We start from the raw sequence: 57,671 nt of genomic DNA on the forward strand, positions 1-57,671 counted from the left end.
CATTGATTCGATTCTTAATCTTCTGCCATTGATCATCTATATTCGGAATCTCAATCTCGGAAGCTAACTCTTTTGACAAATGAATTATTATTATTTCGTCAAGCTCTCTTTCAGATAAGCTCACTTAAGTTCAACCTCCCAAATTTTGATTGAGATCCTTATCTATCAAGTTTCTAAATTTTTCTTTTGCTCTATGTAGTCTAACTTTAGCATTTGAGAGATTAATATCTAATAACATAGCAATCTGATGCAAGGATAAATCGGCATAATACTTGAGTACTAAAATCTCATGTTCTTTTTTATTTAATTTTTTAAGGACATTATTGATGTCCTCTTTCAGTTCTATATCATTTTCAAGACTACTATCTGACAGCATGCCTAGGTGCAAATCAGTTAATAAAGTAATCTTATCATTGTTTTTATTATTTAACATTCGTTTAGCTTCATTTAGAGCTATAGAAATAACCCATGAAGCAAATTTATCTTTAAATTCTAGCTGATTAAGTTTATTATACGCTATTACAAAGGCCTGTTGGACGGCATCCTCTGATATATATTTATCTTTAGTATAAAAATACACTGTTTGATAGACTCTTTCATAAGTCTGCTTGGCTAGAATTTTAAAGATTTCTAAGTCCTTACTTGACAATTTATCCGCCTCCTGAAACTATTAATTCTAGTAATTTATATTAAAACCTCCTAAATTTTTATATTTTATAAAATTAATGTAACCTTATGGCATATTTAATCCCTCTATATAGAGAGGGGGATACCAAAACAATTTTATAAGAGCTACGGTGCATTTAAGGAAGTAATGGAAGTGAAGTGATTTTCTCCCCTGGAATTTAAAAGAGGTGATTTAGATATTGTCAAACTATAAAATTTTATTTTTCCTAGTGTTGTTAAGTCTAATGGTAACCGGCTGTTCAACAACTGAAGCTAATCAAACAAGAGAGAAACTCAATCTTCTTGACTCTACCATAAGGACCCACCTTTCTAAAGAGCATTCAACCCTAAAGGTCAGTCAGTTAAAGATAATATCAATGATCGAAACTCCAGAAGGAGACTTGATTCAGATTTTGTTTCAGGGTAACGGTGATGAATATATCGGCTTTTTACAAATATCAAAAAACATCGAATTCAGTGACGTAGTTTTTAGCAATATAAGACCAAGTAATAAAGATACACCCTTCGATGTTCACTTTATGACTTCATTCATGAAAAAATCAAACGAAGAAATACCTTACATATTCTTGGGAGGAGTTATAAATGATAAGAAAATTAAGGAGATGCAGATAATTTTTGATGATACTGCCATCGTCTATTTAGTATTTAATGAACATCAGGAATCTTATAATTATGTAAGAATAGGATCTAAGGCTGGAGTTAAACAAATTATTGCCAAAGACAACTCAGGTAAAGGTCTATATAGCTATCCACCTTAGCGTCCTCGTAACACGTATAAAAGCCGGTTTCTCAGATGGAGAAACCGGCTTTCACTATTAAAGCTTAATCATCTGTTCAAATTCCTCTTCGGTCAAGATAGGTACTCCCAGTCCCTGGGCTTTCACTAACTTTGAGCCAGCTTTCTCTCCTGCAACGACGAAGGCAGTCTTTTTGCTAACACTACTTGCCGCTTTTCCACCATACTCCTCGATGATTGTTTCGATCTCCCGCCGCTCCCAGCGCTCTAACGAACCAGTTACGACGATGCTTTTACCCGCAAATATCTGTGGTTTGGTCGAGGTTCCTGCGGTCATGTTCACACCGGCTGCATGCAATTTAACCAAAAAATCTCCCGTACTCTCCAGACTGAAAAACTGCACCACACTTTCCGCCATTGCTGGTCCAACGTCCGGAATCCCTTGTAACTCCTCTAGGGTGGCCTCCTGCAATTTTTCCATGGAACCAAACGTCTGCGCTAAAATCTTCCCTGCTTTTTCCCCAGTGTGGCGGATACCTAAGGCGAAAATCAACGGTGCCAGTCCTCGCCCTTTGCTGTCTTCTATGGCCCTTAGCAAATTCTCTGCCGATTTTTTCCCCATCCGTTCCACAGGGGTTAAATCATCGAAGGTCAATGAATAAAGATCGGCAGCATCTTTGATCAACCCCGCATCTAGGAGTTGTTGAACAACTGCGGGTCCTAGTCCATCAATCGCCATGGCATCCCGAGAGACGTAATGAATAATCCCCTCACGTTGTTGGGCAGGGCAGATAATACTTTGACAACGGTATGCCGCTTCCCCTTCCTCACGCAAAACCGGGCTCTGACATTCTGGACAGAGCTCTGGCATTTCAAAAAGCCTTTCCTCACCGGTGCGTTTTTCGGGTAACCCTCGGACAACCTCTGGAATTACATCTCCAGCTTTATGTAAGAGTACATAATCTCCGATACGGATATCCTTATCCCGAATGTTATCTAAATTATGGAGTGTGGCACGACTCACAGTGGATCCTGCCACGGAAACTGCTTTCAGTACGGCGGTGGGCGTCAAAACTCCGGTACGCCCTACTCGGATGATAATATCCTCAACGACCGTTTCAACCTGTTCCGCCGGAAATTTATATGAAATCGCCCAGCGCGGACTTTTGGTGGTAAAGCCAAGTTCCTGTTGAAGGTCAAACTCATTCACTTTAATGACCAGACCGTCGATATCATATGGGAAGCGGTGACGCTCTGACGCCATTTCTTCACAATAGGTAATAACCTCTTCGATATCGCTAAATACTTTATACTCAGGGTTTACCACAAACCCCTGTTCTTTTAAATAGGTAAGCACATCTATTTGATTATGTAATCCCAACTCTCTGCCTGATAAAACTTGATAGGCAAAGTAGTCGAGTTTACGCTCGGCAGTGATTCGAGAGTTCAGTTGGCGCAATGACCCTGCTGCAGCATTACGAGGATTGGCAAAGGTGGATTGCCCTTCCTCTTCACGTTCTTGATTCAAACGAGCAAAGGAAGCTTTAGGCATATACCCTTCTCCCCGCACACTTAACCTTGGAACTGCCTTATTTAAACGCAGAGGAATTGAACCCATGGTTTTAACATTAGCCGTGATATCTTCTCCTATAGAACCGTCTCCCCGAGTTGCTCCACGCACCATAAGCCCTTCCTCATAGGTTAGGGCGACTGTTAAACCATCGATTTTAAGTTCAACTACATAGTCCACTGAGGCGGCCACTTGGCGTACGCGTCGATCAAACTCTCGTAAATCTCCCGGAGCAAAGGCATTGTCTAAACTGAGGAGAGGTTCCAAATGCCGCACTTTCGTGTATTCTTTGGCGACCTCTCCCCCAACCCGTTGAGTCGGAGAATCCGGAGTTACCCAGTCTGGATGCTTGGCTTCTAAGTTCAGGAGCTCTTGCATTAAAGCATCGTATTCTGCATCTGTGATGTGTGGCTGGTCAAGCCCATAATACTGCTTATTAGCCTCTTCAAGTTCCCGGCGAAGCGTGGCTAAGCGCTCCAATTCATCCTGCACTGAAATCCCTCCGATCCTCGTCTCTCTTTGACGCATATAAAACAATAGCACAAGGCTTCGAATTAATGACTTAGCAAGCTTATTATTAGTTTTCCCATAATACTGCTCATTAACTCATTGCCTAGGTACAAATAATTAAGCTTGGAAATATGTTGTCATTTGTGGTACAACTTGCTTCTTACGAGAAAGAACTCCTGGAAGATCAACACTGCCATTGACAATTTCTTTGCCGAAGGCTTTAGCTACTTCTTCTGGGTTGTCCCCTTTTACGATCAGCTCTGTGGTATCTGTTAAAATATCGGTGATCATCAAACAGAGATAACGCATATCTTGTGCTACACGGTGTGCTTCAATGGCTGCAGTTAAGTTTGCCCGAACCTCTTCAAATCCATCCAAACCCATCAGACTTACTTGTCCAACTCCAACTTTGTGAGGACCCATGGTGAAAGCCTTAAGATCTTCTTCAATCATGCTTTGAGGGGTACGCTCAGCAATGTTGGAAGATGCTTTGAACATGTCGATACCAAAGGTCTTGGGATCAACTCCGGCAATAGCAGCCAGTTCAGCAGCAATCGTCTTATCCAATTCAGTGCAGGTTGGAGATTTGAAGATGACAGTATCGGAAAGAATGGCTGCGAGTAAAATGCCAGCAATCGCTTTTTCAGGAACTAAGCCTTTTTCCTTGTACTCTTGAGCTACAATCGTGCATGTGGAACCTACGGGCTCAATACGAACATAAAGGGGTTCCGAGGTTTGGAAGCCGCCCACTTTGTGATGATCAACAATTTGCACGAGCTGAGCTTGATCTGCACCAGCAACCGCTTGACCATACTCATTGTGGTCGACGAGAATCAATTTTTGTTTAGCTTCTACGGACTCTAATACCTCAGGAATAGCTACTCCATAATAATTGAGCACATACTCAGTCTCTTTATTGAGTTTTCCGGCTGAGCAGGGAACAACATTGTCAGCTCCCATGAGTTCTTTTAAACGAGCCAAAGCGATTGCTGAGCAAACTGAATCTGTATCTGGGCTTTTGTGTCCAACAATATAAATTTTATCTGACATATTTAACACCTAAACCTTTCTTCTCCTCAATTTTGGGAAATGCACCATGGTAAAAAAAATGTCACAGTTTCGTTAACTTGGCATACTCCGCAATTAATTTCTTGATTCCACCGTCAAAAACAATTGTCAGTTCCGCTTGATTTCCCTCTCCCTTAATGGAGACAATAATCCCTCGACCAAACGTCGCGTGTTCCACTTTTTCTCCTACCTGATGCGCCTCACCCCCTTTAATAACTAGAGTACTTCCAAAATCCTTTTCCCACGACCCTGAACCCAAAGGAATGGTTCGATCCGACATAGAATCCCGTCTCCTCGCTGATTTCGCTGGAGTAGCGAGACGACGTTTTGGTGGATCAAGTGGGTCAATTTCCGTCATTAAATCCGACGGAATCTCCATCAAAAAGCGAGAGGGCTGATTGTATTGCGTCTTGCCATAGAGCATCCGCATTTCCGTATTACACAGGTATAGCTTCTCCCTCGCCCGAGTGATAGCTACATAACAAAGTCGGCGTTCTTCCTCTAAAAGAATTGGCTCTATGAGTGAACGGCTACTGGGGAAAATCCCGTCTTCCATACCCACCACTAAAACAACCGGGAATTCTAACCCCTTCGCACTATGCATCGTCATTAAGGCTACTGCAGCCTCTGCTTGATCTAAATCATCGATATCAGCAACCAACGATACTTGTTCTAAGAAACCGCTTAATCCTCGGACAGCTTCCTCAGCTTCAACTCCATCATTTAAGGCATTTTGCTCAGCTAGAGCTGCTTTAGCATCATACTCAGCGGTTACGGACAGAAACTCCATCAGATTTTCTAAACGAGTCTCCGCTTCAGGTGTGTCTTCAGCCTTAAGGATCGCTTTGTACCCCGTCTTGTTCAGAATCTCTTCTACTAAGTCTGATACACTTGCCTCTCGTGCCAAGTTTAGTAAGCCCTGCATCATTTGGGCAAAGCCTAACAACGGCTTCTTAGCTCGTGTCGACAAATCCGGAATATACTCTGCCTCCAAAATGGCGTCCAGCACAGGCATTCCTTGTTCATCGGAGTATTCTAAAATCTTTTGCAAGGTGCTATCTCCAAGGCCGCGCTTGGGCACATTAAGCACACGAGCAAAACTCACTTGATCAGCTGGATTATATAAGACTTTTAAATACGCTAGGATATCTTTGATTTCCATACGTTGATAGAATTTCAGCCCAGAGAAAACGCGATAAGGCGTAGCCGCCTTCATCAGACGCTCCTCTAGAGCCCGCGATTGAGCATTCGTCCGATAAAGAATCGCAAAATCATTAAACGGACGCCCTTCTAGCTCATGTAAGCGTTGAATCCGATTAACGACATAGTCCGCTTCATCTCGCTCATCAGATCCCACATAACACACGACCGACTGCCCCTCAGAGTTTTCCGTCCAGAGCGACTTCTCTTTACGCGATTCGTTATTCCTCACCACTGCATTAGCAGCATTAAGGATCTTTTGCGTCGATCGATAATTTTGTTCAAGTTTGATGACTTTGGCTTCCGGATAATCCCGCTCAAAGTCGAGGATATTTTGGATATCCGCCCCGCGCCAGCCATAGACGGATTGGTCATCATCTCCCACCACGCAGAGATTCCGATATTCACTCGCCAAAAGTTTGATCAGCATATACTGGGCGTGGTTCGTATCTTGGTACTCATCAACCATAATATAGCGGAATTTATCCTGATAATACCGATAGACATGATTACTTTGCTGAAAGAGCTGAACCGTGAGCATGATAATATCATCAAAATCAAGCGCATTATTACTCTTGAGTCGTTTCTGATAAGAACGATAAATATCCACGACTTTTTGTTCAAAATAACTAGCAGCCTTATAGGAAAACGCTTCGGGATCTTGAAGTTTGTTTTTGGCATCACTAATGACTGCCGCCACACTGCGCACTGGGAATTTCTTTTCATCATAGTTTTTTTCTTTTAAGCACGCTTTGAGTATCGACTGTTGATCCCCTGTATCATAAATAACGAAATTCTTCGTATATCCTGGCAAATTATCAATTTCACGTCTCAGAATACGGACACATGCCGAGTGAAATGTCGTGACCCATAATCCATACCCCTCACTGCCCAGCAAGGTGGCCACTCGTTCCCTCATCTCTTTGGCCGCTTTATTGGTAAAAGTAATCGCTAATATCTCACCGGGTTCTACCCCTTGAGCAATCAAATGGGCAATTCTATAGGTGAGCACTCGAGTTTTTCCCGATCCTGCTCCCGCTAGAATTAGAAGCGGCCCCGCTCTATGCTCTGCAGCTTCCCGCTGCACTGGATTTAAATCATCTAACCGGTACATGACCACTTCACCTCACTTCTTGTACTTATTATAACATACTGTACGTCCTACTGTTGCTTGAATTGCTAACAGTCTCTTGCCCTTTAAGATATCACAATAATTATTAGCTATACCTAAAGGTAATGGACATCATAGGACAAACTTTATTACTGGGTTGATTAACGGAATATTACTGGAATCTCCTTAGATAGCTCCCTCCGTAGCACGTAAAGACCTGTAGTTTTGCACATCAAGAGAAAAATTGGCACGGAAATTGGTGAGAAGTACTGAAATAAAGACTTATAGGGCTTAAGACAGGTGTCTAATACCAGGATCTTCCTCAAAAAATATCTATCGTGGCATAAGTAAAGTTAATGGAGACTTAAAAAATAATACAGATGTACCAAATTAGCACACCTGTCCAGAAGAATCACAAAAAACCTCATACTTAACTGACAATGCACCTACGAACAGCCTCATAGAAGACCGCTAAAACTCACAAGAATTCGCCGTTCTCGGGAAAGAGATCACATCGCGGATATTGGACATTCCAGTCAAGTACATGATAACTCGTTCAAAACCCAGGCCGTACCCTGCATGCTTTACGCCACCATATCGTCTAATGTCAAGATACCACCCGTAATCCTCAGGATTCAATCCAGATTCTTGCATTCGACTTTGTAAGATCTCAAGACGTTCTTCGCGCTGACTTCCCCCGATGATCTCACCAACTCCTGGAACGAGCAAATCCATGGCTGCCACGGTTTTGTTATCGTCATTTAATCGCATATAGAACGCTTTAATTCCTTTAGGGTAATCTGAAACAAAGACTGGTTTCTTAAAGATCTTTTCTGTCAAGTAACGTTCATGCTCTGTTTGAAGATCCATACCCCAATGAACGGGATACTCAAAGTCCACATCTTCCTTCTCCAACAGTTCTACTGCCTCAGTATAGGTAATATGACCAAACTCGGAGCTTAAGATATTTCCTAACCGATCAAATAAGGTCTTATCGACAAAGTTATTGAAAAATGCCATTTCTTCAGGAGCATTATCCGAAGCATACTGAATGATAAATTTCATCATCTCTTCAGCCAAATTCATATTATCGGCAAGATCTGCAAAAGCGATCTCTGGTTCAATCATCCAAAATTCCGCAGCATGTCTCGCGGTATTGGAATTTTCCGCTCGAAACGTGGGGCCAAACGTATAGACATTGCGAAAAGCCATACAATACGTCTCTACATTGAGCTGACCACTGACCGTTAGACTGGCAACACGTCCAAAAAAGTCTTTGGAAAAATCAAGGTTACCCGCCTCGTCCTTAGGTGGTTGAGCCATATCTAGTGCTGTTACCCGGAACATCTCTCCAGCACCCTCAGCATCACTGCCGGTAATAATCGGGGTATGCACATAGACATAACCCTTTTCCTGAAAGAATTTGTGAATGGCATAGGCAACCACAGACCGCACCCGAAAGACTGCGGCAAACGTATTCGTTCTGGGGCGCAGATGGGCAATCGTCCGTAGATATTCAAACGTATGCCGTTTCTTCTGGAGAGGATAATCCGCCGCAGACAAGGCCAGAATCTCGATTTTCTCCGCTTTTAATTCAAAGGGTTGCTTTGCTCCCGGTGAAGGGACAAGGGTTCCTTGGATACGCAGGGCAGAACTAATCGTAAGCTTCCCAATCTCCATAAAATTTTCCAGACTTTCTTCAAAAACCACCTGAATGTTTTCGAAAAAACTTCCATCATTAATTTCTATGAAGCCAAACGCCTTGGAAGTGCGCACGGTGCGAACCCACCCAGATAGCTCCACCTTTTGATTGAGAAACTGGTCAGTCCCTCTGTAAATTTCCTTAACGGTTGCCAATTGCATAGTTTTCCTCCTCAAGCTACCCAAGAGAGTGTTAAACTCTAAATCAGCTGAATTTGAACTTCAATAAGTATTCTTGTAATTATACCTGATTGGAATCCGAACTTCAAATTACAAACCGCTTACTTTGGGCTTTCAATTCCTCCATCAAGACAATCAACTGTCTCGCACTATCCCGAATCGTACTGATCGTTGCGCTCATTTCTTCCGTTGAAGCGGCTATCTCCTCTGTAGCAGCAGCATCTTCTTGACACATTTCTGAAACCATATGAACAGACTTAGCTACTGCCTGCTCCATTAGTACGACTTGCCGAACCTCACCCTCCATGACCGCCAGCAGTTGACCGACAGTTTGGGTCCCCTGTGAAATTTCTGTGAATTGTCCCAGTGCTCGATCCCCAATTCCCGATTGTTCTTCGATTAAGCTGACTGCCTCTTCTGTAGCTCGAGCTGAAGCTTCAACATTCAGAGTTACTTCATCGATCAGCTTTGCAATTTGAGAGGCACTTTGCCTTGATCCTTCGGCCAGCTTGCGGACTTCTTCGGCTACAACAGCAAATCCCCGTCCTGCTTCCCCAGCGCGAGCCGCCTCAATCGCTGCATTAAGAGCAAGGAGATTCGTCTGGTCAGAAATCTCGGTAATAATTTGGGTAATTCCACGAATTTCTCTCGTCTGCTCTCTCAGAATATGACTTCCCTTTTGGATTTCCTCCACTTTAGCCGTAAAGATATGCATCTTTGCCGCCAAATCCTTTAGTATTTCTTCACCACATAATGTTTGTGCAGTAACTTTAGAGGTACTTCCAGCGACGCGCTCCATATGCCCAGCTAAAATTCGGACACTCTGATTGATACCTTTACTTTGCACCCCGATCTCACTCGTACTCTCTGCAATTTTCTGAGCACTACTAGCTACCTGACTGACACTTAAAGCAACTTGATCTGCTCCTTGTGAGGTTTGATCGGTTGCAACCGAAATTCCTCTCGTTGATTCCTCTACATGCCACACAGCTTGATTAATCGAAAGGCAAACTTCTTTTGTATTGACAAGCATCTTTTTCATGGCCTTAGCCAAGGTCTCTAACTCTCCATACGAGTTCGTTTTAATATCAATGTTCAAATTACCTGTGGCCAGAACCTCCGCATCTTCCGCCAACTGAATCAATGGTCTGGTAAAGGCTAAAGAGACAAAATATCCAGAAACCACACCAAAAATAAGTACCAGTAATCCCACCATAAATATCCAACGTTTTAAAGTGTTTAACTCTTGCACTACCCCTTCCCGAGAAAGCACGGTCTTAATATAGCCCTTTACTTCACCTTGATAGTTTTTAAAAGGAATGAGTAAAACATTAGACTGGCCATCCCCACTGATCGTAAATTGAGCTTGTCCATTAACGAGTGCTTTTACCAATCCTTCCGAGACTGGAAAATTATCTTGTCCTGTACCAGACAGTAACCCTCCATTCTCCTTCACATTTTTGACCATTGAGGTCGATGGATCGAGTAAATAGATAAAATAATCTCCGGGGTTCTTCTTCTGTAAAGCTCTTAAAAAATCATCACCGAAATCCATTCCATATTCTACAGTTCCTACCCACTGATCTTGATACTTGACTGGTACCACCACTCGAAATCCATATCCTTCGACCCCCTCTTCTAGCCCTTGCACTATTTTATGTTCTTGATTGGGCGTCACCACCGTAGGCCGAATTTTTGAAAGATCATCCCCGAATTTTTTTGGCGAATGTGCCCGGTAAAAGGAAGTGGCAGGTGCAACATGAAACTGAAGTTGGCTGAAGCCTTCTTTCTTGATCTCTTCAAAGACAGGCTGGACAAGACGTACGATCGTAGCTCTGTCACGTTCTGCTAAGGCCTTTGCCACGTCTGGATTGAGGGTCATCGATAGCACCGAAGACTTCGCGCGATCTAGGCGATTATCGAATTCATCCTGTATTCCCTGTTCCACAAGTTTTTCCGTTTGAAGCTCGCTAGTTTTAAGCAGCTTCTCGGCATTCCAAAGGCTTGCTCCAGATAACGCTGCCACAACGACAATAACCACCAGACCAGCTAAAAGGGTAATCCGGGTTTTAATTGACATTGAACGTTTGGTTAGTTTAGACATAATAATAAAACTCCCCCAGCTCTAAATTTGTGACATCTGACTATTACTATTTTTATCAAGTTGCAAGACCCCCACTTCAGAAAGTGGGGGCTTCGTAAAACTTCAGGGGGGTAGAGCCCCTTCGCTGGTATGTATGAGAAAATAATTAATAAATTATAGCCTCAAAGAGAAGTCATCTCTTCGAGGCTTATATCAAACCTATTTCTAAGCCAGCCCAATAATCTACAACCCCTTTCAAAAAATTCATTGTATATAGTTTATCTTCTGAACCCTAATAATTTCCTTAATCTTTAACATTTTACACTGGATGATATAAAAGTAATGAAATCTAAATGACACAATTTATGTCTGTTAAGTGACATAGTCTGAGAAATAAATAAAAAGCACCCAAAAACGAACACTTTGGGTGCTTTTTGAGCTAGACTATGATTGAAATCACAACTGTATTTTGTTTTTTCCTTTACATTTAGCTTAATCCGTATTAACCGTCATAAATCTCTAATAATCTGTAACTCCTCAAATATTATCGTAGAAATCTTGACACACTATTCTAAAGATGTGACTTACAGATTAAGGAGGAAATCAAAATGACTTCATTTGCAGCCCAAATAGATGTTCGTCAATATGCTCCTAAGGATAAGCAACCAAACATTTTCAGCACTTGGAATAGTCTGAAATCGGGCGAAACAATGGAACTCACCAACGACCATGACCCCAAACCACTTTACTATCTGTTTTCTGCAGAACATGCTGGACTGTTTACTTGGGACTATCTTCAAGAAGGGCCGGAGGTTTGGCGAGTCGCTATTACAAAAAAGTGAACTCGTTCAACTAAAGTTGAACATCGAGTCTTCGGTGGGGGACTCTACCCCCACCGAAGCGAAGCCGGGGGTACCACTCCCACTTATAGAAGTGGGAGTCTTACGATTGGATAAAGGTTAAACTCTTTCTAATAACTCAACTAACCTCTCCTCAGTCAGTTCCTCTTCCGAATAGATCGGGATATTATGCTCTTTCAACAAAGCCGCTGTCACTCCCTGACCTGATATGATCCTGTGTGAAAAGCTTCCATCATAAATACAATTCACGCCACAGGAAGGACTACGCTCCTTGAGAATCGCGGCAGTGACCGGAACTAGCTCGACGATTTTAAGCACTTCTTTGGCCCCCAGGATAAATTCCGAGGTGACTACTTCTCCCTGCTCCCCTTGGGCCACACAATCTCCACTAAGCACACCTTGACCTGTTCCACCGATAATCTCTACGGGTACTCTTGGAGTTGGTAAACCACCTAGTTGCTCTGGGCAAACTGGAATAAACTTTCCCTTGGTACTGTATTTCTGAAGCATAGCATGGGTATGGGCTTTGCCGTCATACTTTGTATTCAGCCCAAGCAAACACGCGCTTACAATAATCATAGTCCTTCTGCTCCTCTCTCTACTTAACATACTCTCTCTAGGAAAAAGATCATCTAATCAAAACCTGTTAAATAAATCAACAAATTGAGCAATACGCCCTCTCCACAAGCCTGGAGAGGGCGTATTGCCTAATCCACCCCATCCACATCAATGCCCGCCATTTTGATTAAATACATGGCATTTCGCGTCGTGGAAATTCCAGGCCTTAGTTTATAGTCAAACTTAATTTCATCGTTTTTATAATACTCTCGGAAATGATAGTTTCGAATTTTGCGGTCGTTTTCTCGCTCGAGGTCTCCGAGTTCCAAATCGTGGGTTGAAACCATTCCCATCGAACCAACCTTGCTTAGTTGCCGAATTAACACCTTAGCTCCTGCATGACGGTCCTGGGAATTGGTCCCTTTAAAAATCTCATCTAACAAAAAGAAAACTTTCTTATCCGTCTTCGATGCACTGACAATCTGCTTGATTCGCAATAATTCCGCATAGAACGAAGAGATATTTTCCCCAAGGTTATCACTCACTCGCATACATGTATAAATTTCCAGCATCGAACAGCTAAAGGACTGAGCATATACGGGTGCCCCTGCATAGGCCAAGACAAGGTTGATACCTACCGTCCGAAGTAACGTGCTCTTGCCAGACATGTTGGAGCCTGTTATTAGCAATATCCCGGACCGCTTCTCGATCGCTACATCATTACATACGGATTCTTTCAAGAGCGGGTGTCCCATTTTGACTGCCACAATACCAGGTTTTTGTGGGCTGATCTCTGGGAATCCCCAGTCTTGATGATCGAAGTGAATGATTGATAGACTGGATAGAGCCTCCAATTCAGCGATCGTCTCCACCCAGCGAGCTAAAGAACGACCTGATTTTTCTTTCCAAGATTCTAAAGCGATCATGCATTGGATATCCCACAGCGTTAGAATATTAATGATTAAGAACATGGCATTATTACGGTTTGCTATTAGATCGGCCAAGCGTGCAAGTTTTTTAATCTGTTCAGAAGCAGATTTACCGTCACGATCGCGTAAGCCTTTTTTCAGAGACTGAAGGTACTTCGATTGAAAGGATCGTTTTTCGAACCGCTCTAACATCTTTTCATATATCTTAAGACTTTCCCGATAAGAGTAAACCGCATTGAGTACCTTACCCCTTTGCTTTCCCAGCAAGAGTATGAGCGACTGAATTATAATACCCGCCAGCGGGTACCAAAAGGAAACTCTGGAGGTCAAAAGATAAAGCAGCAGAAATAGGATCGTAATGATCGGAAGCGCCCGGCCTAGAATTAGTACTCTAACCCTCAGATAGCTAGAATCGAAGGCCTTTGCCCATTCGATAATGGCTTGTGGAGAGCTCAGCGTACCCTTTGACATACCGGCATCCGCTAAAAACCGCTGTCGCCAAGCCAGATTTCTCGCCACTTCTTTAATGGCTTCTTGTTTTTCCAGGATCGAATCAATCTCCACTGGGGGCTTGGACAACCACTCTTTCAGCGTTTCCCTTCCCCTAAAAGTCTTTGCTGTATTAATCCATTGAAACAAGGAACCAAAGCCAAAAAGATCGAGATCATCCGCATAGGGGTGAGCAGGGTCTTTAAAGTCTTCTCCTACATCTAAAAAGGATTTCCATTCGCCGGATAAGCGCTTCAAAGCTTGCTCATAGTTTTCATAAAGAACGCGTATATAACTTTGGCGCTTTCTTAAAGTTTGGTGCCAAATAACCAAGGCGGCGAATGACACTACTGTAAAAGCCACCATACCCATCCCCAAAGAAGCACTACGCTTCCAATAAAAAAATACAGCCAGCCCACTGCCAGCCAAGAACGTCAAAAGTCTAATATTGCTTAAACGGTTAATCTTCTGGGTTAGGTTTTCCAACCGTCGTGCATAATACATCTTTCGTTTTTCATACTGTTCTTTTGGTTCTCTCAAATCTTAGCTACCCCCAATTTTTCCTCAATGAAACACTCAAATCTTCAACGATTCCTTCTTGATTACTTCATCTATTGATCGACTTCAGGCCATGCAAAATTAATGTTTACACGAAAACTCTTCAATTGATATCTCATTCCTTGATTCCTTTATGTACCAATAATCGTTGCATTTAAGTGTATATTATTATTATACACCACCCGAATAATCATTGCCACATCTTGGAATTCATTAATTCCACGCTACTTAATCGGTTTCCATATCAATTTTATCTGATCAAAGATCTTAAACTTTTCGCTTTAGACTCATAACAAGATCTAGAATAACCTTAATTTTTCCCTTCTTTCTTTCTTAATACTCGAATGCTATACTTGTTTACTGGAGGGATTATTATGCAACACAGCAAATTATCGTCGATTTTACTAGCAATGGATTCTCTTTCAATTTACAGAGGACTCTTAGAGAATAGGGTATTAAGTAAGTTGAAAACACTGCTTATTTCCTTACACAAAGCCGACGTTGAGCTTCGAGAGCTTATTAACTCCTATTACGAATTTTACTTTGAACTTGCTCGAGAAAACAGTACTACTATGTCACTTAAAGATTATCTTCTCGATCAAATAATCTTCGATGAAAATCCATTCACCTTTCAACAGCAAGCTAGCCAGATTAGCAACTCTAATCAGGTACTTGAAAAAGCTGCGGCCCAAGACTTAAAGGGTCTTCAACTTATAGCTCAACTTAATCCCGCTTTAGTTAAAGCCCACTTAGCAGAGCTATTCAAAAATGACCCCAATAATACTCTCATTCAGGAACTACCCGAGTGGGTTCTTGAAAGCTCAACTAATACTCTTTCTAACCATCTTAATCACATAAAAACACACCTAAATTCCTGCCAGCACTGGCAAGACAGTCTAGATGAGCTCAAAACGTTCCATAAAGATTACGGTTGTGGATTATTCGCGCGCTATTTTGCCTTTGTGTGGGAAAGAATTGATGGCTCAGGTTACATCAGGGGAATCGATAGCCCCGATCCTATCACTTTAGACGAATTAGTGGAGTATCAAAATGAACGTTCCAGAGTCATTGAAAATACTCTTCAATTTCTGAAGGACTTTCCAGCGAACAATGTGCTGCTCTATGGAGATCGCGGTACCGGAAAATCCTCAACAGTTAAGGCCATACTTAATGAATATCATACCCAAGGCCTTCGCATGTTAGAGGTCCCCAAGGCCTATCTTGCAGACTTCCCCCTCATTATTAGACAGTTAAAAAATCGAACTCAAAAATTTATCATCTTCGTAGATGATCTGGTATTTGGGGATAATGAGGAAAACTATACTTCGCTGAAGGCCGTACTTGAAGGTGGCCTAGAAAGCAAAACCTCCAACATTCTCATTTATGCCACCTCTAACCGCAGACATTTAGTTAAAGAATATTTCAAGGAAAGAGCGGGCTTGCAATCAAACAACCATGATGAAGAAGTACACGCAGGTGACACCATGCAGGAAAAACTCTCCTTAGCAGATCGATTTGGCATCAATGTTGTTTTCTCTTCACCGAATCAAACCAAATATCTGGAAATAGTCGATGGAATTGCTGCCAGGAGAAATCTGACCCTTGACCGGGATTGGCTTCACAAAGAGGCCTTACAATGGGCACTCTGGTATAATGGTCGCTCTGCAAGGACGGCTAAACAATTTGTCGATTGGCTTGAGGGACATGAAGCAATCAAGATTTTGAATAATTGATTAGGAATTAGTTCGTAATAACCTAAAGTAATTTTTTTGATATAAATACTCTTTTAATATTAGAGCTAACGAATGATATTACTCCTAATAATAGATATATTATTACTACTGGAATCATATCGCCCACATTATACCATATTGAAATAGGTAGCATAACTGCTAATGATGATAATGAAAATCCAACTATCATACTATTCTTTGAATTTGAACAAACAATCCCTTGAATAATAAAAATTATAGGGAATAATAAAAATATTCCTAATAAAAGATGTAAACTATCTTCTCCAAGCATAAAATGGTCTATGCTTATGAATGTAAAGATCAATAAACTTGGTAATATTGCTGAGAATATTTTCTTCATAAACATCACTCCTTCAGTAATTTTTTTTGGTTACTAGTTCTTATTGATATCCCCGATGATACTCCATTCCCTCAGCTTCTCTTCATACCTCTTAGTATTCGATTCCACCCCTGGCATGGACCCTAGGATTAGGACACGCGATTGCTCATCCACAATAGGTTGAAATGAACGCAACAGACTCAACTAAATCTCCCCCTTCACCAGACTAGCTTCCCTTGCTAATTCAGTCATTCCCCACCACTTCGCTCCTGCGTTCCACCAACACAACATCGCGCCAAGTACCGTTGTTCATTTTCCCCTGCTTCTTACGCAGGCCAACTTGACGAAATCCACATTTTCTATGCAAGGCTAAACTTGCTACATTTTCCGGGAAGATGCCTGACTGCAACGTCCAGAAACCGCTATCCTCAGAACACCCAATCAATTCTTTCAAAAGCCTAAATCCGATCCCTTGTCCACAGTAGTCTTGGGCCAGATAAATACTTACTTCCGCAACACCAGTATAAACACAACGACTGGAAACTAGACTCAGAGCAGCCCATCCCAAAACCCTACCCTCGCCTACAACGACTAATCGACAGCTCTTAACATGAGCAACATCCCACACTTCCCAACTTGGCGCTTCAGTCTCGAAGGTAGAGTTACCCGAATTAATCCCTTCGATGTAAATATCTCTTACTTGTTCCCAATCAGCTTCAGACATTTCCCTAATTTGATAGCTCATTAAAATCCCTCTCCATCTCGTCCAGTATTATTTCCAATCGGGATACTCCACTTCTACAACTGGGAGTGTTGCCCTTTACCCTTTTTTAGATGTTCAACTGTATATAACGAGTTGATTATCTAGGCCGTTTCTCAAGACCGAGTAAATCCTCGATTCGTTCATTCATATAAGTGTACGAATCCTCGATCCCTCTGTTATATATGTAAGGTCCAATTTCATTGATAATAAAGTCAAGTAGCAATTCAGCTCCTAAATGGTTGATTTCTTCATTCCTCTCATTCCAGAAATACCTCCTAATAGTCTCCACAAGCACCGTTCTGACTTCTTTTTTAAGTTCTATTTCCATTTTCGGCATTTGACTCTCTCCTTTTAATCGACTTAATCCATTCTAACTTATCTGAGATTAGATACACAAAACAATCATAACCTATCTTCAGGTATGCATAAAGCTTCAGGTACTAGAGAATAATGTTAAAAACAGGAAGGGGAACCTCGTATGGATGACTTTTTTGATAACATAGACAGTACAGAGCTTAATTTAAAGTATTTTACGGAACATCACGAGAGTATTTATAAGGCCTACGAAACGTATGGTCGATTAATACACGAAGAAGGTGGTCCGTTAGATGAAAAAACTTGCTGGTTAATTAAAGTTGCCTTGTCCACAGAGTGCCAGTATCCCAGGGCCCTAAGAACTCATATTTATAAAGCCTTAAGCAGTGGTTGCACAAAGGAAGAAATTGAACATGCCATTCTCTTAGTGGCTCCCAGTGCTGGATTTCCAAGAACAATGTCAGGCATACTAGCCCTGAGAAGTCTCTTGAATGAAGCTGAAACAAGTTCAATTCACTAAAATTCAACCAAGCACCAGCCTAATAACCGGAAAACTTTAGGTTCGATTAGATTAAATTCGACTAAAATATGTTAGAATTCTCAGCCCTCTACCATTGATTAAGGTATGAGGGCTTGCTTAATTCTTCCATTCCCACTTTTATCAATCTATATCTTCTTGTAAAAAAATGATATACTATATTCTTGGTATATGTAAATCTATAATAAAGGAACGATTAAGAATGATTAGTACCAGTGGGTTAACTTTAAGATTTGGAAAACGAGCTTTATTTGAAGATGTTAATGTGAAATTTCTTCCCGGAAATTGTTACGGCTTAATTGGGGCCAATGGCGCAGGAAAATCAACCTTTTTAAAAATATTATCGGGTGAAATAGACTCTTCGAGCGGAGATGTCATCTTAACACCTGGTGAACGAATCGGCGTCCTAAAACAAGATCACTTCGAATTTGAAGAATCTGAAGCCCTGACAACTGTCATAATGGGACACGCTAGGTTATTCGAAATAATGGAAGAAAAAGACGCGCTCTATGCCAAACCGGACTTTTCAGAAGAAGATGGCATTAGGGCATCCATACTTGAGGGAGACTTTGCAGAACTTAATGGTTGGCAAGCAGAGGCTGAGGCCTCAGAACTCTTAATGGGACTAGGAATCGGCAAAGATCTCCAGAGTTCCAAAATGAAAGAACTGAGCGGCAACGAAAAGGTTCGCGTTTTGCTTGCTCAAGCACTCTTTGGCAACCCGAATATTCTTTTACTCGACGAGCCAACCAACCATCTTGACCTTAATTCGATTGCTTGGCTGGAAAACTTCCTCTACAATTACGAAAATACCGTCATTGTCGTTTCCCACGACCGCCATTTTTTAAACAAAGTATGCACGCACATCGCCGACATCGACTTTGGGAAGGTCCAACTGTACGTGGGTAACTATGACTTCTGGTATGAATCAAGTCAACTGGCCCTCAGACTAATGAGAGAAGCAAATCGTAAAAAAGAAGATAAAATTGAAGAGCTCCAAAAATTTATTCAACGCTTTAGCTCCAATGCCTCCAAAGCAAAGCAAGCAACCTCCCGTAAAAAACAACTCGATAAACTGACCCTCGATGATATTAAACCGTCCTCCCGTAAATATCCCTATATCGCTTTCACTCCAGACCGAGAAGCGGGCAATAACATTTTGACCGTCAAGAACTTGAGCGTGAGCATTGATGGCCAGAAAGTACTTGATAACCTCTCGTTTATGATGAATAAAGGGGATAAAATTGCCTTTGTTGGTCCGGACGGCAATGCCAAGACTACCTTATTTAAAGTTTTAATGGGTGAAATCGAACCTGATGAAGGGGAAATCAATTGGGGAATTACAACGACCCAAGCCTATTTCCCTCAAGATAACTCCGCTTATTTTGATACTGATCTTAATCTTGTCGATTGGCTTAGACAATTTTCTAAAGACCCAGATGAATCTTTCGTGCGAGGATTTCTTGGCAGAATGCTTTTCTCCGGAGATGAATCCCAAAAATCGGCCCGCGTGCTTTCTGGGGGAGAAAAGGTACGCTGTATGGTATCCAGAATGATGCTAAGTGGCGCGAATGTTCTCTTATTAGACGAGCCTACCAACCACCTTGATATGGAATCCATTACAGCTCTCAATAATTCCCTAACCAACCTTGATGGAAATATCCTCTTCGTATCCCAAGATCACCAGTTTGTCCAAACCATCGCTAACCGGATTATTGAGATCACACCGAAAGGACTCCTCGATCGGCAAATGACCTTTGATGAATATCTGGAAAATGAGGATGTTAAGGCCTTACTAGCAGAAATGTATGCTTAACAAGCCGCAATCATCGTCGAAATATTCGGTATGTTAGCAAGTTTAAAATATTAATTTGACATCAATAGTTTTTTTAGTTATACTGATAAAAGCTCGTTAAAACTAGTGGATTTAAGCAAACCTTCTCTATTACCTAAGGCTCCGGGAAGAAGTTGGTTAACTTGCCATGTAGGCGCGGGTAATATATTAGTGGAGGTTTTTTTATAATGTTCAATGACAAAGTGTTAAATTGCAAAGATTGTGGTCGTGATTTCGAGTTTACAGCTTCCGAGCAAGAGTTCTATGCTGAAAAAGGGTTCACCAATGAGCCAGGACGTTGCCCAGAGTGCCGTGCAGCTAAAAAAGCACAAACCAGAAACCAGGGCGGCGGTGGCGGTTATGCGCGTCAACAACGCGAAATGTTCCCAGCTATCTGCGCTACTTGTGGAAAAGAAACAACCGTTCCTTTCCAACCTTCTGGTGACAAGCCAGTATATTGCCGTGACTGCTATCAGCCACGTACACGTAGCAATTGGTAAATCGCTAATCTTGAAACCCTCCAAGCCGAAAGGCTATGGAGGGTTTTTTAGTACTAATAATTAAGTAAACTTACTAAAATGAAAAGGGCTAAGTTATCCTCGTCAGGATGACTTAGCCCTTTTGACTTCCTACTACTCACAAATGTCTCCATTAGTTATTGAAATGGTCTATTGAAACAATCAAATCTTGGCAAGGTGGTCTAAGCATTATCTTTTAAATTATGCTGAAGATCAAGTATGTTCACTAAGGTTGGGGATGGGGCATTTCAATTACTGTAGATTTGTTGCAGAAGTCGTTGCTGCTGGCGCTGGATCAGAAGGCGCTATTATCCCGCCCCAAAAACGACCCCCATGATCTCCACGCTTACCCATGCCTATGTCTCCCTGCATAAAGGTGCCATTCTTGAGAGCCTCTTTTTTAGCTTCTAGCTGAGCTCTCGCTTTATCACTCCAGGTATTAAGTTGCTCATCGGTTAACTTCCCATTACTTTTCAGGGCCTCTAATTGAGCAGCTAAACGGGCTTCAGCAGCGTCGCTCCAAGTTTTAAGTTGATCGTCAGTTAAAGGTTGACCATTATTAAACATAATGGCATCGCCGCGCATTCCCATACCTTTTCCCCCCATGCCTGGTAAGAAAACCTTACCGTCTGCAATGGCTTGTTCTCTAACTTCTTGGCGCTGGTCGATGAATTTTTTCATAGTGTCCGCTTGTTCTGAAGTTCTAAGCCCTGCTTCCACTTCTTTGTCAACGATTTGTTTCTGAATGCTAAACATTTGTTGTGTCAAACTCTTAATTTCATCGAGCTTAGCCGAATCTGTGGCACCGAAAACAGTTGTCGCACCTCCTACTAACAACACTGCACTAAGCACCCCTACAATAAGTCTTTTTTTCAAACAACATTCCTCCTTAGGTAAAGTATTACCAATCAAGCCTGCGCATCTGATTGGCCTACTATTATCTTAACCATAAAGTTTGTTTAAAGTGTGAATTGAAGTTTAAGAAGTTGTGAGCTTTCAGTAAAGAAAATGTTATAGTTGAATCTCATAGCGCCGAATTTTCTCATAAAGCCAGGAGCGCGAAATCCCTAGGAGTCGCGCTGCTTCAGACTTGTTACCATTTACCTTGATTAAGGCCTTTTCCAACGTGTCTTTATCCAAATGTTCATGGGCATTTTCAAGGTTCCACCCTTTCTCAAACCTCACCATCTCTTCACGCTTAGCTTCTTTAAGGTAAAAAGGCAAATCTTCCAGCTCCAGCCGACCTCCCGAGGCAAAATTCACAGCTCGCTCGATGACATTTTTCAATTCCCTTACATTCCCTGGCCAACGATGACCTATAAGAGTTCTATGGACATCCGGAGAAACGCCTTCGATTTGCTTGCCAAAATCATGATTTAGCCGTTCTAAAAATACATGAACGAGTGGTATGACGTCTTCTAATCGAGCATGCAGTGGAATAAGGTGAAAATTAATGACATTCAGTCGGTAATAAAGATCCCTTCGGAATTCACCCTTCTCAACTTTTCGAATCAGATCCTGATTTGTGGCGGCGATAATCCTCACATCCACTTTCATGACTTCATTACTCCCTATAGGCTCAAAACACTTATCCTCCAAAACCCGCAAAAGCTTACTCTGTAAATTTAGAGACATATCCCCTATTTCATCGAGAAATAATGTCCCACCATTGGCGACCGCGAATTTACCCGCTTTGCCTCCCTTTTGAGCTCCGGTAAACGCCCCGCTGATATACCCAAAAAATTCCGATTCCAGAAGATTTTCCGGCACTGCGGCGCAATTAACCTTCACATAGGGTCCTTTGCGACGAAGACTTGCCTGATGAATGGCCTCGGCAAAAAGTTCTTTACCTGTGCCGCTTTCTCCGGTCAGCATAATTGTTGAATTCCCACGGGCAGCCATTTCAGCGTCTTGCTTCAAGCGGCGCATATCCTGACTTATTGTAATGATTTGACTGAAGGTAACAGGTAGCCTGGTTGAGCCCCATTGTTCCTTGTAAAAACTCAACTCATGATCCATCTGAGCAAGTCTTTGAGCGACATCCTTAACTTCCTCCAATTTCTGAAAGGTAATTTTGCCTACTGCGCCAATAATTTTACCCTGACGCACAATAGGAAGGCGTGAGACGATGTAAGCTCGACCGTGAATGACTTGGATTTCATTGGTTTCAGCCATGCCTGTTTTCAAAGTCCGCAGAAGACGGGTATTCTCGATCACTTGATCTACAGGCTGTTGCAAGAGCTCTTTTTCTCTCTTCCCAAAAAATTGGCAGGCTGCCTCATTGATCAAGGTGATTTTTCCCTGGTCGTCTACAACGAAGATGGCTTCATAAGCAATATTGGTGACAGTAAGTAAAGTCTCGTACAGGCGCTTGGTAGCATCTAACTCTAAAGCCACTTGGTCTAAATCGGTCAAAGCTTGAAAAACGATGACTGCTCCTGCCAGCTCACTCACAGGGCTAATGTTGCAAAGAACGGTCACCTGATTGATTTGAGTCTGAATTCCCACTAGATGTCGCGACTGTTTTAATACCAAGCTCAGATCTAAGTCGGGAAAAATACTACTGAATAGGCGACCATTAAGAGCTTCTTGCTCCAAGCCAAGGATTTTCTCGCCGGACAGATTTATCTGTTGGATACGGTTATTGCGATCCACGACGATAATTCCGTTGGGCATGGCCTGATACACCGTATTGAGCTTAGTGGCCAATTGTTCCGCTTCTCCAAAGAGAGCCATAATCATGTCTACCTTAGTAAAAATCCCAAGTGCTTTCCCTTCTTTGTCTACGACTACACCCGTACCCACTGAGCTATGTTTCGCCCGCTGTTCTACTTCACGGTAAGGTGTATCGGCTTCGACCGTCACTACTTGGGGATTATAATGTCTCTCAATCTTCTCCGTGGTGTCCGCACCAGACAAAAAAGCATCTAGTACATTGGCTTTGGTAAAGATCCCAATCAAGAAACCAGCTTCATCTACCACAGGTAGGGCATCCAGCTTGGTCCAGCGTAAAAGCTCTATCCCCTGCCTAAGATTATCTTCAGGATGAATAAGAGGAACATCTCTGGTCATCATATCGCTCATTAGCATTAAAGCTCACCTCGTCGTCAAACTGGAGTAACTACAATCAACTTCAGGGTTTCTCTAAATATGTAACACTCTAATTGTTCTCCCTAGACAACGGCTATTCCTTTATTTCAGAACATTCGAGCTTCAATAGAAAAAAGCCCCTCTCGTTCAGGGGGCTTAAAAGCCTATATCAATTTATTTTTACTAACTCTCATTGTTATAATAATCAATCCAATTTTCGACAAATCAACTACCTCTACTGTTCAAACTCTTTGATTTCCTCCTCGCTGAAACCTACCTCTCTTAAAACCTCCCTCGTCTGTTCCCCATAGCCCGGAGGAATTTGATCCGGCAGCTCCTCTTGATCCGGAAATTTGAGGGGATTCCTAACAGTCTCCACAGCCTCACTCTCAGGATGACTAAGGGGAGTAAATAGGTGCCGAGCCTGAACTTGAGGATGCTGGCGAGCTTCGGATAGTTCTAAGATTGGCTCACAGCAAACGTCTTTATCTTTGAAGAAAGCAGTCCACTCTTCCTGGGTCCTACTCTTAAAGATCTTCTCCACCTCGCTCAAAACGCTTGGCTCGTGAGAAAATTGCTGGCCGACAAGATCCGGACGATCTACAGCTTGACAAAAAGCTTGCCAAAATTTTGGTTCTAAGGCTCCGAGGCTCATAAAACGAGCATCTCGAGTCTCATAAACAGCATAGCAAACCTCTCCACCGTTTAACATTCCTTCTCCACGCTTCAGAGTGAAACTCTCAGCCGCTTGCTGAGCATAAAGCATCGCCATCCAGGAGACCACTCCGTCCAGCATCGAGACGTCAATATATTGTCCTCGACCCGTATGCTGCCGGGCGATATAGGCACTCAAGATTCCAGTCACCGCCATGAGGGCCCCGCCACCAATATCCGCCACTTGAACTGCTGGAGATACAGGTACCCCTCCGGCCTGTCCCGTAAGACCCAAGGCCCCACTAATCGCCATATAATTGATATCATGACCCGAACGTCGACTATACGGTCCGACCTGTCCGTAACCCGAAATAGAGCAGAGGATAACAGCGGGATTGATTTTTTGCAGCTCTTTATAACCGAGACCCAAGCTATCCATCACTCCTGGCCGAAACCCTTCCAGAACAATGTCATACTTGGTAAGCAGACGAAAAAAGGCTTGCTGTCCCGCACTGCTTTTAAGATTCAGTTTAAGACTCTTTTTGTTGCGGTTCAGAGACCAAAAAAGGGCACTATCTTTAGTACCCGGCAAGTAGGGTTTCATCCAACGCAGATAGTCGCCTTGCCAAGGATCTTCTACCTTCAGCACATCAGCCCCCAGATCTGCCAGCAACTGACTGGCATACCCTCCAGGCAGTAGTCGGGTTAAATCAAGAATCCGCACCCCAGTTAAGAGTTGATACATCTATCCTATCCACTCCTTCCTACTCACAACCCTAACTTTCTAGCAATGATGAGTTTCATTATCTCTGTAGTCCCAGCAAAGATGGTATGCACCCGCACATCTCGATAATGCCGGGCGATGGGGTACTCTTCCATATACCCATAGCCGCCGTAAAGCTGAAGGCAGTTATACCCCACTTTGTTAGCCATTTCTCCAACCCAATATTTTGCCATAGAAACCTTAGCCACAATCTCTTGCCCTGCCATATGATCAGCCACTAAGTTATCTACAAACACGCGCCCGATCTCAATTTCGGTTGCCATTTCTGCTATTTTAAAAGCATTATGTTGAAATTTGCCGATTGGCTGCCCAAAAGCTTCCCTCGTCTTGACATAAGCCAGTGCATCACTAAGCATCCGTTCCGCCAAAGCTTGCGAACCAAGAACAGAAATCAGCCGCTCCTGCTGAAGCTTCTCCATAAGATACGAAAATCCCTTACCTTCTTCGCCCAATCGCTGAGTGACTGGTACCCTGCAGTTGTCGAAATAGAGTTCCGCTGTATCCTGGCTGTGCATTCCAAGCTTATTCATGTTTTTGCCCTTAGCAAAACCGGGAGTCCCATCTTCCACCACGATGAGGCTGATTCCCTTGCTTGTGGGCAGCTCTTCAGAACCAGTTTTGACCGCAACAATAACTAAGTCCGCGAAAACCCCATTGCTGATAAAGGTCTTGGACCCATTGATAATATAAGCTTCTCCATCCCTGACTGCAGTAGCCTTCATTCCCTGAAGGTCTGACCCGGCCTGGGGTTCAGTCATAGCAAGGGCTAAGATCTTTTCACCGCGAGCACACGCCGGAAGCCAGTCCGATTTCTGCTTTTCTGTCCCAAAGGCCTGAATGTAAGGTGCAATGATATCACTATGCAATCCCATCCCAATCCCCACGCCAGCTCTTGCTAATTCTTCATTAATAATAGCAGAGAAGCCAAAGTCCGCTCCAGAACCACCGTATTTCTCTTCCAACCATGGACAGAGGTAGCCCTGTTCCCCCATCCGCCTCCATACCCAACGCGGGATCTCTCTCTGTGCTTCCCACTCTTCGATATGAGGAGAGAGCTCCTTTTCTACAAACTTTACGAAGGCTCGACGAAACATTTTGTGGTCTTCCGAATAGATGTCCATCGTTCCCTTCCTTTCGGTCTATTAACCAATAGTCTTAATGTTAAATCACGCTTCCCGAGATTACTATTATCATTACGAGTCTCTCATATGACCACAATGGTTTTTACCTAGGCTGCATACGAATTGCCCCATCCAAACGAATCGTAGTACCATTGAGCATTGGATTCTCCACGATACTCTTCACTAAAAGGGCAAATTCCTCTGGATAGCCCAGTCGAGAGGGAAACGGAGTCATAGCGCCTAGTGACTTGCGAGCCTCCTCTGACAAGGATTCAAACATCGGAGTTTCAAAGAGACCAGGGGCAATCGTCATCACGCGAATGCCATGGGTTGCCATCTCTCGTGCAATAGGCAGAGTCATTCCTACGAGCCCTCCTTTAGACGCGCTGTAGGCGGCCTGCCCGATTTGTCCTTCATAGGCAGCTACTGAAGCGGTACTGATAATCACGCCCCGCTCTCCTCCAGCATTAGGCTCATTGTTCGCCATATATTCCGCAGCTAAGCGTATAACATTAAAACTACCAATTAGATTTATTTGAATAATTTTTGAAAAGTTCTCAAGGGAATGAGGCCCTTTCTTACCTAGCACCTTTTCTGCTACCGCAATCCCTGCACAATTCACAACTACATTAACGCGTCCGAACCCCTTAATTGCCTGTTCCAGAGCCGCTTGTACGCTCTCAGCACTGCTAACGTCCGTCTTGCAAAATAGGGCACTGTCACCCAATTCAGCAACCAACTTCTCTCCTCGTTCTACCGCTAGATCGAGAATCATGGCCTTACCTCCATCGTTAACTATCCGCCGTACAGTCGCTTCCCCCAAACCAGAGGCCCCTCCCGTGACGAATCCAACTACTTGTTTCAAATCCATCGTGAATTACTCCTTCCTTAATACCTGTTTGTCTCTCAATCTAATCGCTCAATAATTGTCGCATTAGCCATACCATGTCCCTCGCACATAGTTTGCAGTCCATAACGGCCGCCGGTTCGTTCAAGTTCGTGTATCATTGTCGACATCAACTTAGCCCCACTGGCGCCCAAGGGATGCCCTAGGGCAATAGCCCCACCATTCGGATTTAGTTTCTTCGGGTCAGCACCCGTATCTATCAGCCAAGCCAATGGAACTGCTGCAAATGCTTCATTCACCTCAAAGATATCAATGTCGGCAAGACTTAGACCTGCTTTAGCCAACACCTTAGCAGTAACCGCTATAGGACCGGTAAGCATCAGGGTCGGATCAGAACCTATGACACTCCGAGCCACTATCCGAAAACGAGGCTTCAGACCCAGTTCAAGCGCTTTGTCACGCGACATTACGAGTACCGCTGCCGCTCCGTCCGAAATTTGACTCGCATTTCCAGCCGTGATTCGACCGTTTTCCTGGAAGGGCGACTTTAGAGTAGCAAGTTTTTCCAGACTTGTGTTCCGCCGTGGGCCCTCGTCCATTTTCATAACCATCTGGCTCCCATCCGGCAAAATCACATTTATCGGCATAATTTCACGCTCGAAACGCCCTTCTTCTTGGGACTTCAGAGCTTTCTCATGGCTCTCCAGTGAGAATTCGTCCATTTGTTGGCGACTGAGACCCCATTGCGCGGCGATCCGCTCTGCAGAAAGGCCTTGATTAATGATCTCATAACGTGAGGTCAACTCGTGTGATAACTCTGTATCCCTTACGTTTGAGCCCATAGGAACTCGGGACATATTTTCCACACCCGCTGCTACAACGATATCCATATCCCCAGCCAGAATCGCCTGTGCCGCAAAATGGATAGCCTGCTGACTAGATCCACACTGACGATCAATCGTTAAACCTGGAACGTGTTGAGGATAATCTGCGATCAAGGCAGCCTGACGCCCGATACAAAAACCCTGCTCCCCCACTTGAGAAACGCAACCCATTAGCACATCTTCGATCAAGGCAGGATCGACTCCCCCTCGCTTAACCACCTCTCTGAGGACTTGGCCCGCCAAATCCTCAGAACGAATAGCACTTAAAGCTCCATTTCTCCGTCCTACGGGAGTTCTTACTGCTTCTACAATCACTGCTTCTCTCATCGTTTAACACCCTTTCCTAATGCATTACTTTCGCTTAACTACCCCCAGATTCAGAATTTCATCACAGAACACTTTTCCTTAATTTCTGCCTAAGAGGTGCTTTCAGGATCTTGCCCGTTGGATTGCGAGGGATCGCCTCGATAAGTTCCACCCTCTCTGGCCACTTGTAGATTGCAACTCTGTTATCGTGCATAAACTCTTTCACTTCAGTCAAATCCAAGGTTTCTCCCGGTCGGACTACCACGAAAACACACGTACGCTCACCAAAAATATCATCGGGTTCGCCCACAGCCGCAATATCCAATATTTTCGAATGACTCATCAGTATATTCTCTACTTCCTGAGCGCTGATGTTTTGCCCACCTCGAATGATGATATCCTTTTTCCGGTCAAAGAAGCTAATGTAATTCCCCTCCCGGATCCGGAACAAATCCCCAGTATAGAAAAATCCATCTTCATCAAAAGACTTCGCCGTTAAATCCTGACGCTTATAATACCCTGGAAAGACATTCGGACCCTTATAGGCTAGTTCTCCCACCGCTCCTACCTCTGTAAGTTCCAATCCAGTCTCCAGATCCATGATCTTGGTCTCTATCCCCTCTACCGCAGATATCCACTTTGATCCAGCCTTGCCGTATTGGGGTAAGTGATCCACCCTTTGCTCCATATTCGGAACATCTCCGGGACCAGAAACAATCCCTGTCCCCTCATTTTGTCCCCATATATTACCAATATCAATATTCCATCTTCGTTTAAACTCCTGCATTGCAAACAACGATAAAGGAGCAGAGCCTAGAGTTATTGATCGAACCGAACTAAAGTCAAACAGATCCGCCTGTGGGTGTTTGGCAAGCAAGTTGGCTACAGCCGGAACCAATAGTGTGTAGTTGACCTTTTCTTGAATCATCTGCTTAACAAATACTTGAGCATCGAAAGGATGGTGGAGGACATAGGTTCCTCCCAGCATCAGCCAAGGTACAAATGTGGTACCCAAGGATGCCATATTCACCAAAGGTCCAGCTGTAAACTGCACATCTCCTTTACAAATGCCTGCAGCCTGTATCGCAATGCCGCATTGAGATATCCAGTTGTTATGGCTCATCGGGCAACCCTTCGGATCTGCTTCTGTTCCAGATGTCCAGCAGATAGTAACTATGTCATTTGCCTCTATTTTACTTTGCTCTGTTGCTCGTTCATCTTCTAGGGTCTCTTTCCCTTTCGTCCACTCCCTTAAGGTGTCCAAGCTAATACAGAGCTTAAGGCTTCCTGATCCATTCTGTAGAAGCTCTCTCCCCATTTCTAAGTGAAAGGTATCTTTGAATTGCTCGATCGTAATAAAGATCTTAGATTCCGTGAGTTTAGCTACATAGCCCAACTCCTTAAGACGCCACTGCATCGGTATAGGGGAAATTATAGCACCCGTCTTAGCAACGGCCAGATAAAGCATCGCCAACTCCCAGGTGTTGGGCAGTTGAACCATCAAAATATCATCTTTTTGGACGCCTAAAGTTATGAGTTTTCTTGCTACTTTCTGGACTATGACATCAAGCTCACGATAGCTTAAGCGTTCTGGGGCCGAGCCTGTAAGCTCTTCACGATTAGGCGGATCCACCAGGGCAATACGATTTGGAATGGTAACTACATGCTCTTGAAAATAATCAAGGATTGTCTTAGTCCCCCACCATCCTTTGCAACTGTAATCTTCAATCCGTTTGTCCTGCGCCAGAATCATTCTTGATCTCCCCTCTCATATTATTCTTAATATTCTGAGTATTTTGCATCCATCTCTTCTTTGCTTGTATTAAACAAATGCAAATCCTATGCCACTAGGCCCTAGGCATCTCCCTTTGGCAGTCTCCGATAAAAAAACTCAATAACTTCCCTTCCCATGTTTCGTTATAATTGTCCGGAGTGACGGACAGTTGACAACATAATATACACTTTGCCCTTTCCTTTTACACGCAAAAGGTGTGAAGAAGCAAGGGATTTTAATTGGCATTAATATTGCAAATATTCTGAACATATAATTGAAAACTAGAAAAAAAGAGGAGGAGGATTCCCATGACCCTAAATGCCCCGCTAACAGAAGCAGAACAAGAGCATTACCATACGCTCAATGGGGAAAACGTCCGCTTTCTTCGCACCCGCTATAACCGGATCACCCGCTGGGTCGTCGCCGATATCGTTGGACGAAGCGCCCATCGTCACCCGGAGAAACCCGCCATAATTTACCGAAATACCACACTCACCTACCGTCAACTGGAGAAGGAATCTAACCAAGTGGCCAATGCCCTAATCGAGTTAGGTGTGCAAAAATACGATAGGGTGGCCATACTCGCTCACAACACGATCGACCATGTCCTCACTTGGCTGGGCACGGCCAAAGCCGGAGGAGTATACCTGGCAGTCAACTTCCTTCTCCTCGGCAAAGACATCTCTTACTGCATAAACCATTCAGAGGCTAAGGTATTCATTATTGAAGACGCCCTTTACCATCTGGTTAAAGATGTACTAGATGACATGCCTTCCGTAAAAACCCTTCTCTGGTCCCGACAAGGACTGGAGCAGACCGTCCCAGCGAACTTCACCAACTTTGAGACCTGGTACAAAAAGTATCCATTTGATGAGCCTGATGTAGAGCTTCACATCGAGGATCCGGTTCAAATGACCTACACATCCGGGACTGAGAGCCTGCCCAAAGGAGTGATTCTGACCAACCAGTCTCTATTGGCCGAATACACGAGCTGCATTATTGATGGAGAATTTACTCCCGGGGATGTTAACCTCAATGCATTGCCAATATTTCACTGCGCTCAGAGAGATGTATTCCTCACTCCCGCTTTAATGGTGGGAGCCACAAACATCCTCCTGTTTAAAGCCGATCCGAAGGAAATTATGGACAACCTTGCAAAATACCGAGCAACCATGTTCTTTGCGCCGCCAACGGTTTGGATCGGTCTCATGCGCCACCCTGAGTTCGACAGTTATGATTTAAGTTCTATAGTCAAAGGGTATTATGGGGCGTCGATTATGCCTGTGGAAGTTCTAAAGGAGATCACCCGTCGCCTACCCAATTGCCAGAAATTTTATAACTTCTATGGTCAAACAGAACTCAGCCCTTACCATACGATGCTCAAACCTGAGGATATGCTGACCAAACCAGGTTCAGCAGGCAAGGCTGCTTTGAACATGGTATCTCAATTGGAAGACGAGGAGCATCAACCGATTACGAAGGAAGGCCGCCCTGGCGAAATTTGCGGTCGTGGTCCCCACACCATGTTGCTCTATTTCAAAGATCCGGAAAAGACTGAGACCACTTTAGCGCACGATTGGTTCCACAGCGGAGATATCGGGATTCTAGATAAGGATAGCTACCTCACCGTCATGGACCGGAAGAAAGACGTGATCAAAAGCGGTGGCGAAAATGTGCCAAGCCGAGAAGTGGAAGAAGTGATCTATCAAGACAGCCGGGTTTCAGAGGTCGCAGTAGTCGGCCTTGACCATGAAAAATGGATAGAGGCGGTGACCGCCTTGGTCGTTCTCAAACAAGGGGCAGTCCTCAGTTCAGAAGAGATCATCCTCCTTTGCCGTAAAAACCTGACGGCCTTCAAGGTCCCCAAAGGTGTCATTTTTCTAGACGATCTGCCTAAAACTCCCAGCGGAAAGATTCTTAAGCGGGACTTACGCCACCAATATGCTGCATTTTACCGAAAAGAAATCAACGACGCCAAATCATAATGAAAATGCGAAATAACTGTCCGGAATAACGGACAGTTGACAACACAATGGACACGCCACCTCTCCTTTTACACCCAAAAACACCGAAAAAGGACCCCTTTTGGATTGGCATTGAAATTGCAATTACTTTAGCTAGACAATCAAAACAAGTGGAGAATACTCTCAATGTCCCAGGAAAACCCTGTCCCCTAAATAGAACGATACTAATATACGGGATTTTATAATACCCCGTATATTAAAAGAAGAACGAGGAGGAACAGCCTTGGATTTCGAATTATCAGAAGAACAGAGAGCCTTTCAAAGCCTGGCGTACAAATTTGCCCTCAAAGAGTTTACACCGATTGCCCAAGAATGTGACCGAGAGGAAAAATACCCACGTGAACTCTGGCAAAAAGCCTGCGAAGCAGGGTTAGTCGGAATTGCAATTCCTGAGGAATATGGAGGACCTGGGGCTGGTTGGACTGAGACAGCTTTAATCACAGAGCAGCTATCTAGAGTGGATTTAGGCCTGAGCTTAGTCGTTGGCGCTGCAACCTTTGGTGCCGAAAATATTATCAACTATGGCAGCGAAGAACAAAAGCAAACCTATCTTCCTTTGCTTCCTGCCGGTCAAGCAATCTTTGCCGGAGCTTATACCGAGCCAAACGCCGGAAGCGATGTGGCTGGAACAACAACCCGGGCCACCAAAGATGGTTCAGACTATATCCTAAACGGCAGTAAAACCTTCATCACCAACGGAACAATCTGTGACTATATGGTCACCCTATGCGTCACGAACCCGGAGGCACCTAAAAAAACACAGCGCCACAGCTTAATTATTGTTGATGCAAAACTCCCCGGAATTACACGGATGAAAATTCATGGCAAGATGGGGATCCGAGCCTCGGATACGGCAGAAATCACCTTCGAAGATGTGAGAGTACCTCAAAAAAACCTTGTTGGCCGAGAAGGTAACGGTTTCTACCAACTCATGCATTTCTTTGATCAAACGCGCATCATGGTAGCCTCCCAAGGGCTTGGTTTAGCGCAAGGAGCTTTAGATTTGGCTCTTAAATATGTTCAAGAGCGCAAAACCTTCGGCGTTCCCCTTGCCGCAAACCAAGCCATTCAGTTCCAACTGGCCGAGATGGCAACCCGAATAGAATTGGCCCGCAACATAATCTACAAGGCCGCTTGGAAAGCGGACAACGGCCAGTTAGATCCCTCACTCAACGCCATGGCTAAATTTTATGCCGGTGAAACAGCGGTCTGGGTCACTGACAAAGCCTTGCAAATGCACGGTGGCTATGGCTATATTGACGAGTATGACATTCAACGCTTCTATAGGGATGCAAAGATTTTGGAGATTTACGAAGGGGCAAAGGAGATTGAGAAAATAACCATCGCTAAACGACTCTTTTAAGTTAACTCCCATACTAAATACTCACTAATTATCATTGGTATTGTTAATATTAATGCTGCCAGAAAGGTAATAAGTAGCCCCTTTCCAGATACAGGTTAGTCATTTTCCGTGACCACGGTGCTCTGTCACCATAAAAGAGCTATAATTTTATATATGGATACCGCCAACGAAACGCTTATTTCGTACCAGACAATAACAAGAAGGAAAAAAGCCAGAGTTCCTGTACGCAAAGGGACTCTGGCTTCATTAATAGGCAAATAGGCTCTCGTGAGGAAATTCGGATGAAAATGAGAATATTGTTTTGTTAACTGGTAATAGTGTTTAGATACCGGTCACAAAGGAGTATAATAAAGGTAAATTTTTCATTAACTCTAATGATTTCGAGGGGGGTTAATAAAGGATTTTTATACGAACAAGTTCGTATATAGTTTACGAGACAGACATTTAACGAAGTTCGTATAAAAAAAGTTATAGGAAATGCGGCTATGCATGATTTATGAAAGAAGGTCATGGGATTTGGTATTTTTGAGAAAGAAAAAGTCTGCAATAATAACAGTATCTGTTGTAACATTAGTAGTCTTTTTGTTTCTGAGCATTTTGACATTCTCCCAAAAAGCAGGCGCTTCGTTAACAACGGATACTATTAGTACCGTCTTTTCGACTCAAGAGGAGAAATTGAACTTTCTTCGAAAATACTTGGTTCTTCCTTCAATGGTGTCATCAACTGAATTTCATATAGTTTTCCAAGATAATTCTAAAGGTTGGGTTCCAGGTCCGTCTGATTAGGATATGCGTTTTGCGGTCAAAGTGAAAGAGGAAGACATTGACAAGTGGACAGAAGGTTTCAACGAATCTACAGGTCAAGTTGTTAACTTAAACTGGTGGACAGAATTACCTATGGGGTCGATTGAGTGGAAATGGAATTCACTCCCTAAATTCTACAAAAAGCCTGACCAAAAGACTTACTTAGTTGTGTACGAGGCCGAAGGAATTATATTTAAAAGAGTAACTACGAATTAGGGTGAGAATTTGGGGAGCCGCACATCCTATAACAGAGTGTTTACGACACTTTGCCAATATGAATGTGGTTGGGACGCGTCGTAAACACTCGGGACGTTAGGCGACAGACATACTTCTGAATGGATACAGAAATGTTTTTGAGGAGTGGAAAAATGAAGAGAATTTTTTTAGGGATATCTGTGGTCTTGGCAGTGTTTATAAGCGGTTTTTTGTTCAAGTCATTTTCTGCCCCTTCATTAGCTACAACCTCCATAGAAGATGCACTTAAAAACCAATGGGGGATAATTGGTCAAACGATTCATATTGAACCGATCGAAGATCAGGTGGTTGTTTTTTCTAAGAAAGGCACGGGGGACAGCTACACATTGCGTTCAGATTTCGTCAGAAGAAACCTATTTGGGTGGAAATGGGTTTGGGGTGGCGGATTTGGTGGTTACACAGGGCAATACATTGAACAGGTGCCCGGTATAACTTCTCCATTGTTATGGGGAGAACTTCGAAACAATAAAATCCAAAAAGTTAAAGTTACTAATGTAAGTAAAGGGAACTTTTATGAGGCTAAAACTGTGAGCTATCTAGATACCCGAATTTGGTTTGTATTTCCAAGTAAGAATGATAAAGTGTTAAATATAGAGGGAATTTCAGAAAAAGGTGAAGTCATAGATTCACAGAAAATTGATCGTAGTAAAGACTTGCATCCAGATATTATGTTTGGAGAAAAAAAGTAGAAGATAATAAAGGTTTTAGATATATTGGGCGTCCGCCGCCTAACAGAGGGTTTGCGACATCGGAGAGAATATGAATGTAGTAACCCGACATCGCAAACCCTCGGGACGTTATCGGAAATGTCCATATCGGAGTAAAACTTTGTGGTTCGTTTTTGAAACAAGAAAAGACCTGCAAGAGGTCTTATGCGTTTACTTCTATTATTCTATCTAGGATTCTAAGAAATTCGTTCCAATCTAATTATCCACAATATGTTCCAAGTTCATTTTTGGCAATTCTATGAAGTTTATGTGTTTTGACAAAGGATAAGCGAGAAAGTCCAGCATCTTTCCACTTATATATGGGCTCTTTATATTGGTCGAAGTATGTTGGGGATATATTTGGTGGAGAACTTGTTATTTCAGCTATTGTAAGTAAACTTGAACCTACTTCATCATTTACAACAAGAACTGGCCTGACTTTAGATTCAATTTTGTCTTCGTAATAGATTTCAGTCCAATAAATATCACCAATATTAGCCATTTTTCATACTATTTATCCTCATACCAATCATTATGGCTGGGATTTTCAGGATTTAATTTAATTTTGCCTTTTTGGGCGTCAAGAATGGGAGTTTTTGAACTTATTTTATTTAATGCAGATTGCCTATCAATCTCAACTTTTTTAGGAATCGCTGGCATAACTTTTTCCTCCTTTTTGAGGGGTTCATCTTTATCCATATAATACCACCCTTTAATGGTTTGTTCAATAAGTATTATGCACGTATAAAGGAATTTAGAAACTGTGCAGAAATCTGGCATATTAAGGTATATGCTAAGAGGTGAATCTAAGCTATCCTTTGTAGCTGGACACTTCCGATAACAGAGGGTTTACGACATCGGAGAAAATATTGGGTAGTAACCCGACATCGCAAACCCTCAGAACGTTATGAGAAATGGCAATTTCGGTGAAGGTGTTTGAAGAATAAAGGGATTTATTTATATTTGAGAAATGAATAATATTAAAAACGTTTAAAAAACCGATAAGCAGATTGTCCACAAGGAAATCGTTCCTAACGCTGACACTTTTTTGGAGTTGACAAAATGAAAGTTTACTTTGGAATAAAGTATTATGAAGACTGCAGAAACAGGTTAATCATTGAGCAAATTTGTGCTATCCTTGAAAATTACGGTTATGAAATGAGTTGTGTAATCCGTGACATGGAAAAATGGGGAGCAGAAGAGTTTCCTCCAGATGAATTAATGAAAGCAACTTTCGAAGAGATTGATTCGAGCAATATAGTTATGCTTGACTTATCTGAAAAGGGTGTTGGCTTGGGGATAGAGGCAGGATACGCTTATGCCAAAGGAATACCGGTAGTCGCCATTGCAAAGAAGGGGTCGGATATCTCAAATACAATGCTTGGAATCGCGAATCAAGTAATAATATATGAAAAACTGGAAGATATAGAGAAAATGTTTTTTGGATAAAACATGCTTATAAATTAGTTTTATTGAGAATTAGATTGGCAAATCCGAGAAGATATTTAGTTTTGTTAGAATTTAATTATTGGAAGGGACCAAGAATCATATGTCTAATACGAATATTGAAATTAAAGCAAAGTGTTCAAACCACGTAGTAATTAGAGAAATCCTAATGGCGAAGGGCGCTACCTTTAGAGGAATTGATCATCAGATTGATACTTATTTCAATTCAAATTGTGGAAGATTGAAGTTGCGTGAAGGTAAAATAGAAAATAATTTGATTTTTTACGAACGGGAGAATACAAAATTACCAAGACAAAGTGATTACATTCTATATAACCCTACAAATTCAAATTATTCATTAAAGGAAATTCTAGAAAAATCGTTGGGTGTATTCGTTGTGGTTGATAAGCAAAGGGAAATTTACCATATCGATAACATCAAGTTTCATATCGATATAGTAAAAGATCTTGGGACATTTATTGAAATTGAGGTTATGGATAATGAAGGTAATATAGGGCAAGAAAAATTACTCGAGCAATGTAACTATTACCTTCGATTATTTAATGTATTGGAAGATGACCTGATTTCAGGTTCTTATAGTGACCTAATATTTTTACAGATGTAAAGTAGGAGTTGCTGTCGTTTCCTGAGCTATTTGTCAGTAGAATTCCAGAAATCACTGTCAGTTGGAAGTCCGCACTTCTAGAATCGCATGTCATTTCAGAAGTGTTCTCTTCCAAATGTCAGGGTCAGCAGAAAAATATAATCCCAGCCCTCTTTGTCAGAGAACTGGGATGTTCAGGACAGATTATTAGCGTTCAGAAATGACCCGGGTGACATTCGTACCATCAATGGTATGCTGCTCACGTATCATAGCATCTACTAAACAGTCGGTGCAGATTGAGTTAATAATGCGCGGAATCCCATTCGAGTGCACAAAAATTGCTTTGATCGCATCTTCCGAGAAAAACAAATGTGTTCCGCCTGCTTTACGAAGGCTATGGAAGATATAATCTTTGGTTTCCTCCTCCGAGAGACCCCTTAAATGAAAGCGAACATTAATACGCTGATCAATCGCCCTTAAGGCTCGGAGTTTTATGCGATCTTTTAGTTCCGGTTGCCCTGTAAGGATGAGGGCCAAAGGAGACGTAGAATCCACATCGAAATTAATCACAAAACGTAATTCATTAATCATGGCCGTCGAAAGCTCTTGCCCTTCATCAATGACGATCACGGGAAGAACATGGTGCTTTTCGTAGAAGTCTCGAATGGTTTCCACAAAGCGCCGTTTTGCGGTGGCCTGAAGAAACCCTGGTTCCGTATCGAGTTGGTAGAGAACTTCTTGGTAAAAGATCCGAGGGCTCATTCGGGATTCGGACAAATAAACAAAGCGGTAACGACTTGGGTCCATAGAGCTTGCCAAGGTACGAATCGCGGTCGATTTACCCGAACCAATATCTCCGGTCACCAGAGAAAATAACCGGTTTTCAATCGCAAATTCAAGTCTTGCAATGAGCTCCTGGTGAGCTTTTGAGGGAAAGATAAACTCCGTCGGAATTTCTTTCGTGAAAGGGACATGGGTCAATCCAAAAAACGTCTTAATCATTGGTTTTACTCCTTTCGTAGTTTGGCGAAGGTTAATGTGTTTTGTAAGGCGTTTGCTTGTTCACTAGCTAAGGCAGATTTGCTAGCTTCTAAGAAGTTTAAACCCGTCGGTTCAGGGGGAACCTCCTCCACGACCGGTATGGCTTTGTGTCTATGTCGAGTCATTTTCAAGGGAAGTGCATCAGGATATTGGGTTTCTTCAAACCAAACTTCTAGACGACTAAGATCCTTAGGATCAAAACGGAGAGTCACTCTCTTTTTAGCTAAAGAAAGGTCGAGTTCATACAAATTCCCCTGAAGACTAATACACCCAGTCGTGTCGGCTGTTCGATGTTCCTCCCAGAGGAAATAGTTGTCGATAAGAGAAGGATCAATGAAACGTAGATCCTTAGCGTGGTTTTTAAAACGGACCCGGGGCTTTTCCTTCGTCGTCCCATGAATGCGCATTTGGTAAGCCTTCTCTAGCCAAGCCCAAAAATACTCATTGAGTTGCTCAAGTGTCGTCAGTTTCCCTTGATCAATCAGAAGATAAGCCTCCGGCTTAAAGCTTCTGTCAACATAATGGAACATACGTTCTACCTTCCCTTTCCCTTGAGGCCGGTAAGGTTTGGCGTGCACAAGATGCGTGTTAAGACGAGCACAGATACCCTGAAGGTGGTGAGAAGCATAGATAGCGCCATTGTCCACATACAATTTTTCCGGAATTCCGTGTTTAAGGATCGCCTTCTTTAACGTTTGCTCAAGACTTAAGACGTTTTCCTCAAAGAAAAATTCACCATGGGTAATAAGTCTGGAAAAATCATCGAGGAAAACAATCAGATAGACAAGCCTTCGTTTATTCGGAAGGGTTGGGTGAGGTAAGTACAGGGTGTGATGCGTATCTGCTTGCCAGGTCTGGTTAGGGTAAGCCATTTCATACCGTCGAAACGTAGAGTTCTTTCCTGCCGCAAGTTCCTTAACTTTAGAGTGTTGGTAAAGATGAGCACTTAGCGTGCTTACCTTAAGAACACCTTCTGGAGTACATCCGGTCAGCTCAAGAATTCGGATAATTTGCTGAACGCTACGGGCAGGGGCTTCGAGTTTTAACGCAACCGCTTTGTCCAGAAGATCGGGAGAAATAGCTCGAGGACTGGCCCGATCGTTTCGTGGTTTTGGTTTAAGCCCCTCAAGTCCATGCTTTAAATAAGCGGCAATGTAACGTTCTAGAGTTCGAATACTCACCTGTTCACATGTACCCTCTGGAGAGATATAAGTTTGACTTGCTATTTGGTTTAAAATCGTTTGACGTGCACCCTTGTCAAGTTTCCGGGTAACCACCGGTGCAATAAGGCCAAAACGAAAGGTCGCAATGGTCTCGCGTTGGGAATCCTCCATTTCGTGACATCCTCTCATAAAATCTACTAAAAGGATTGTCTCACAGAGCGTTCAAACTGGGGAGATAGCATATTTTGTGGGAGGAAGAGCTAAAAAATGGCCGTTTTCTAGGTAACGGGGGAACCGTCACATCAAAGAACCTAGCAGAGATCGAATTTTTCACAAAAAGACAAAACGTCCCCCCCACTGAAGAGGAGACGTTAGACCCGGAGAGTTGTCGGTAGTTCTAAATTAAGCAAATCAAAAACACCCAGAGAATCCGCAGATACCCCAGAGATTTCACAAAATCTTAAATGGAATTTCAAGGCTGTCTGAAGGAGAAAGAAAAGATCCGTTACACGCCCAGAGGGCAGAGGGAGGTTCGGCTGCAGCTCTAATAGACGCTTGATCAGATGTTTATTCACATCGGACGCGATGCCTCTTAAACGTTTAAGCCAGCGCCTAAAGGTAGTAGTACTAATTGAGGTAATCGATGCTACTGAAAAGGACCTTATCGCTTTATTAATGGAAACTTGTTCAAGCACGTGGCACCCAATCCGGTGAAATCGATACGAATTAAGAAAACGAGCGTAAGGTTTAATAAAAGAAGGGATGTAAGAAAACGTTCTAGTGCAACTTGGACAATAACGGCGAAAGATAGAAATCTGAAAGGCGGACAATTCACTCCAGACGGTTCGAAGGTATTGACCATGACGATGCGTCTTTGCTTCACAATGAGGACAACGGTTCGTTATTTCATCAAACCATTGTTTAGCATCAATTAGATATTGCGAGATACCCCCTAAAAAGGTTACAATAATAGACATAGAATCGTCCTTTCTTAAGGATGTTTTTATGGGGAGACCTTATCGAGGAGGCGTCGGAAACTTCACTCGATAAGGTTTTAATTTTTTAACAACCCACACTCTAAATGCGCGGAGGCCTGTGGATAGTGCCGAGCTATGGACAACTCTGCGCTGTGCTTCGAGTTGACCACAGCTCTTGGACAGGCTATCTTGGGATATTCTTAAAAGAGCCTGTCCACACTCTCCACAGGCCCGGCGAATGATCTTATTGCTCTTTAGGAATGACGATTGACATAGTTTAATATATTTCCCATGGTCTATCTTTGTCAATTAAATAAAGAAATCGCTTCCCGTTTCTGACAGAGAAATCGGGAAGCGACAAGTTGCCACTTCTCATAACAGAGGGTTTGCGACATCGGAGAGAATATGAATGTAGTAACCCGACGTCGCAAACCCTCGGGACGTTAGCCGAAATACACCGAAAGACCGCGCCTCCATGCGCGGATTATATCTTGAGAATAGATGAATTATTATGCTACTTGGAGGAGATTGGATGAAAGAAATATTTCAGTTGATAGGAGCAGTCATATTTAGCTTAGGGGGAGCAGGAGCAATAATTTTTGCTTTATCCAGCTGGTTAGGGAAAGTATGGGCAAACAGAATTTTGGAAGAGGAGAAGAAGAAACATCAACTTGAAATAGAAGAGTACAAGTCCAAACTAATGTTGGAATTAAACAAAGTCAACTCTCTAAATCAAAAAGCGCTATATATTACAAAGGTTCAATATAATAAAGAATTTGGAATTTATCAAGATATTTGGGAGAAGCTCTTTGATTGTATTGTAGCAACTATTAACTTATATCCATCTTTTGATGAAGTTCCAACCGATGAAGATGAGAAACAAAAGTGGATAGATAAGAAATACGAAAATTATCGCGATAAGTATAATTTGTATTCAAGAACTATAGACAGATATGCCCCTTTTTATGAAGAAAATTTTTATCATAGTTTCGTTGAAGTGAGAAAAAACTGCTCTAAAATGGGCACAATCTTCAAACGTTATAATTATGATGTGAAATACAATATGACGTACGCTATTGTCAGAGATGTATCTATGACCGAAAAAGAGCATGAGGAAGTGTACGATAATATTCCCAAAGCTTTAGAAGAGAAAAGAAATAAACTTCAATGTAATATACATGAGTACCTTAAGAAATTACAAGTTGTTCAGAGTTGAGTTGTAGCTGATGTGATTTTTGATGTTACAAACAGCATTTGAGATATTTAATAAATGAAAGTGTGCTTTGTAGTTACTTGAGGGAGCGCCGTCCATGGCGCTCTCTGAGTAACGGGCCGGTGTACTTCGGCTAACAGCGAATTACCATAAATCTGAGAGAATATGAGCATAGTAACCAGACTTCGGGAATTCACGGGACGTTATGTGTAATGTCCGTTTTCGAAGCTGTTTTGCAGGTCTTAAATAAGAATAGGGACCCCATTTGGAGCCCCAATTATTAGCTGGTTTGAGTAATGTATCGCATGAATGCATCGTGGATATTCACAAAATCAGTGGGATGAAGTATTCCTATCTTAAAAACAAGCTGCGAATGATCTAAAATTTGTGTCTTCGACACACGAGCAGTCGATTTAAATCTTAAGTTCGCATATTGCCAATAGTTAATAGGAATATCATATTTGTCATTGGATCGAGGAGGCGTTTTAGTTACTTTTACAACTAAAACTATAAGGTGCTCCACGTTTAGAATTATGACTGGTCGAGAAGAAAATACGGAACCATCTTCTTCAAGAGGAAACTTCGCAAACCAAACATCGCCATTGCTAATGATCATTTCTTTTTTAGGTCTTCGTACATTTCATCCCATTCTTTTTCATCACGCCAAGGATCATCTTTTGGGATAACTGTAAGACCGGCTTCATTAACCACGGTGTTGGCTTTGGCTATTTTATAGATAATATCTTTGTTTTTGTTTACAAAGTCAGCGAAGGTTATATCCTCTTTTTTTTGAGGTGTTGGCATTTTATCCATCTCCTCATGATTATTTTTCTTATCCATATCATACCATCTCCAATAAGCTTGTTTCAATAAGTATTATGTCCACTTTTATGAATATAGAAGGTTTTTGGTGGATATTCATGGAATTAATAGCCATTCTTTTGAGCGCGGACACTACACAGCGTATTCCCGAAATCTGAGAGAATATGAATGTAGTATGCAGACTTCGGGAATACGCAGAACGTTATCGGAAATGTCCATATCGGAGTAAGATTTTGAGGTTGATTTTTGAAATAAGAAAAGACCTGCAAGAGGTCTTATGTGTTTACTCCTATTATTCTATCAAGGACTCTAAGAAATTCGGTCCAATCTAATTCTCCACAATATGTACCAAGTTCATTTCTGGCGATTCTATGAAGTTTATGTGTTTTGACAAAGGATAAGCGAGTAAGTCCAGCATCTTTCCACTTATATATAGGCTCTTTATACTGGTCGAAGTAAGTTGGGGGGATATTTGGTGGATACTATTTATCCTCATACCAATCTTTATGGCTAGGATTTTCAGGGTTCAATTTTATTTTGCCTTTTTGGGCGTCAAGAATGTGAGTTTTTGAACTTATTTTATTTAATGCTGATTGCCGATCAATCTCAACTTTTTTAGGAATTGCTGACATGTCTTTTTCCTCCTTTTTGAGAGGCTTCTCTATATCCATATAATACCACCCTTTAATAGTCTATTCAATAAGTATTATGCCCGTATAAAGGATTTTAGAAAAAGCCCAAAAATTCAATATATGATAAGTGTGTATACGAGTGTGACAAACTCATATTGACGGTTTTCCCAAAATCGACACCAGTGTCGATTTTGGGACAAGCTTAGTTGTTACAGTTTGCGTGTCTATGGGGATTCAATCTTTTCTATCCGGGTATAAATTGTCTGGGAATGGATGTCCTAACCATAGATTAAGTTTAGTAGTTTACAGTTCCTTTCTCAGCCTAGGATCAAGAAAGTCTCTTAAACTATCACCAATAAAGTTGGTTCCCACAGCCATCGTCAGAATTGCTAAACCAGGAAAAGCGCCAATCCACCAATAGTTGAAATTCAAAACACCATCTGCCACCATTGCTCCCCATTCCGGGGTAGGCGGAGGGGAACCAAGACCCAAGAAACTCAAGCCTGAGAAAAGAAGAATCGCATTGCCAAAGTCCAAGGTAGCCAAAACTAAGACTGGACCTAAACTATTGGGCATAATCTCATGAAAAAATATTCTAAAATGGGAGGCACCCAATGATTTGGCTGCTTCCACATACTCATTCTCTTTGTTGGCAATCACCATACTGCGCATAACCCGAGCATAGTTGGGCCACCAAATAATGACCATAGCCAGCAAGGTATTATAAAGACTTGGACCTAAAGCGGCAGCAATGGTCATCGCCAAAATAATTCCTGGAAAGGCCATTACCATTTCTGAGACACGCATCATGATTTCATCGGTTAGTCCACCAATATAACCAGCAATACCACCATAAATCATGCCTATAAAAGACGCCAGGGTAATTGTAGCTAATCCAGCGATAAGCGAGATCCTGCTCCCGATCAGCACCCGACTGAAAACATCTCGCCCGATGCTATCCGTACCAAACCAATGGGCACTGCTTGGAGCTTGAAAGCGTGAAGCCAAGTCTTGCCCTAAATAGCTATAAGGGGTAATCAATGGTGCAACTATAGCAATTACAATCCACAGGATACAAACTATGATCCCTATTGAAAATAAGAAGTTGTTTTTCATGATTCTCAGCAGCATTTATTTGTACCTCACTCTGGGATCTAGAATTCCATAAAGGATGTCAACAAACAGATTAATAGCAACATAGTTAATGGAAATCAGGATAGAAACTCCAATGATAGCAGGAAAATCTAAGTTCCCTGCTGCTTTATAGGCATATTGACCGATACCGGGCCAGGCAAATATCGTTTCTACTAAAACCATCCCTCCCAAGAGATTCCCGAATCCTATGCCAATAACCGTCACCACCGGTATCAACGCATTACCCAAGGCATGACGCATAATAATCATTTTTTCAGTCAGACCTTTAGCCCTTGCAGTACGAATGAAATCCATGGACATAACTTCTAATAAGCTGGAACGAGTGGTACGGGTAATCAAGCCCATGGTAAAAGAGCCCAACACTAGTCCCGGTAAAAATAGATGTTGCATAGCATCCCACGCTAGACTCCAATGACCTGCCCAAAGGGCATCAATAACGTAAAAATTAGTTACCGCAACCGGCGGCATCATATAGGGGCTTATTCGCCCTGGCCCCGGTGCTATTCCCAATTTGACATAAAAAAGTAACAAAAACATGAGTCCCAACCAGAAACTGGGCACAGATACCCCTACCACTGAGATTCCCCTTATAATCTGATCGGTGGCACTGTTACGTTTGATAGCGGATATTATGCCGAAGAGCATACCAAAAAATATAGCAATAATAATCGAAAAGATTGCTAATTCAATTGTCGCCGGAAAGTACTTTTTCAGGTCATCCATTACAGGCCGCTGGGTTCTGATCGATGTCCCCAGATCTCCCTTTACTAAATTACCGACGTAAATAAAATATTGAGTAGGCAGAGGTTTGTCCAAGCCCCACTTAGTTTTAAAGGCATCCACCATTTCCTGGTTATCAATATTCCTCTGGCTTAAATTGGCCAAAACAGGGTCACTGGGCACAGAGTGGGAAATGAAGAAGACAACCATAGAAACCCCAATGACCAGGAACGCTAAGAATAGCAATCTTCTGGCTATGTATTTTAGAAGTCCCAACCTTCGTTTTACCTCCTTATGGCCTTGTAGATAAAAAAAATTCGATTTCTCCAGCAATACGCCTTTTGGCACTAATGCGCTGGCCATGGACGGCCGAGTGTCCCTGTAGCCACGACTTAAACAAGGACGTTCGAGGTAAAAGCATGGCGATGGAGGCAGATGTCAGTATGCACCTGCCTCCAATGGTTACTATTTAGCAGAAACATCTTTCAGATTAATTTTATAGAGATCGATATAGTCAGTCCCTTGGATGTTATCACGTGTAGCGTAATGACGAGCATGTTGTAACAAGACGTCAAATGCGCTGTCTTCATCCATCATCTGTTGAATTTCTTGGAGATTCTTGACTCGGGCTGCTTGGTCAACTTCAACTGCCGCCTTTTTACCCAATTCGGCTAATCTGGGATTCATTTCAGCAGTCCAATTGGCTCGCAGTCCAACTGAGTTGCCAGGCAAAAATGCTAATTGGGTGTTTGGATCTGGATAGTCTGGACCCCAATACCACAGCGACAAGGCTTGTTTACCTTTGCGATAGGGGTCAAGAGCAACCATGATATCCGAAGTTTTTATTTCGGTTTCAATACTAATTTGGAGCAGATCATTTTGGATCTTTTGAGCGAGTGTGGGCAAGTCCATACCTTCTACTGCCAAGGTCGCTACTTCAAGGGTAGTCTTGAAGCCTTTTTCATAGCCGGCTTTTTTCATTAACTCTTTAGCTTTTGCAATATCTTGGGCAGTTTTAGGATCTCGTGGCGGCAAAGTGCCTAAAAATCCGACTTGGAAAGGTGCCACTGGTGTAATGGCTCCTTCACCTGCAATGGTTTGCATTCCTTGATAGTCTAAAACCAAACGAATGGCCTTTTGAACATCTGGGTTGGCGATGGGGCCACCAATTTTAGGATCACGGTTCATTAACAAGAAGGTCAAAGTCATTGATTGGGCCTTCTTAATTTCAATACCCTTTTTGTCTTTAAGTTGCTTAACATGTTCAGGACCTAGGTTGAAGGCAATGTCAATATCCCCTTTTTCGAGCATCATTAATTGGGTTCCAGGATCAGGGATTGCTTTCAAGATCACTTTATCGTAGTACGGAGCCTTACCCCAGTAATTTTTATTACGAGCTAATACCACTTCTACTTTCGGAGTATAAGCTTCAATAACGTAAGGACCGGATCCTGCAGAGTGTGAGTCAAACCATAATTTAGCTTTATCCGTGGTACTGGCATCCGGTGCATTAGTTGCTCCATTGGCCATCGCCAACTTGCTATCAATTACACCAAAGGCATTATAGGTCATTTTGTCAAGAAAGAAGCATCTTTCTCCTTTAGCTTAAAAACAACCGTATTCGGATCAGGCGTTTCAATCAATGTAATCCCATCTGTCAAAAAGGCACCATTACCTTTTAAGTGAATAGACCGCTCTACACTCCATTTGACATCTTGGGAGGTAAGCGCGTCACCACCAGCAAAAACTACTCCCTTACGAAGCTTAAAGGTATAATTTAGACCATCCTTGCTAACTTCATGACTTTCAGCTATGCCGTATTTAGGCGCATCAAGATTACCTTCGAACTGCATCAAGGTATCATACACCGGATGCAAAACAAGTAAACCATAAACCTCATAAGCAAGACCAGGGTCGAATGTTTCATAGTCTGGGTCAAGTGCCATAATCAATTGTTTTGTACCCTCTGAAGCTGGCTGCTTAGTATCGACAGCCTTGCTGCCACCACATCCTACTGCAAATAGTAATACTATGGACAGTAACGCTAGCAAAATCCCATACTTTTTCTTCATAATTTCCCTCTCCCTTCAAATCATAGTTGGGGTCTCGTTCTACTAAGGTCTGGCGCGGATAATTTCAATAAATCTTGGCCATTAAAAAAGATTTCTCCGGAAATCTCCCCAGGGGGATTAGGAATTAAATTCATAATTGAGAGAGCCGAAACACTTTTACCACTGCCACTTTCTCCTACAATGCCCAGGGTCTCTCCAGAACGTAAAGAAATACTAACATCCCTAACCGCTCTAAACACCCCTTCAGTCGTCCGGTATTGCACATTTAGATTTTTTATTCTCAGTAAATTGTTATCTAACAGATCATCACTCATAGTCAAGTCTCACAATCATCAAAATTTATCCGGTTTCCAAGATCTTTTCTCAATGGGGGTGGGTTCTTCGTAACTTCTTAGACCTCGATTAATCCTCGGGAGAAATTATTAAAACGTACCGGCCCTTTTTCAGAAAGTCCGACAATATCTTCAATGCGAACCCCAAATTGCCTCGGTAAATAAATACCCGGTTCAATACTGAAGGTCATTCCAATCTTCAGCCTTTCTTGATTGCCGAAAACCAAGAAAGGATCTTCATGGATATCCAGCCCTATACCGTGACCTGTTCGATGCACAAAATACTCTGCATATCCTGCTCGGGAAATGGCATTTCGGGCAGCCTCATCCACTTTTTCACAAGAAATCCCCGCTTGTGCTGCTTGAAAGCCAGCTTCGTTGGCCTCCTTTACGGCTTTGTAGATCTTTTTGACATCTTCAGATGCTTTACCTACAGAAAATGTTCGAGTCATATCGGAACAATACCCTTGAAAGAGTCCACCGAAATCTAAGACAACTAAATCACCAAACACTATCTTTCTGTCTCCTGTATTATGGTGTGGAGAGGCGGTGTTGGGTCCTGAAGCTATGATGGGTTTGAAAGAAAGCTCTTCTGCTCCATAGTCTTTAAGTTTGCTTTCTATAAAATAGGCCAATTCCTTTTCGGAAATACCAGGTTTGAGCTCCTTAAGCACTTCTCCCATAACCTTGTCCGTTAATCCCCCGGCCCTTTCTAACAGCTCCATCTCCTTTTGGTCTTTTATCATTCGTACATGCCTCATCAAACCTGAGGCGCCAACGAACTCGTAGCCAAGAAAAGCTTTTCTTAAATTCAGAAAATGTCCTGCCCACATTCTTTCATCGATGGCTACCGTTCCTGAATGTTGATTTATCAACGGAACTAACAAGTCCACTGGATCTGTTCCATCAGCCCAAGTCAGTAAATCAAAACTTTCTCTCCCGAGATTCCCCGCTACTTCTCGATACATCTCTGGCAGAATCATAACCGGGGTGCCCTCTGCTGGCACCAAAAAGACTTGCAGTCTCTCATCTGCCGTAGTCTTTAAGCCGGTGAGATAAAACAAATTGGATGAAGGGGCTAATACCATGAAGTCCGTTCTTTGATCTTTCATGATGGCTTGGATTTTCTTGATTCTTGTTTTGAACTCAGCCATAGAATTTTGTACCCTCCTTGTAAGTCTCCGGATTATAGTTAATACCTCGCCCATTTCTTAGAAGTGGGGTTTTGAATACATAAACTTAAATTGCGGTGGCTTTAGCGAGAGTTAAGCTATTTGACTAAGAACCAAATCAGTTCACAGTTTTCAGTTCCATCGTTGAAAGCCCAGTGTTCTTCACCGGCAGGAATTAAGGATGCTTGGCCTTCGGATATACGGCATTCTTTTCCCCCACTCATGGTTAAAAGTGAACCACTCAATATAAAGGAGTATTCATGTTCAGTATGGACTCCTGTGCCTTCAGTCGGTACTCTTGCTCCAGGGGGAAATACTACAGTTCCCATTGTCACCCTCGCCGCCTCCACTGCATCCGCTCCAAAAAGGGTTTTCATGATCACATCGCAACGATTTGCTTCTTTTACATCTTTATTAATTGCAATTTTCAAGAGTGTCTTCTCCTTTAACCTCATCCTTATAAATGACAGTTTATTTGAACTATGAGCTAGTATCTTGCTTAACTAGGTGAGAAGCTCTTAGAGCCGAATCAACGATTACTCATGAAATATAATGGGGGTCAGTACTGCAATCATGTGGACCGGTTCATCTGTTGGGTTATGCCAAGTATGATCTAACATGGAAGGAAAATGAATTGTATCACCCTCGTTCATTTCATATTCCTTATCGCCGACCATCATTAGAACCTTTCCCTTTAAAATATAGTAAAATTCCTCACCAGGATGGTTAAATACGACGTCTTGCCCTTGCCGTGGAGCTAGCATTATATGAATCGGCTCTAATACCTTTCCTAAAAAGTTACCCCCTAATCGTGCAAAAACCGCATTTGATCTCTCAATCTGAAATGACTTTCGACCTTCTACCGGTGTAAAGAAAGTGTTACTGACTGTGCTTTCAAAAAAAGATGACATTGAAACACTAAATACGTCCGCAATCTTTTGCAGAGATGTAATGGCCAAAGAGCTGTTTCCCCGTTCTACCTGTGAGAGAAAACTGATGGATAAACCAGTTTTTTCGCTCAATTCTTTGAGTGTCATATTCATGTTGACACGCAGGCTCCGAATTCGCTCGTTTATACTTTCCATAAACTACCTCAAACTTCTTAAGAATTATAGTTATATGAAATATATTACAGTAAAACTAAAATGTCTATACTTTTCTGACTATAATACAATATTTTTTAGACAGCTCCAACTTCCGTTTCTATCGATAATCCCAGATCCGATGATCCATGTATCACAGGCGGATCCCCCTTTGTAAGGGGTTGCCACGCGATAAAATAACGCTAAAAAAGCAAACTATATCAACTTTGATACAGTTTGCTTTTTTAGCGTTATTTGTTAATTATTTAAGTCTCAACGCGGTTCAATTCCCGTCAAAACTCCATATCCACTGAGGACCTTGACCGTTCCTACAAGTCCTCCCTTAATGGATTCCTGCTCTAGGTCCATGCCGCTTCCTTGTTCAAGAAAATACTTGTCCAGACTGTAATCGACTCTGTAGGTTTCTGTCCCGCGAAACTCATTGAATATTTCCTGAAACCTTCCTTTCAGATAGACCCCTTGCTTAGGTTTCGTTTCACTGACTTGATCGACCACATAATACTTGCCCTCTTGTTTAAGACTGACATAGAGATTCTTATTATAAATCTTATCAGGTGATAAGGTCACTTTAGACTTTGGAACATCCGCTATAGCAAAATTAATGGCTACATAGTCCCCCCTAAACAAATCTGTCGGGTCATAGGCCTTTGTTTCCAGAACGATTTCTTGCCCGAAGAGAAGGGTTGCTTGAGGTTTGATGGTCATTGCTAGGAGGATGAACAAGGGAATAGCCACAGCTAGTAAGAACGTTTTTCTCTTAGTCATGCGATCGTCCCCCCTTTTGCTGATTTCATCATCCGTTCAAAGTAGAAACCAAAGCCTAGTAACAGCAGTCCTCCGACAATAAAGAACAGGGATTTTGGTAAGAACGCAAAGGTATCCGTATAATACCGGAAAATGGTGACACACACAAAGATTAAGCTGAGAAGGCTGCCCTTCCTGATCAGGAAAAAGAGCAAGGCGACAAAAGCAAGCGCAAAGAGGATACTCACTAAACGTGTTGACTGAACATTGACTAGTACATCCCATAAATCGGGGACGGTCAGAATCACACCCGTTACTCCGAACAGAATGTTACCTTGAACTCGGAAAACCTCCGGCTCTAGGTTGTGTTTCACCCCATACATGACAAGTCCTATGCAGAAAAAAAGCAGTGCTACATATAAATCTTCAACTTCATATCTTAAAGTGATTTGCAAGATAAAGCTTAAGCTCGTTAGGTTAGCAAAGAACAAGAGGAGTCTTGACTTGTCAAAGTAGTTAAACGCTAAATACACGATAGGTACCCCTACCCAGCCCGCATAGGGAAACCCCTGATCAAAGGATCCCAATAGGTAGACCTCGAACAAAAGGTTCGCAAAGAGCATCAAATGTTTGTCCTTAAGTTGGAATGCCATCGGGAGTACTCCTAAGGCCCAGAGCAGAAAGGCGGTGGGAAAGTCCCCTCCAAAATGGTACATCTGTCCGATGAGAAAGATGCCTGCTCCAAAAACCAGGGTACCTAGGTAAATCAAACTCCGACCCGTCTTTGGAATAGTTTCGGAAAGAGTATATCCTGCCAGGTTTACACCACCGAAAACTCCAAAGATGATCAGCAGCTTAACTAAATGACTGATCCCATCCCAGTTGCTAGCGATAAAGCTTAAAATTCCGAGACCCACTAAAATCGCGCCAATCGTAACCACTACCCGAATAAAGTTAAGACCACCCTTAACTTCATAAATCTCCAAGATCCCAGTCTTTTGCTCCCCCGTGATCAGACCAGTACTTTCAAAGTGGTCTAGTTCTTGATTGACTAAGGAGAAGTTCGCTTTAGTAATTTGCCTTTTCAAAACTGTTTTCCTTCCTTCTCTCTGGCCAGAGCAGAGCTCATACTAGTATCCTCTGTCTGACGGATATCTCCTCCAGGTGCTAAAGGGAGTGAACCGTGGAAGCAAAGCAAAGTTCTTCTTACTTAATGGTCACCGTACATTCCAATAGAGCAATTGTTTGCTTCTCCGGAATTTCAGGGAATCTTGTCGGCATTGTTTAAAATACATCATGTTCCGTCCGGGTGATGATTTCTTCCTGCAAGGCCTCGCTCAAATCGCAGAAATAGTCGCTATACCCAGCCACTCGGACGATCAAGTCACGGTGCTTTTCTGGTTCAGCTTGTGCAGCTCTCAAGGTTTTGGCATTAACCACGTTAAACTGAATATGGTGCCCCCCCAATTTAAAATAGGACCGGACTAACTGAGCCAGCTTGTTAATTCCATCGTCCCCTTCGAGGACCTGAGGTGTAAACTTCAAATTTAACAGTGTCCCCCCAGTCCGGGCGTGATCCAGTTTGGAAGCCGATTTAATGACCGCGGTGGGACCTAAGCGATCCATTCCTTGAACTGGAGAAATCCCTTCCGAAAGCGGTTCCCAGGCCCTCCGTCCCTCAGCTGTGGCGCCTATGACAGAACCAAAATAAACATGGCAAGTCGTCGGCAACATATTAATTCGGTAGACACCGCCCTTAGTATTAGGTCTGTCATTCACTTCCGAGTAGTAGGCATTAAAAATACCCACCATCACATCGTCGGCATACTCCTGATCATTGCCAAAATGCGGCGTCTTATTGATCAGAAGCTGGCGAACTGCCTCATGCCCCGAGAAATTAGCGTCTAAGGCCTTGAGCAACTGATCTAAGGTCAGATCCTTTTGGTCAAAGATGTGATATTTAAGGCCGGATAACATATCCGTTAGACTTCCTAAGCCAACCCCCTGCACGTAGTTCGTGTTATAGCGAGCGCCACCATCATTATAATCTTTGCCCTTCGCAACACAATCGTCAATTAGCAGAGAAAGAAACGGAGACGGCATATAAGTCGCATAAAGCCGTTCGATGATATTGCTTCCTCTAACTTTAATATTCATAAAATAATGAAGTTGCTTCTTAAAAGCATCAAATAGTGCTTCAAAGGATTCGAAACTTCGAGGATCCCCGGTTTTTAAACCCAACTGCTGAGCCGTCCTAGGGTCCACTCCATTATGCAAGACCAATTCCAAGATTTTAGGTAGATTAAAATACCCAGTTAAAATATAACTTTCCTTGCCGAAGGCCCCTGTTTCTACACACCCACTCGTCCCACCTTGTCGAGCATCCTCGATTAATTTACCTTGGCGTAGGAGTTCCTCGACTACAGTATCAGCATTAAAGACAGAAGGTTGACCCCAGCCCTTGCGAATAATCCGGGCTGCACGCTTCAAAAACCGATCAGGATTCTTCTTGCTTAACTGGATGTTCGAGCTTGGCTGCAAGAGGCGCATTTCATCGATCACATCTAAAACTAAATAAGTGACCTCATTAACTCCGTCAGATCCATCCGCTTTCAGCCCGCCGCTGTTAATATTGGCAAAATCCGTATATGTGCCGCTTTCCGCAGCAGTTACTCCAACTTTTGGCGGAGCTGGTTGATTGTTAAACTTGACCCAAAAGCACTGAAGGAGTTCTTTTGCCTGTTCCTCGGTCAACGTCCCCTCAGCCAAGCCCTTTTTATAGAAAGGATATAAATGTTGATCCAGCCGTCCTGGACTGAACGCATCCCAGGTATTAAGTTCTGTGATGACCCCTAAATGCACAAACCAGTAAGCTTGCAAAGCTTCCCAAAAATTCCGTGGGGCATGGGCTGGTACATACCTAGAGACCTCAGCAATCCTCTCCAATTCTTCCTTACGCACGCCATCTGCTTCTACTTGGGCTAATTCCTGAGCCTTTTCAGCATGCCTTTCAGCAAAGCGGATGATGGCTTCGGCACAGATTCGCATCGCTTTTAGTTCTTCCTGCTTGTAGTACGCTTCGACATCCTTGAAATAATTAAGTTTTGCCAAATGACCGTCGATATCCGCAATGAAGTCCAGCATACCCAAGCGGTAGATCTTATCATCAAGCACCGTATGTCCCGGAGCTCTCTGTTCCATAAACTCAGTAAAGATTCCGGCATCATAGGCTGTTTTCCATTCCTCAGACATCTCTGTAAAAATAAGATCACGCATGGACTTACCTTGCCAATAGGGTATAATTCGTTCTGCATAGGTTTGGCGCACCTCTGGGCTAACTTTAAACGAGATCTTGGGACGTGAATCCAGAATATCCAAATCTTCTAGGCTATGACAACATAGTTCAGGGTAAGTATAGGTAGCCTTCGGGGCAGGACCTCTCTCCCCTATAATTAATTCTCCTTCATTGAGGCAAATCTCCTTGTGCTCTAACAAATATTTAAATGCCAAAGCCCGCTGGACGGGAACGGATGTATGCCCGGCCGAACGATAGAAGTCCGTGATTAGCTCAGCTCTTTCAGCGGAGATATTTGCTTCAGTCTCTAGGCTACGCTGCCTGAGCATGGTTACTCGTTCATTCATTCTTAGCCCTCTCCTCCAGGTATCATAGTATAGTCTAATCAACCGTTTCTTTGCACTTGTCTAATTATACTTTATATAGATCGTACCTCTTGACTTATTTTTACGTTTCAATAGCAGGCGAGAACCTGATGACAATAGCAAACTATATCAACCCCCGATTTTAACCTTCAGCCCAAACTGCTCCAACTTCTGAGCGATCTGTACCATGCGCACATTGCCTGGGGGCTGAAGATCAGGTAGGCGATACTCAAGACCAAGCCGCTCGTACTTATCCACCCCAGCCTTATGGTAGGGCAAACAATGAATTTCCTTCACACCTTTGAGTGACGCCACAAATTCTCCGAATTGTCGAAGATTGTCCTCATCGTCATTGATTCCTGGAATGATTGCTACCCGCACAATGACTTCGGGATGGTTCTCGGCAAGCCAGCGTAAGTTGGCTAAAATCAGCTCATTAGGAACCCCGGTTACGGCTTGATGTTTCCTACTATCCATCAATTTTAAATTATAGAGGAATAGATCTACATAAGGACTAATCATTTGCAAGGAGTCACGATTTACAAACCCACAAGTCTCTACAGTAGTGTGAATCTCCCTTTTCTGGCATTCTTCGAGAATTTCCAACAGAAACTCGTGCTGCATAGTCGCTTCCCCACCTGAAAACGTGACTCCCCCTCCTGTTTCGTCATAGAATATCAGGTCCTTCTCGAGCTCAGCCATGACCTCGCCCACTGACATCATCTTAGCAACAAGTTCTCTTCCGCTTGTATGACACACCTTACTACATTTCCCACAAGCTATGCACTTATCTCTTAGGTAACTAAGTATCCCCTCTGCAGATAGGGTCACTGCTCCGCTTGAGCAAACCTCTAAACATTGCCCACAACCGAGGCATTTGTCTGGTCGAAACATTAACTCTTGTCTAAACTTCTGTCCCTCAGGGTTATGACACCATGGACAGTTAAGTGGACAGCCCTTGAAAAAGGCTGTCGTCCTGATCCCAGGTCCGTCATGGATGGAATACTTCATTATATTAAAAATCTTGCCCTTCAATACTCACCACTCCTCCCGTGAGATTCAGCAGATTAAGGATAACGCTTCCTCCCTAGGCTAAATCGTTATGTTGTATATTGCTTGGAAATACTAACTATAATCTTTAATTCTCCGCGGATCGGATAGTTCCTCTTTGGAGATATTTGAAGCGGGCGTACCTTTAAAGATTACAAGACCAAAAAGCAAAATTGTTACTATAAGTAACGTTAATCCAGATAACATGTAAACTCTTTCCACTCCAATTTGCGTAGCACCATAGGATAGTATACAAACGGATCCCATGAAAGCCACCCTAGTTAAAGTAAAGCAGGCGCTAAAGACTCTGCCCCGCATAGGTTCAACAGTTTCTTCCTGAAAAATGCTTTGGATCGGAATTAAAAACATGGCATTAGAAACTCCTGTTAAGAAAAAACCTATAAGTGCGAGGGGATATGCTGGAAACATCCCCAGGATCCCGATCGTAAAACCGGAGATACAATATCCCCATAGCACCAGTTTTTGTTTATTTATGAAATTCCCCCAGACACTAAATCGCTATACTACCGACTGTAATGCCCACCGCCGCACTCGCCTCGAGGATTCCCAGCCCAACGGTTGACGTCTTCAATGTATCTAGAGCATATACAAAAATCAGGGGATTAAAGCCACTGAAGATAAGTAATACTAAACAGTATGTAAGCAGATTATGGGCTAGGACTTTCGTTTTCCGTATATAGGCTAATCCCTCAATAATATCTTGAAAGATGTGTGACTCATTTTCCATATCTAAATTCTTCTTTGCTTGGTCTTCAGCTTCAAAATTAAAACTCATAGTAAAGATCAAGGCAGCCGAGAGCAAAAAAGTCAAGGAGTCAAGGTAAAATATCTTTTGAATTGGGATAAACATTATTAATACGCCCGCCAATGCATACCCGAGGATTTCAGTAATGTTTTCCGACGTCTCAGCTAAAGAAGTAGCCGTTAGAATCTTCTCTTTAGTAAAGATAGCTGGAATGACTGCCATTTTTGCGGGACTAAAGAACAAGTTCGCCGTTGTACTAAGAAATGTCAAGAAATATACTAAGTTAATAGAATAGCCGATCAAAACTGGTATTAAGCCCACAAAAACTGCCCTGAATAAATCGGCAGTTATCATCGTCCATTTTTTATTCTAACGATCAACATAGGCTCCTGCAATAAGACCGAAAAGTAAATAAGGTAAAAACGTTGCCAGTGTCATCTTTCCTACTTCTAATGCACTCCCTGTGAGACGGTAAATCAAGACACCTAAAGCCACATAATGGAGTTTATCACCCAAAGCTGAAAGGAATTGTCCCGTTAATAAGAGGGCAAAGTCTTTCTCTTTTAATAAGTTAAGTGGTTTAACTTTACTTCCTCGACTTGTCAAATCGCCATCCTCCGATGTATTCTTCCAACTATTACTTAACTGTAATATTCTTCTTAAATAGAAGAACCCTTTGTTATGTCTTTAGTTCCTAATTTTTTTAGCTAATATATCTTTAACCACCTTGATTTAACTGTGACTGAAGATTATTTAGAAAATTGCCCACCCACCTATAAGTAAAGGGAGTTAAGAATAATGCCCCTCGCTTTAGCAGCAGGGGCATTAATACGGGAACTATTCTCCGAGGTAAGATTTACGTATATCCTCATTTTGAGCCAGTTCTCGTGCCAGACCTTCTAGCACGATTGTTCCTGTCTCGAGGACATAAGCCCGGTTGGAAATTTCTAAGGCCAGGTGAGCGTTCTGCTCGACTAGGAGAATCGTGGTTCCTGCCGAATTAATATCTTCGATAATATGGAAGATCTCTTCGACTAACATCGGTGCCAAGCCCATGCTCGGCTCATCTAGAATTAATAGACTCGGACTAGCCATTAGAGCCCTGCCCATAGCGAGCATTTGCTGTTCCCCACCGGATAAGGTACCTGACACCTGTTTAATTCTCTCCTTTAACCTAGGAAAGTGATGATACACCCGGTCGAAGTCTGCTTGTCCAGGCTTCCCCTTTCGACTATGGGCACCCATAAGTAGGTTTTCATAGACCGTCATCTGTGGAAACACACGGCGTCCTTCCGGTATATGGGATAGACCCATCTCCACTATTTTGTAAGGGGGCATGCTTTCGTATTTCCGGCTTCCTTCCCGCATTCCATAAATATACTCTTCCTTAAATATAACCTTACTGTCTTTATTGGAGGGTTTCAAAAGTCCTGAGATTGTGCGCAGGGTTGTACTCTTTCCAGCTCCATTGGCGCCGATCAAGGCAACGATTTCCCCTTCTTTTACTTCTAAGGAAATACCATGTAAAGCCTTAATTGAGCCGTAGCATACATCAACTTTTTCTAACTTCAACATGTCTTGGTCTCCTCTCTAGCGCCGGATTCTGCTTTTAAATTGACCGGAGCCCAAGTATGCTTCGATTACAGCTTTATTACTGCGAACCTCTAGAGGGGTTCCCTCAGCAATTTTTTTACCATAATCGAGCACAGCGATTCTCTCAGAAATATTCATAACCAGCTTCATATCGTGTTCTACCAGAAATATCGTGATCCCTGTATCGCGAATTCTGCGAATCATTTCCATTAAGACTAGTTTTTCCTGAGGATTCATCCCTGCAGCAGGCTCATCAAGAAGAAGTATCTTGGGTTTGGAAACTAAAGCTCTGGCAATTTCCAAACGTCTCTGTTCTCCATACGAGAGATTTTTGGCCGTTTCCTCCCGTTTCCCTGCCAAATCCAGAAATTCCAGCGCTCTAATCGAGTTTTCTTCTAGTTCGGCTTCCTCACGTTTCATACTGGGCAAACGAGTTAAGGCCTGAAATAAACCTGCTTTTCCTCGACAGTGGGCACCAATTTTAACATTATCTAAGACAGAAAGCTCACTGA

General features: G+C 42.6%; 56 protein-coding genes (1 of these 56 running past the window's edge). 12 read left to right on the plus strand and 44 right to left on the minus strand.

Going from position 1 to position 57,671, the window contains the following annotated elements; translation table 11 throughout:
- Positions 1-130: 130 nt before the first annotated feature.
- A complete protein-coding gene (locus tag JL57_RS16540; RefSeq protein WP_291299726.1) occupies positions 131-649 on the minus strand; it encodes an RNA polymerase sigma factor in 519 nt (172 codons plus the stop codon).
- 217 nt (positions 650-866) lie between these two features.
- Here JL57_RS16540 and JL57_RS16545 point away from each other — a divergent pair, with 217 nt between their 5' ends.
- Entirely contained in the window at positions 867-1,445 is a 579-nt protein-coding gene (locus tag JL57_RS16545; RefSeq protein WP_034140983.1) for a hypothetical protein, read from the plus strand.
- Between the two features lie 57 nt (positions 1,446-1,502).
- On the opposite strand, the gene ligA is transcribed toward JL57_RS16545, so the two are convergent.
- From ligA to JL57_RS16570, 5 genes are all read right to left on the minus strand, one after another.
- A complete protein-coding gene (gene ligA, locus JL57_RS16550; RefSeq protein ID WP_034143122.1) occupies positions 1,503-3,485 on the minus strand; it encodes an NAD-dependent DNA ligase LigA in 1,983 nt (660 codons plus the stop codon).
- Between the two features lie 135 nt (positions 3,486-3,620).
- Positions 3,621-4,553 carry a putative manganese-dependent inorganic diphosphatase gene (locus JL57_RS16555; RefSeq protein ID WP_034143181.1) on the minus strand — a complete coding sequence of 311 codons (933 nt, stop codon included), beginning with the start codon at positions 4,551-4,553 and terminating at the stop codon, positions 3,621-3,623.
- 61 nt (positions 4,554-4,614) lie between these two features.
- Positions 4,615-6,885: a DNA helicase PcrA gene (gene pcrA / locus JL57_RS16560; protein WP_034143123.1), complete on the minus strand. Its 2,271-nt coding sequence runs from the start codon at positions 6,883-6,885 to the stop codon at positions 4,615-4,617.
- 468 nt (positions 6,886-7,353) lie between these two features.
- Positions 7,354-8,745 carry an asparagine--tRNA ligase gene (asnS, locus tag JL57_RS16565; protein ID WP_034143124.1) on the minus strand — a complete coding sequence of 464 codons (1,392 nt, stop codon included), beginning with the start codon at positions 8,743-8,745 and terminating at the stop codon, positions 7,354-7,356.
- A gap of 103 nt (positions 8,746-8,848) precedes the next feature.
- Positions 8,849-10,867, minus strand: a complete 2,019-nt coding sequence (locus tag JL57_RS16570; RefSeq protein ID WP_034143125.1) for a methyl-accepting chemotaxis protein — start codon at positions 10,865-10,867, stop codon at positions 8,849-8,851.
- Between the two features lie 587 nt (positions 10,868-11,454).
- On the opposite strand from JL57_RS16570, the gene JL57_RS16575 reads away from it, so the two are divergent.
- Complete coding sequence (locus JL57_RS16575) at positions 11,455-11,688, plus strand: DUF2249 domain-containing protein (RefSeq protein ID WP_034143126.1); 234 nt, start codon at positions 11,455-11,457, stop codon at positions 11,686-11,688.
- A gap of 117 nt (positions 11,689-11,805) precedes the next feature.
- Here the strand turns inward: JL57_RS16575 and JL57_RS16580 are convergent, their stop codons facing one another.
- The gene (locus JL57_RS16580; protein WP_034143127.1) at positions 11,806-12,285 is read right to left on the minus strand and encodes a DUF523 domain-containing protein; all 480 of its coding nucleotides are present in this window, start codon (positions 12,283-12,285) and stop codon (positions 11,806-11,808) included.
- 128 nt (positions 12,286-12,413) lie between these two features.
- Positions 12,414-14,222: a MutS family DNA mismatch repair protein gene (locus tag JL57_RS16585; protein WP_034143128.1), complete on the minus strand. Its 1,809-nt coding sequence runs from the start codon at positions 14,220-14,222 to the stop codon at positions 12,414-12,416.
- A 392-nt stretch (positions 14,223-14,614) separates the two neighbouring features.
- Here JL57_RS16585 and JL57_RS16590 point away from each other — a divergent pair, with 392 nt between their 5' ends.
- Positions 14,615-15,973 (plus strand): ATP-binding protein, encoded by a 1,359-nt coding sequence (locus JL57_RS16590; protein WP_291300187.1) that lies wholly within the window; start codon positions 14,615-14,617, stop codon positions 15,971-15,973.
- A gap of 22 nt (positions 15,974-15,995) precedes the next feature.
- Here the strand turns inward: JL57_RS16590 and JL57_RS16595 are convergent, their stop codons facing one another.
- The 4 genes from JL57_RS16595 to JL57_RS16605 all read right to left on the minus strand — a co-directional run bounded on the left by JL57_RS16595 (position 15,996) and on the right by JL57_RS16605 (position 17,413).
- On the minus strand, positions 15,996-16,334 hold the full coding sequence (locus tag JL57_RS16595) for a hypothetical protein (RefSeq protein ID WP_034143130.1): 339 nt from the start codon (positions 16,332-16,334) through the stop codon (positions 15,996-15,998).
- A 33-nt stretch (positions 16,335-16,367) separates the two neighbouring features.
- Positions 16,368-16,517, minus strand: a complete 150-nt coding sequence (locus JL57_RS34675) for a hypothetical protein (RefSeq protein WP_291300188.1) — start codon at positions 16,515-16,517, stop codon at positions 16,368-16,370.
- A 40-nt stretch (positions 16,518-16,557) separates the two neighbouring features.
- Entirely contained in the window at positions 16,558-17,058 is a 501-nt protein-coding gene (locus tag JL57_RS16600; protein ID WP_034143131.1) for a GNAT family N-acetyltransferase, read from the minus strand.
- A gap of 115 nt (positions 17,059-17,173) precedes the next feature.
- Positions 17,174-17,413: a DUF2164 domain-containing protein gene (locus JL57_RS16605; protein WP_034143132.1), complete on the minus strand. Its 240-nt coding sequence runs from the start codon at positions 17,411-17,413 to the stop codon at positions 17,174-17,176.
- A gap of 141 nt (positions 17,414-17,554) precedes the next feature.
- Here JL57_RS16605 and JL57_RS16610 point away from each other — a divergent pair, with 141 nt between their 5' ends.
- From JL57_RS16610 to JL57_RS16620, 3 genes are all read left to right on the plus strand, one after another.
- A complete protein-coding gene (locus JL57_RS16610) occupies positions 17,555-17,911 on the plus strand; it encodes a carboxymuconolactone decarboxylase family protein (RefSeq protein ID WP_034143133.1) in 357 nt (118 codons plus the stop codon).
- 220 nt (positions 17,912-18,131) lie between these two features.
- Positions 18,132-19,745, plus strand: coding sequence for an ABC-F family ATP-binding cassette domain-containing protein (locus JL57_RS16615; protein ID WP_034143134.1), 1,614 nt, complete (start codon positions 18,132-18,134; stop codon positions 19,743-19,745).
- 206 nt (positions 19,746-19,951) lie between these two features.
- A complete protein-coding gene (locus JL57_RS16620; RefSeq protein ID WP_291300189.1) occupies positions 19,952-20,263 on the plus strand; it encodes a zinc-ribbon domain containing protein in 312 nt (103 codons plus the stop codon).
- Between the two features lie 270 nt (positions 20,264-20,533).
- On the opposite strand, the gene JL57_RS16625 is transcribed toward JL57_RS16620, so the two are convergent.
- The 7 genes from JL57_RS16625 to JL57_RS16655 form a co-directional block, all read right to left on the minus strand.
- A complete protein-coding gene (locus JL57_RS16625; protein WP_034143136.1) occupies positions 20,534-21,157 on the minus strand; it encodes a DUF2680 domain-containing protein in 624 nt (207 codons plus the stop codon).
- Positions 21,158-21,292: 135 nt separating this feature from the next.
- Positions 21,293-23,371, minus strand: coding sequence for a sigma-54-dependent Fis family transcriptional regulator (locus JL57_RS16630; protein ID WP_034143137.1), 2,079 nt, complete (start codon positions 23,369-23,371; stop codon positions 21,293-21,295).
- Positions 23,372-23,606: 235 nt separating this feature from the next.
- Positions 23,607-24,770, minus strand: coding sequence for a CaiB/BaiF CoA-transferase family protein (locus tag JL57_RS16635; RefSeq protein ID WP_034143138.1), 1,164 nt, complete (start codon positions 24,768-24,770; stop codon positions 23,607-23,609).
- A gap of 23 nt (positions 24,771-24,793) precedes the next feature.
- Positions 24,794-25,930: an acyl-CoA dehydrogenase family protein gene (locus tag JL57_RS16640; protein WP_034143139.1), complete on the minus strand. Its 1,137-nt coding sequence runs from the start codon at positions 25,928-25,930 to the stop codon at positions 24,794-24,796.
- Positions 25,931-26,033: 103 nt separating this feature from the next.
- Positions 26,034-26,801: a 3-hydroxyacyl-CoA dehydrogenase gene (locus tag JL57_RS16645; RefSeq protein WP_034143140.1), complete on the minus strand. Its 768-nt coding sequence runs from the start codon at positions 26,799-26,801 to the stop codon at positions 26,034-26,036.
- Positions 26,802-26,836: 35 nt separating this feature from the next.
- Positions 26,837-27,988: a thiolase family protein gene (locus JL57_RS16650; RefSeq protein WP_034143141.1), complete on the minus strand. Its 1,152-nt coding sequence runs from the start codon at positions 27,986-27,988 to the stop codon at positions 26,837-26,839.
- 61 nt (positions 27,989-28,049) lie between these two features.
- Positions 28,050-29,720: a class I adenylate-forming enzyme family protein gene (locus JL57_RS16655; RefSeq protein ID WP_034143142.1), complete on the minus strand. Its 1,671-nt coding sequence runs from the start codon at positions 29,718-29,720 to the stop codon at positions 28,050-28,052.
- A gap of 329 nt (positions 29,721-30,049) precedes the next feature.
- Here JL57_RS16655 and JL57_RS16660 point away from each other — a divergent pair, with 329 nt between their 5' ends.
- From JL57_RS16660 to JL57_RS16680, 3 genes are all read left to right on the plus strand, one after another.
- Positions 30,050-31,726, plus strand: a complete 1,677-nt coding sequence (locus JL57_RS16660; protein WP_291300190.1) for a fatty acyl-CoA synthetase — start codon at positions 30,050-30,052, stop codon at positions 31,724-31,726.
- A 262-nt stretch (positions 31,727-31,988) separates the two neighbouring features.
- Positions 31,989-33,128, plus strand: coding sequence for an acyl-CoA dehydrogenase family protein (locus tag JL57_RS16665; RefSeq protein ID WP_034143143.1), 1,140 nt, complete (start codon positions 31,989-31,991; stop codon positions 33,126-33,128).
- A gap of 1,172 nt (positions 33,129-34,300) precedes the next feature.
- A complete protein-coding gene (locus JL57_RS16680) occupies positions 34,301-34,876 on the plus strand; it encodes a hypothetical protein (protein WP_034143146.1) in 576 nt (191 codons plus the stop codon).
- A gap of 238 nt (positions 34,877-35,114) precedes the next feature.
- Here JL57_RS16680 and JL57_RS16685 read toward each other — a convergent pair whose 3' ends face one another.
- Positions 35,115-35,396 carry a type II toxin-antitoxin system PemK/MazF family toxin gene (locus JL57_RS16685; RefSeq protein ID WP_045691750.1) on the minus strand — a complete coding sequence of 94 codons (282 nt, stop codon included), beginning with the start codon at positions 35,394-35,396 and terminating at the stop codon, positions 35,115-35,117.
- Between the two features lie 8 nt (positions 35,397-35,404).
- The gene (locus tag JL57_RS16690) at positions 35,405-35,593 is read right to left on the minus strand and encodes a hypothetical protein (RefSeq protein ID WP_034143147.1); all 189 of its coding nucleotides are present in this window, start codon (positions 35,591-35,593) and stop codon (positions 35,405-35,407) included.
- A 363-nt stretch (positions 35,594-35,956) separates the two neighbouring features.
- Between JL57_RS16690 and JL57_RS16695 the strand changes: the two genes are divergently transcribed.
- Both JL57_RS16695 and JL57_RS16700 read left to right on the plus strand, forming a co-directional pair.
- Positions 35,957-36,343 (plus strand): nucleoside 2-deoxyribosyltransferase, encoded by a 387-nt coding sequence (locus JL57_RS16695; RefSeq protein WP_034143148.1) that lies wholly within the window; start codon positions 35,957-35,959, stop codon positions 36,341-36,343.
- A gap of 100 nt (positions 36,344-36,443) precedes the next feature.
- On the plus strand, positions 36,444-36,965 hold the full coding sequence (locus JL57_RS16700; RefSeq protein ID WP_034143149.1) for a class IV adenylate cyclase: 522 nt from the start codon (positions 36,444-36,446) through the stop codon (positions 36,963-36,965).
- Between the two features lie 186 nt (positions 36,966-37,151).
- Here the strand turns inward: JL57_RS16700 and JL57_RS16705 are convergent, their stop codons facing one another.
- From JL57_RS16705 to JL57_RS16715, 3 genes are all read right to left on the minus strand, one after another.
- Positions 37,152-37,946, minus strand: coding sequence for an ExeA family protein (locus JL57_RS16705; RefSeq protein WP_034143150.1), 795 nt, complete (start codon positions 37,944-37,946; stop codon positions 37,152-37,154).
- A gap of 5 nt (positions 37,947-37,951) precedes the next feature.
- Entirely contained in the window at positions 37,952-39,319 is a 1,368-nt protein-coding gene (locus JL57_RS16710; protein ID WP_034143151.1) for a DDE-type integrase/transposase/recombinase, read from the minus strand.
- Positions 39,320-39,519: 200 nt separating this feature from the next.
- Positions 39,520-40,125, minus strand: coding sequence for a DUF6431 domain-containing protein (locus JL57_RS16715; protein WP_034143152.1), 606 nt, complete (start codon positions 40,123-40,125; stop codon positions 39,520-39,522).
- 532 nt (positions 40,126-40,657) lie between these two features.
- Between JL57_RS16715 and JL57_RS34680 the strand changes: the two genes are divergently transcribed.
- Positions 40,658-41,341 carry a hypothetical protein gene (locus JL57_RS34680; protein WP_291300191.1) on the plus strand — a complete coding sequence of 228 codons (684 nt, stop codon included), beginning with the start codon at positions 40,658-40,660 and terminating at the stop codon, positions 41,339-41,341.
- Between the two features lie 277 nt (positions 41,342-41,618).
- Here the strand turns inward: JL57_RS34680 and JL57_RS16725 are convergent, their stop codons facing one another.
- The 20 genes from JL57_RS16725 to JL57_RS16815 form a co-directional block, all read right to left on the minus strand.
- Positions 41,619-41,954: a type II toxin-antitoxin system PemK/MazF family toxin gene (locus JL57_RS16725; protein ID WP_034143153.1), complete on the minus strand. Its 336-nt coding sequence runs from the start codon at positions 41,952-41,954 to the stop codon at positions 41,619-41,621.
- Complete coding sequence (locus tag JL57_RS16730; RefSeq protein ID WP_034143154.1) at positions 41,951-42,178, minus strand: hypothetical protein; 228 nt, start codon at positions 42,176-42,178, stop codon at positions 41,951-41,953. Before JL57_RS16730 ends, JL57_RS16725 begins: the two co-directional genes overlap by 4 nt.
- Positions 42,179-42,642: 464 nt before the next feature.
- On the minus strand, positions 42,643-42,831 hold the full coding sequence (locus tag JL57_RS16735; RefSeq protein ID WP_034143155.1) for a hypothetical protein: 189 nt from the start codon (positions 42,829-42,831) through the stop codon (positions 42,643-42,645).
- A 264-nt stretch (positions 42,832-43,095) separates the two neighbouring features.
- Positions 43,096-43,923, minus strand: coding sequence for an ABC transporter permease (locus JL57_RS16740; RefSeq protein ID WP_034143156.1), 828 nt, complete (start codon positions 43,921-43,923; stop codon positions 43,096-43,098).
- Positions 43,924-44,943, minus strand: a complete 1,020-nt coding sequence (locus JL57_RS16745) for an ABC transporter permease (RefSeq protein WP_034143157.1) — start codon at positions 44,941-44,943, stop codon at positions 43,924-43,926. It lies immediately after the preceding gene.
- 189 nt (positions 44,944-45,132) lie between these two features.
- A complete protein-coding gene (locus tag JL57_RS16750; RefSeq protein ID WP_291300192.1) occupies positions 45,133-46,197 on the minus strand; it encodes an ABC transporter substrate-binding protein in 1,065 nt (354 codons plus the stop codon).
- Positions 46,198-46,235: 38 nt separating this feature from the next.
- The gene (locus JL57_RS34685) at positions 46,236-46,739 is read right to left on the minus strand and encodes an ABC transporter substrate-binding protein (RefSeq protein ID WP_291300193.1); all 504 of its coding nucleotides are present in this window, start codon (positions 46,737-46,739) and stop codon (positions 46,236-46,238) included.
- A gap of 20 nt (positions 46,740-46,759) precedes the next feature.
- Positions 46,760-47,053, minus strand: a complete 294-nt coding sequence (locus JL57_RS16755; protein ID WP_034143158.1) for an ATP-binding cassette domain-containing protein — start codon at positions 47,051-47,053, stop codon at positions 46,760-46,762.
- Between the two features lie 77 nt (positions 47,054-47,130).
- Entirely contained in the window at positions 47,131-48,225 is a 1,095-nt protein-coding gene (locus JL57_RS16760) for a Xaa-Pro peptidase family protein (RefSeq protein WP_034143159.1), read from the minus strand.
- Between the two features lie 116 nt (positions 48,226-48,341).
- Entirely contained in the window at positions 48,342-48,674 is a 333-nt protein-coding gene (locus JL57_RS16765) for a cupin domain-containing protein (RefSeq protein WP_034143160.1), read from the minus strand.
- A 105-nt stretch (positions 48,675-48,779) separates the two neighbouring features.
- Positions 48,780-49,328, minus strand: coding sequence for a helix-turn-helix domain-containing protein (locus tag JL57_RS16770; RefSeq protein WP_034143161.1), 549 nt, complete (start codon positions 49,326-49,328; stop codon positions 48,780-48,782).
- Between the two features lie 270 nt (positions 49,329-49,598).
- On the minus strand, positions 49,599-50,111 hold the full coding sequence (locus JL57_RS16775; RefSeq protein ID WP_034143162.1) for a GDYXXLXY domain-containing protein: 513 nt from the start codon (positions 50,109-50,111) through the stop codon (positions 49,599-49,601).
- A complete protein-coding gene (locus JL57_RS16780) occupies positions 50,108-51,178 on the minus strand; it encodes a DUF2157 domain-containing protein (RefSeq protein ID WP_034143163.1) in 1,071 nt (356 codons plus the stop codon). The genes JL57_RS16775 and JL57_RS16780 overlap by 4 nt, the downstream gene beginning before the upstream one ends.
- Positions 51,179-51,374: 196 nt before the next feature.
- Positions 51,375-53,732, minus strand: a complete 2,358-nt coding sequence (hypD, locus tag JL57_RS16785; protein WP_034143164.1) for a trans-4-hydroxy-L-proline dehydratase — start codon at positions 53,730-53,732, stop codon at positions 51,375-51,377.
- A gap of 147 nt (positions 53,733-53,879) precedes the next feature.
- On the minus strand, positions 53,880-54,785 hold the full coding sequence (locus JL57_RS16790) for a glycyl-radical enzyme activating protein (protein ID WP_366557043.1): 906 nt from the start codon (positions 54,783-54,785) through the stop codon (positions 53,880-53,882).
- A 90-nt stretch (positions 54,786-54,875) separates the two neighbouring features.
- Positions 54,876-55,295, minus strand: a complete 420-nt coding sequence (locus tag JL57_RS16795) for an MFS transporter (protein ID WP_366557044.1) — start codon at positions 55,293-55,295, stop codon at positions 54,876-54,878.
- 16 nt (positions 55,296-55,311) lie between these two features.
- Positions 55,312-55,920 carry an MFS transporter gene (locus tag JL57_RS16800; protein WP_034143166.1) on the minus strand — a complete coding sequence of 203 codons (609 nt, stop codon included), beginning with the start codon at positions 55,918-55,920 and terminating at the stop codon, positions 55,312-55,314.
- Positions 55,921-55,935: 15 nt separating this feature from the next.
- Positions 55,936-56,172 (minus strand): MFS transporter, encoded by a 237-nt coding sequence (locus JL57_RS16805; protein WP_034143167.1) that lies wholly within the window; start codon positions 56,170-56,172, stop codon positions 55,936-55,938.
- 231 nt (positions 56,173-56,403) lie between these two features.
- A complete protein-coding gene (locus JL57_RS16810) occupies positions 56,404-57,141 on the minus strand; it encodes an ABC transporter ATP-binding protein (protein ID WP_034143168.1) in 738 nt (245 codons plus the stop codon).
- 15 nt (positions 57,142-57,156) lie between these two features.
- Positions 57,157-57,671: the 3' portion of an ABC transporter ATP-binding protein gene (locus JL57_RS16815; protein ID WP_034143169.1), read on the minus strand. Its footprint extends 268 nt past the window's final position; 515 of the gene's 783 nt are visible here — the last part of the coding sequence; its start codon lies off the right edge, out of view — the gene reads right to left on this strand; the stop codon is at positions 57,157-57,159.

The organism is Desulfosporosinus sp. BICA1-9 (genome assembly GCF_000802135.1).

Bases quoted from the DNA above. Each gene is read 5' to 3' on its own strand.
- JL57_RS16555 (WP_034143181.1), bottom strand. From the start codon at position 4,553: ATGTCAGATAAAATTTATATTGTTGGACACAAAAGCCCAGATACAGAT.
- pcrA (WP_034143123.1), bottom strand. From the start codon at position 6,885: ATGTACCGGTTAGATGATTTAAATCCAGTGCAGCGGGAAGCTGCAGAG.
- asnS (WP_034143124.1), bottom strand. From the start codon at position 8,745: ATGCAATTGGCAACCGTTAAGGAAATTTACAGAGGGACTGACCAGTTT.
- JL57_RS16570 (WP_034143125.1), bottom strand. From the start codon at position 10,867: ATGTCTAAACTAACCAAACGTTCAATGTCAATTAAAACCCGGATTACC.
- JL57_RS16575 (WP_034143126.1), top strand. From the start codon at position 11,455: ATGACTTCATTTGCAGCCCAAATAGATGTTCGTCAATATGCTCCTAAG.
- JL57_RS16580 (WP_034143127.1), bottom strand. From the start codon at position 12,285: ATGATTATTGTAAGCGCGTGTTTGCTTGGGCTGAATACAAAGTATGAC.
- JL57_RS16590 (WP_291300187.1), top strand. From the start codon at position 14,615: ATGCAACACAGCAAATTATCGTCGATTTTACTAGCAATGGATTCTCTT.
- JL57_RS16595 (WP_034143130.1), bottom strand. From the start codon at position 16,334: ATGAAGAAAATATTCTCAGCAATATTACCAAGTTTATTGATCTTTACA.
- JL57_RS16600 (WP_034143131.1), bottom strand. From the start codon at position 17,058: ATGAGCTATCAAATTAGGGAAATGTCTGAAGCTGATTGGGAACAAGTA.
- JL57_RS16605 (WP_034143132.1), bottom strand. From the start codon at position 17,413: ATGCCGAAAATGGAAATAGAACTTAAAAAAGAAGTCAGAACGGTGCTT.
- JL57_RS16610 (WP_034143133.1), top strand. From the start codon at position 17,555: ATGGATGACTTTTTTGATAACATAGACAGTACAGAGCTTAATTTAAAG.
- JL57_RS16615 (WP_034143134.1), top strand. From the start codon at position 18,132: ATGATTAGTACCAGTGGGTTAACTTTAAGATTTGGAAAACGAGCTTTA.
- JL57_RS16620 (WP_291300189.1), top strand. From the start codon at position 19,952: ATGTTCAATGACAAAGTGTTAAATTGCAAAGATTGTGGTCGTGATTTC.
- JL57_RS16630 (WP_034143137.1), bottom strand. From the start codon at position 23,371: ATGCTAATGAGCGATATGATGACCAGAGATGTTCCTCTTATTCATCCT.
- JL57_RS16635 (WP_034143138.1), bottom strand. From the start codon at position 24,770: ATGTATCAACTCTTAACTGGGGTGCGGATTCTTGATTTAACCCGACTA.
- JL57_RS16640 (WP_034143139.1), bottom strand. From the start codon at position 25,930: ATGGACATCTATTCGGAAGACCACAAAATGTTTCGTCGAGCCTTCGTA.
- JL57_RS16645 (WP_034143140.1), bottom strand. From the start codon at position 26,801: ATGGATTTGAAACAAGTAGTTGGATTCGTCACGGGAGGGGCCTCTGGT.
- JL57_RS16650 (WP_034143141.1), bottom strand. From the start codon at position 27,988: ATGAGAGAAGCAGTGATTGTAGAAGCAGTAAGAACTCCCGTAGGACGG.
- JL57_RS16655 (WP_034143142.1), bottom strand. From the start codon at position 29,720: ATGATTCTGGCGCAGGACAAACGGATTGAAGATTACAGTTGCAAAGGA.
- JL57_RS16660 (WP_291300190.1), top strand. From the start codon at position 30,050: ATGACCCTAAATGCCCCGCTAACAGAAGCAGAACAAGAGCATTACCAT.
- JL57_RS16680 (WP_034143146.1), top strand. From the start codon at position 34,301: ATGAAGAGAATTTTTTTAGGGATATCTGTGGTCTTGGCAGTGTTTATA.
- JL57_RS16685 (WP_045691750.1), bottom strand. From the start codon at position 35,396: ATGGCTAATATTGGTGATATTTATTGGACTGAAATCTATTACGAAGAC.
- JL57_RS16690 (WP_034143147.1), bottom strand. From the start codon at position 35,593: ATGGATAAAGATGAACCCCTCAAAAAGGAGGAAAAAGTTATGCCAGCG.
- JL57_RS16695 (WP_034143148.1), top strand. From the start codon at position 35,957: ATGAAAGTTTACTTTGGAATAAAGTATTATGAAGACTGCAGAAACAGG.
- JL57_RS16700 (WP_034143149.1), top strand. From the start codon at position 36,444: ATGTCTAATACGAATATTGAAATTAAAGCAAAGTGTTCAAACCACGTA.
- JL57_RS16705 (WP_034143150.1), bottom strand. From the start codon at position 37,946: ATGATTAAGACGTTTTTTGGATTGACCCATGTCCCTTTCACGAAAGAA.
- JL57_RS16710 (WP_034143151.1), bottom strand. From the start codon at position 39,319: ATGGAGGATTCCCAACGCGAGACCATTGCGACCTTTCGTTTTGGCCTT.
- JL57_RS16715 (WP_034143152.1), bottom strand. From the start codon at position 40,125: ATGTCTATTATTGTAACCTTTTTAGGGGGTATCTCGCAATATCTAATT.
- JL57_RS34680 (WP_291300191.1), top strand. From the start codon at position 40,658: ATGAAAGAAATATTTCAGTTGATAGGAGCAGTCATATTTAGCTTAGGG.
- JL57_RS16725 (WP_034143153.1), bottom strand. From the start codon at position 41,954: ATGATCATTAGCAATGGCGATGTTTGGTTTGCGAAGTTTCCTCTTGAA.
- JL57_RS16730 (WP_034143154.1), bottom strand. From the start codon at position 42,178: ATGGATAAGAAAAATAATCATGAGGAGATGGATAAAATGCCAACACCT.
- JL57_RS16735 (WP_034143155.1), bottom strand. From the start codon at position 42,831: ATGGATATAGAGAAGCCTCTCAAAAAGGAGGAAAAAGACATGTCAGCA.
- JL57_RS16740 (WP_034143156.1), bottom strand. From the start codon at position 43,923: ATGCTGCTGAGAATCATGAAAAACAACTTCTTATTTTCAATAGGGATC.
- JL57_RS16750 (WP_291300192.1), bottom strand. From the start codon at position 46,197: ATGGCCAATGGAGCAACTAATGCACCGGATGCCAGTACCACGGATAAA.
- JL57_RS34685 (WP_291300193.1), bottom strand. From the start codon at position 46,739: ATGAAGAAAAAGTATGGGATTTTGCTAGCGTTACTGTCCATAGTATTA.
- JL57_RS16755 (WP_034143158.1), bottom strand. From the start codon at position 47,053: ATGAGTGATGATCTGTTAGATAACAATTTACTGAGAATAAAAAATCTA.
- JL57_RS16760 (WP_034143159.1), bottom strand. From the start codon at position 48,225: ATGGCTGAGTTCAAAACAAGAATCAAGAAAATCCAAGCCATCATGAAA.
- JL57_RS16770 (WP_034143161.1), bottom strand. From the start codon at position 49,328: ATGGAAAGTATAAACGAGCGAATTCGGAGCCTGCGTGTCAACATGAAT.
- JL57_RS16775 (WP_034143162.1), bottom strand. From the start codon at position 50,111: ATGACTAAGAGAAAAACGTTCTTACTAGCTGTGGCTATTCCCTTGTTC.
- hypD (WP_034143164.1), bottom strand. From the start codon at position 53,732: ATGAATGAACGAGTAACCATGCTCAGGCAGCGTAGCCTAGAGACTGAA.
- JL57_RS16800 (WP_034143166.1), bottom strand. From the start codon at position 55,920: ATGATAACTGCCGATTTATTCAGGGCAGTTTTTGTGGGCTTAATACCA.
- JL57_RS16810 (WP_034143168.1), bottom strand. From the start codon at position 57,141: ATGTTGAAGTTAGAAAAAGTTGATGTATGCTACGGCTCAATTAAGGCT.